The organism is Rhodococcus sp. ACPA4 (genome assembly GCF_002300185.1).
GTDB classification, from domain to species: domain Bacteria; phylum Actinomycetota; class Actinomycetes; order Mycobacteriales; family Mycobacteriaceae; genus Rhodococcus_F; species Rhodococcus_F globerula.
The window spans coordinates 302,698-360,368 of sequence record NZ_NSDY01000002.1; the positions used below are offsets into that span (position 1 = coordinate 302,698).

Below are 57,671 nucleotides of genomic sequence, written 5' to 3' on the forward strand. Positions count from 1 at the left end.
CTTCCTGTCGACGTACCGAGATCCGTTGGACATCATGCGTTCTCGACTCGATGCTTCACTGGCCGACCACATCGTCGCCGCAGCACGTGCGGAAGTTGCCGAAGCGCTCGCCGAGGCAGAAGCCGCTCCTTTGCCTGACCCCTCCGTTATCTTGAAGGACGTTTTTGCATGACTATCACTGACGACACGTCTGTCAACCGCACGGCTCCGGAAACTACGGTGCAAAGCTACGAGGCCGCACAGGGTGCGGCGATTGCCGAAGAGATGCGCCGTGACCCCTCGGTGTTTCTCATGGGCCAGGACATTGCGTCAGGCGGATTCTTCGGCGGAACCCGAGGCCTGGTAGAGGAATTCGGCCTGGACAGGATCCGAAACACCGGAATCACCGAAGCATTCATGGTGGGTGCAGCTGCCGGGGCCGCCATGACCGGAATGCGTCCGATCGTACAGCTGGGGTTTGCAGACTTCAGTTTGATCGCCGGGGACGAGATCTTTCAGAAGCTGGGTAAGTGGCGTCATATGCACGGTGGTCAATTCGAACTTCCCGCTGTGATCATCATGCCGATCGGGCCGAGCGGTGGTGCAGGACCGGAACATTCGGGTTCGATGGAGATGCTACCGATGCATTTTCCGGGACTCAAAGCAGTTGTCCCGTCAAATCCTGCCAACGCGAAAGCCCTACTCAAGGCCGCAATCCGGGACCCAAATCCTGTTCTGTACTACCCGAGCAAGCAGCTCAACTTCAAACGGGGTGAGGTATTCACCGATCCCGAGTACGTAATGCCCTTGGGTAAAGCATCGATTCCACGGCGTGGCGACACAGTGACTGTCATCAGCTATGGATGTATGGTGCCTCGCTCACTTGAAGCAGCTGTCGTGCTGGCTGCGGAGGGTATCGAGCTCGAAGTTGTCGACCTGCAAACGCTGGTTCCGCTGGACCACGACACGATCATCGCGTCGGTGATGCGGACCGGGCGGGCGATGATCGTTCACGAGGCGCCGAGAACCGCTGGTCCTGGCGCCGAGATCGCTGCGCTCATCCAGGAGCGTTGCTTCTACTGGCTCCACGCTCCGATCGCGCGTCTCGGTTCTGTGGATGCGCCTATTCCGGCGAGTCGGTTCCTCGAAGATCATTGCTTCCCAAGTGTTTCCGACATCATCGAGACAGCCCGTCACCTGGTTCGCGACTAATTACTCGACTACGAGGACATTCACCATGCTCACACTATTCGACGTCCACATGCCCCACATGGGGTCGGTGGAATTCGCGTTGCTCACCGAATGGCTGCTCAAGCCTGGGGACAGGGTCGCCGAGGGCGATCCGCTTTGTGAGGTGTCGACCGACAAGGTCGACACCGAAGTTGACTCGCCAACTTCGGGAATCCTCATCAGTTACGTTGCCGCAGTGGATCAGGAGGTTCCTGTCGGTGACGTCATTGCTCGATTTGCCTCACTCGACGCCGACCCGGTAGCCGTCGCGCAAGCCATTGCCGGTGAAGATGCAGTCGGTGAAGATGTCGCGCCGGCGGCGCCGACATCGGATCCGATCGCGGGTCCGTCCCCGATTTCGCCGGATCGGGCTCTCGCGAGCGAGGCCCCGGCAGTCGTCGCCGAGGGTTCTCGCCCACCCAACGATTCACTGGTGTTGGCTGCATCGTGGTTCTCTCCGGTCAACCGTCCGCCCGAAGGAAGTCGCCGCCTCCGCCTCGATTCGGGCTCGACTGATATGTCGCTGGAGAGCAAGAGCGAATTCTTGCCGGGAGCCAGGGATCGAGTACCGGAAGATGCTGACACCGTGGCGATTCCAGCCGGATACGAGGCGGTGACCTACACGGCTATCGAACACACTCGCCTGCGTAGGGCAATCGCCAAGAATCTGACGGAATCGTGGAATACGGCTCCTCAATTGACGGCGCAGGTTGATGTCGATTTCACTGCGGTCTCAGTAGCCCGAGCGAAGGTCAACCGTGAGAGATCAGCTCGAGGTGAAGGGAAACTCAGTTTCCTTCCCTTTGTCGGTCACGCACTGTGCCGGGCGCTCGCAGACCACCCGGATGCCAATGCCACGTTCACGGACAAGCACCTCGTGCGATGGAACACTGTCAACCTGGGAATTGCCGTGGACACTCCTGACGGACTCATCGTCCCCGTCATACGTGATGCGCAGAATCTCGAACTGGAGGCACTGTCGGACGCAATAGTCGCGACCAGTAGTGCGATACTCTCGGGTTCCGCGCAGCCGGAGGATCTTTCGGGCGGAACAATTACGATCAGCAACTCGGGAAGTGTCGGCGGCGTGGTCTCGACTCCGATCCTGACTCGTCCGCAAGTTGCCTCGATCGGTCTACCAGCCATCGTGCGTACCCCCGTCGCGCGAAAGAGCGTCGACGGTGAATCCGAGCTCCTCACCATCAGGCCCATTGCACGACTCGGATTGACCTTCGACCACAGGGCATTCGACGGCGCCGAAGCCTTGCGCACGCTGATGTCCGTACAGAAGTATCTCGAACAATGGCCGACAAAATCGTAGGCACTTCGCGACGTGAGGACATCAGATGAGGGCAGCAGTGCTTCGAGGCGGAGACGTCATACTTGCCGACATTCCGGAGCCGTCACCGGGACCGAATCAGCTTCTGGTGGAGCCGATAGCCACCGGGATCTGCGGCAGCGACCTGTCGGCCTGGCAGCACACCGATGATTTCCTCGCTGCGCATCGTGAGGCGGACGTACCGGGAGCGCTGTTCGATCCGGCACACGATCTGGTATTCGGACACGAGTTCACTGCAACGGTGACCGAGGTGGGAACCGGAGTGGTCGACTACGCAGTCGGTGACCGTCTGGTGGTTCTGCCGTGGGTCGTTGACGACGATGGATTGACTCATACAGTCGGATACTGCAATTCGAAGCCCGGAGGGCTGGCTGAAAGGGTTGTTATCCAGGCTGGTGGGCACCTGCACATCCCTCCGGACGTGGATCCGGTTACCGCTGCAGTGACCGAACCTCTCGCTACTGGTGTCAACGCCGTGCTGCGTTCACGGATCGTTGCCGGCGCCGCCGCGGTGGTGACCGGTTGCGGGCCTGTGGGACTCGGCGCAGTCATCGAATTGGCAGAACGCGGCATCCACCCCATCGTCGTATCCGACCCTTCGGAACTTCGACGAACTGTGGCTTTGGCGTACGGGGCCGATGTGGCAGTCGATCCGAGGCACTCGGATCCCCTGAGCACACTTGCAGGAATGATTCCGGCAGATACCGAAGTATTTGTCTTCGAAGCATCCGGAGCGCGGAATCTACTGGGTTCCTTGATGTCTGTCGTTCCACCGTTCACACGCATTGTGATTGTCGGATCGGCAATGCAGCACGAGTCGATTCGACCGGTGATCGGGATTCTCAAGAATGTGAGTCTGGAATTCGTGGGTGGTCCGGGGCGCGGAGAACCTACGTACCAAGCGTTTTCCCGAACTTTCGAACATATCGTGGAACGTCGTTTCGATCCGGGATTGATGGTCACGGGCTTTGCCGGGCTGGATGCGGTGAGTGAGGTGTTCTCTGCGCTGCGCCCGGCCGCGGGTGACGAGATAGAGCACGTGAAGGTTTTGGTTCGGCCCGACCTGCCCGCCGGTGCGGGTGTGGTGCGTTGTGTCGTCGAGTAACGGACTATGGGATGAGGACGTTGTCATGAATGAGGTTGAATCAATAGCGGAGAGTGAGCAGTTCAACGCCGACTTGGTTCGGTCCAGGCTGATAGCGATGGGCGAGTTGGGTACGGGCGAGGAACTGACTGTGCGATTACTGGCAGGCGGTCGATCCAACCTGACGTTCGAGTTGGCGAGTAAGTCGAGAAGATGGATTCTGCGTCGTCCGCCGATCGGTCACCGTCTGGAGACTGCTCACGACATGGGTCGGGAAGTGACCGTTCAGCGAGCCCTCGCGGAAAGTGCTGTCCCAGTTCCGCGGATCGTGTTCTCCGAGGAGTTCGACGCTACATCGGGTGGAAGTTTCTACGTCATGGACAAGATCGAAGGTCAGGTGTTGCGAACCGATGACGACTTCGCTTCCGTGGACGAGGGCAATCGCTCCGAGTTGGCGCATCGCTACGTCGATTGCCTGGCTGCACTGCACACGCAAGACTTTCGTAGCCTGGGTTTGTCTGGTTTCGGTAAGCCGGAGGGATACCTCGAGCGCCAGGTAAGGCGATGGAGCAAGCAGTTGGCGTCGTCGAAGTCCCGCGATCTTCCGATGTTGGAAAAACTAGGGGCGCGGGTCGCGTCGTCGATTCCGGGGCAGTCTGCAACCTCGATCGTTCACGGCGACTTTCGATTCGACAACATGATTGTTCGGTTAGGTGCCCCGTCGGACATCGTCGGAGTGCTGGATTGGGAGATGTCAACACTGGGTGATCCGTTGACAGACTTGGGTTTAGTCCATCTGTTCTGGTCGGGATGGGCGGGTATCGATAATCCGATTGCCGGGACGCCTTCTGCGCATGAGGGTTTCCCCTCGTTCGACGACCTTGTCGAAAGATATTCCCTAAGCACGGGGTTCGATATCGATGCGCTGCAGTGGTATTCGGGCTTTGCATTCTACAAGATGGCAGTGATTCTGGAAGGCATCCATCTTCGCTTCGTCAATGGGGAAACAGTCGGCGACGGTTTCGAGGACATCGGCTCGATGGTCGTTCCTTTGGCAGAGCGCGGGCTTTCGGCACTTGCGTAGCCGAAAATTTGTGAAACAGTAATTTCTGATCTCGGTCGTACTCGGCCGGCGAAGGGTAAAGGTGTGTGACATGGATTTCGAGTTCGACGCGAAGACTATTGATTTGAAGGAACGCGCGTCGGCATTCATGGACGAGTTCGTTTTTCCTGCAGAGCATTTCTTCCACGACAACCCGGAAGTAGGGGATCGGCAGTGGGAGCGTCCGGCGGTGATGGCAGATCTGAAGAAGCATGCGAAGGCGAGTGGGTTGTGGAATTTGTTTCTTCCGCACGATCCGCGCGGTGCGGGACTGTCCAATCTGCAGTACGCACCATTGGCCGAGGTGACGGGTTGGAGTCCTGAGGTTGCGCCGGAAGCGTTCAACTGCAACCCGCCCGATACCGGGAACATGGAGTTGCTGACGCTGTTCGGGACTGATGCGCAGAAACATCGGTGGCTCGATCCGTTGTTGAACGGTGACATCAGGTCGGCGTATTGCATGACGGAGCCGGACGTGTCGTCGTCTGATCCCGCGAACTTGACTTGCTCAATCACCGATGAGGGTGATTGTTGGAGGATCAATGGACGTAAGTGGTGGTCGACCGGCGCGATGAGCAGCGATTGTGCGTTGTTGATCGTGATGGGGGTGTCGGATCCTGATGCGGATCCGCGGTCGCGCCACAGTTTGGTTCTGATTCCGCGTGAGACTCCTGGCGTACGTATTGTCCGGGGGCTGAAGATGTTCGGTTTCACTCACGGTGCCCATGGCGGTCACGCGGAGGTGCATTTCGAGGATGTACTTGTTCCCAAGGACCATATGCTCGGCGAGCGTGGTCGGGGACAGGCGTTGGCGCAGGCCAGGCTCGGTCCAGGGCGGATTCATCACTGCATGCGCATGATCGGGATGGCGGAGCGTGCGATCGAGTTGATGTGTCGTCGGGCGAACGAGCGTGAGGCTTTCGGTAAGTCGTTAGCGGATCAGGGGATTATTCAGCATTGGATCGCGCAGTCCCGGGTAAAGATCGATCAGTTGCGGTTGTTCGTTCTGCGGACTGCCTGGTTGATCGACACAGTTGGGGCGCGCGAGGCGCGTACGGAAATTTCGGCTATCAAGGTGGCTGCCCCGGATGCTGTGGGCTGGGTGATCGACAAGGCAATTCAAGTGCATGGCGCCGGCGGAATGACGCAGGACTATCCGCTGGCGATGTTGTGGGCGCAGGCTCGGACTATGCGTTTCATCGACGGCGCCGACGAGGTCCATCGCATGGTTGTCGCGTCACGAGAATTGCGCCTTCATCGATAGCGGTGCGGGCTTTACGACGAAATGAATCGATGCCGAATGGGGATGACTGGTGGCAAGGCAACTACCATTCGATATCGGTGAGGTTCGACTGCGTCTGATCGACTGCGGGGAGTTGGATCAGTACGCACGATTCAGTGCAAACGAGGTTTCCAGCTCACCCCCTGGTCAGACGTATTCCTTGACCAGCGATGAAGGAGCTTGGATCCTTCGCTGTCCGTCGAGCGGTGACCGCAGCTTTGGAACACAGGGAATTCGAGCAGAGGCCACTGCGCTCCGCACGCTCGAACAGAGCAGCATTCCAGTACCTCTCCTTGTCTACTTGGACGAAGCTTCCGGATTGCTCGTCTCTCGACGGGTGCGGGGGGCCTCGCTGCGGACTGATATTCAATTAGCAGACGTCGAGATCGGCGCGAGAATCCTGGTAGCGAACGCATTTGCCGACACGCTTGCCAGGATTCATTCGCTCGAGTTCGGCATCGGCGGCGTTAGTTCTGTCCTTTGGGCGTGCCGGGACCTGCGCAACTATGTGTCCGAGATCGAATTGAGGCTCGCTCGGTACGAATTGAGTGTGAGACCCGCGTTGAATGCCCTCCTGGATTCTCTTGCGCGATCGGTGCCGGCACCACGGAAGCCGTGCTTGCTCCATGGAGAATATCGTCTAGATCGTACGATTTTCGACCTCGATGACTCCCCAGTATTGCGTGCGGTGACAGATTGGCGTCGAGTCGGTTTTGGTGACCCGCTATTGGATATCGGAATCGCCTACGTTTTCTGGGCGGGATTGAGAGGGATTCCCAGTGTTGTATCGGGTTGCCCCTCAGTTCATTTCGGATACCCTGCATTCGAAGGGTTGCTGTCTCGGTATCGACGGGCAGTCAACTTCGACGTCGATACACGCGTTTTGCCATGGTTCTACTCCGTGGGGTTTCTCGAGGTTGCGGCGCGTGTACTCGAACTGTGCGAACAGAGAAGCGAATGGCTCTCGAGCACAAATAGATTCGATGATGTATCAGCCTTGGTGCAACCATTGATCACCCGCGCAATTGCAGCCTTGGAAGGCAGTCATCTTGCCGCATCCTATGCACTCTCGCGATGACGCAGATCCAACGAATGTTTGGAGGAAAGTCGTGACGCACGACGGTCGAACCCTCGGGGAGGGACGTAAGCTGCTCCGCCTCGAGATCCGAAACGCGGAGACACCCATCGAACGCAAACCCAACTGGATCAAGACCCGAGCAAAAATGGGCCCCGAGTACTCGGAGCTCAAGGGCCTGGTCAAGCGCGAAGGTTTGCACACCGTCTGCGAAGAAGCAGGCTGCCCCAACATCTACGAATGCTGGGAAGACCGCGAAGCCACCTTCCTCATCGGCGGCGAGCAGTGCACCCGCCGCTGCGACTTCTGCCAGATCGACACCGGCAAGCCCGACGCCCTCGACCGCGACGAGCCCCGTCGCGTCGCCGAAAGTGTTCAGGCCATGGGACTTCGATACTCCACGATCACCGGCGTCGCCCGCGACGACCTCCCCGACGGCGGCGCCTGGCTCTACGCCGAAACCGTCCGCAAGATCCACGAACTCAACCCAGGCACCGGCGTCGAGAACCTGGTGCCGGACTTCAACGGCAAACCCGAACTGCTCGACGAGGTCTTCGCCTCCCGCCCCGAGGTACTCGCGCACAACCTCGAGACCGTCCCCCGCATCTTCAAGCGGATCCGCCCGGCCTTCCGGTACCAGCGCAGCCTCGACGTCATCACCGCCGCCCGCGAATACGGACTGGTCACCAAGTCCAACCTCATCCTCGGCATGGGCGAAACCCCCGAAGAGGTCACCGAAGCGATGGCCGATCTGCACGCCGCCGGTTGCGACATCCTCACCATCACCCAATACCTGCGTCCCTCACCGCGGCACCACCCCGTCGAGCGATGGGTCAAGCCCGAAGAGTTCGTCGAGCACTCCAAGGCTGCAGAAGAAATGGGCTTCGCCGGCGTCATGGCCGGACCGCTCGTCCGGTCGTCGTACCGCGCCGGACGCCTGTACGCGCAGGCCATGGCCCATCACGGCCGCGAACTCCCCGAAGTGTCTGCTGTGCGTGGTTATTGATCGCAGATTGTTTGCAGAGGTACACCTAGTGATTCGCATGGCCTGATCCCGGGCATTCGAGGTCAAGTAAAATCCCTGTGACCAGTAACGAGAAGAGAAGGGGATCGAAGTGACCGCGCATACCGAGCAGCTCGAGTTCCAAGCAGAAACACGTCAGCTGCTGGATTTGATGGTTCATTCAATCTATTCGAACAAGGACAGTTTCCTTCGTGAGTTGATCTCCAACGCTTCGGACGCGCTGGACAAACTCCGTCTCGAGGCATACCAGGACAAAGACCTCAACGTCGATGTCTCCGATCTCCACATCGAGATCGATATCGACAAGGACGCACGCACGCTCACGATCCGCGACAACGGCATTGGTATGTCGCGTGACGAGGTTGTCGACCTGATCGGCACGCTCGCGAAGTCCGGCACCGCCGAGGTCCGTCGCAAGCTCAAGGAAGCAAAGGATGCCGCAGCTTCCGAGGAACTGATCGGCCAGTTCGGTATCGGTTTCTACTCCACGTTCATGGTCGCGGACAAGGTGACGCTGCTGACCCGCCGCGCCGGTGAAGACCACGCGACGCGCTGGGAGTCGACCGGCGAAGGCACGTACACGCTCGAGCATGTGAACGAGGCGCCGCAGGGCAGTTCCGTGACACTGCACCTGATGCCGGAGGATTCCGAGAACGGCCTGCACGACTACACGTCGGAATGGAAGATCAAGGAACTGGTCAAGAAGTACTCCGACTTCATCGCGTGGCCCATTCGTATGGATGTCGCTCGCACGTCGACGCCGGCCGAGGGTGAAGAGTCCGAGGTCACCATCGAGACCGAGACCATCAACTCGATGAAGGCTCTGTGGACTCGCGCCAAGGACGACGTGTCCGAGGAGGAGTACAAGGAGTTCTACAAGCACGTCAGCCATGCGTGGGACGAGCCGCTCGAGGTCATCCCGATGAAGGCCGAAGGTACGTTCGAATACCAAGCGCTGCTCTTCATTCCGTCGACGGCGCCGTTCGATCTCTTCATGCGTGAGCGCAAGGCCGGCATCCATCTGTACGTCAAGCGCGTCTTCATCATGGACGACTGCGAAGAGTTGGTGCCCGACTACCTGCGTTTCGTCAAGGGTGTTGTTGACGCACAAGATCTCTCGCTCAACGTCTCTCGAGAAATTCTGCAGCAGGACCGTCAGATTTCGGCGATCCGTCGTCGACTGACCAAGAAGGTCCTCTCGACGATCAAGGACATGAAGGCAAACGAGCCCGAAAAGTACTCGACCTTCTGGACCGAATTCGGACGGGCACTCAAAGAAGGCCTGATGGCCGATGCCGACAACCGTAAGACGTTGCTCGACATCTCATCCTTCGCATCGACCAACAGTGAAGACGGCGTGACCACTCTCGCCGAGTACGTCGAGCGCATGAAGGACGGTCAGGAACAGATCTACTTCATGACCGGCGAATCTCGCCACCTCATCGAAAGCTCCCCGCACATGGAGGCTTTCAAGGCCAAGGGCCTCGAGGTTCTGGTTCTCACCGATCCGGTCGACGAGATGTGGGTCGACGCCGTTTCGGACTTCGACGGCAAGACCTTCCAGTCGATCGCCAAGGGGGAGGTCGACCTCGACACCGAGGACGAGAAGAAGGCAGCCGAGGCTGAACGTGAAGAGAAGGAAAAGGAATTCGGTGCGCTGCTGACGTGGCTGACCGAAACCTTGTCAGACGACATCAAGGAGACGCGACTCTCGACGCGACTCACCACGTCGGCTGCCTGCATCGTCGGCGACGCATTCAGTATGTCGCCGACGCTCGAGAAGATGTACCGGGCGTCGGGGCAGCCGGTTCCGCACAGTAAGCGGATCCTCGAACTCAACCCGTCGCATCCTCTCGTAACGGGTCTGCGCGATGCGCAGGCGGCGGATGGTTCTGCTGAAAACCTTACTGAGACAGCGCAATTGTTGTACGGGATGGCATTGCTCGCCGAGGGCGGCGAGTTGAGCGATCCGGCGCACTTCACGCGCCTGCTGGCTGACCGTTTGGCTCGCACCGTCTGATCTTCGTTCCCGTTCGGTTGAACTCCCGGCATTCGCCTTCATCGGCGGATGCCGGGAGTTTTTTTGTGGAGAAGTTCTAATGAGGACCGTTTCTGTCCGCAATGGGTTCTACCGTTGTTTCACAGGCAAGATCCCACAAACAAAGGACGAACCGATGAACGCATCGACCAGCACCCTCACCGGCGAGCGCGCGGATCTTATCCAGACCTTGCGCGAGCATCGCGGGTTTCTACTTGTCACTGTTCGGGGCTTGACCGACGAACAGGCAGCGTCGCGACCCACCGTGAGTGAACTGTGCCTCGGCGGATTGATCAAGCATGTGGCCCACACCGAGCGGGGATGTGTGGATTTCATCCTGGAAGGCCCATCCGGTATGGGTGGGGATGTTGATCCGGCGAAATTCACGCCGGAGATGCTTCAGGCGCGCGTGGACGAGTTTGCCATGGTGGGAGACGAGACCTTGGCCGGCATTGTGGCCGAATATGAGCAGATCGCAGCGAGGACGGATGAGTTGGTGGCATCCTTGGACAGTCTCGACATCTCGCATCCGCTGCCGTCTGCGCCGTGGTTCGAGCCTGGTGCGCGCTGGTCGGCCCGGCGTACGCTGCTCCACATCATTGCCGAGACTGCCCAGCATGCAGGCCATGCGGACATACTTCGCGAAGCGATCGACGGTTCCAAGACAATGGGATGATCGACCCACCTATGTTTACACATCACACTGATGTGTAACACTGGTAGGCATGAGTACCGAGAAATCTGCCTTGCAACCGCCGATGCAATGGGACGCGTGGGGCGATCCAGCAAAGAAGCGTGAGCTGTCGGACGCGGTCGTAGCTTTGCTGACCGGATTTCTTGGTGTATCGGCCCCGAAGCAATCCCGACTGGCCATTGGGGACGTGCGAGTGACGCCGTCCGCTCTGTCTCAGGCGCACGTCGACGCGCTGGCTGACGTGGTCGGCGCGGAGTACATAACTACCGAGGATTCGGATCGGATTCTTCGAGCCGGTGGCAAGAGCACCCCGGACTTGTTGCGCCGCCGAAGCACCGAGCCCCAGGACGCGCCGGATGCAGTAGTCACACCCGGCACGGACGCCGAGGTGGAGCAGGTTCTGCGGTACTGCGGGGCCAACAAGATTGCCGTAGTGCCGTTCGGCGGCGGTACCAGCGTCGTCGGCGGATTGGATCCCATCCGGGACGGGTTCGACGCGGTACTTTCTCTTGATCTTCGACGGTTCGATCAGCTTGTCTCACTGGACGAGGAATCCGGCATCGCCACGTTCGGCGGCGGAACAACGGGACCACGCGCCGAGGAATTACTGCACGAGCACGGCTTCTCCGTCGGACACTTCCCGCAAAGTTTCCTCTTTGCCACGCTCGGTGGTTTCGCGGCGACGCGTTCCTCGGGGCAGGCGTCGGCAGGGTACGGACGTTTCGAGGATATGGTCCAGGGTCTCACTGTGGTCACCCCGACCGGTGTGCTCGAGACCGGTAGAGCGCCGGCATCGGCCGCGGGTCCTGATCTCGGGGAACTGTTTGTCGGCTCCGAGGGTACTTTCGGCGTCATTACGCATGTGCGAGTGCGGGTTCACCGACTTCCGGAGACGACGGTTCGGGAGGGATGGAGTTTTCCCGACTTCGCTACCGGCGCAGCAGCATTGCGCGAGCTTGTCCAGGAAGGGTCAGCACCGACAGTGCTGCGGTTGTCGGACGAAGCCGAGAGCGGCGTGAACCTGGCGACCACCGACAAGATCGGCGAAAATGCCTTCACGGGTGGCTGCCTCGGCATCACCACCTATGAAGGCACGGCCTCGCATACCGCAGAGCGAATGGCAGAAGCCCGCGCAATTCTCACCGCGCACGGCGGAACGTCTCTCGGCGCTGAGCCTGGAAACAGTTGGGAACACGGACGGTTCGATGCACCGTATCTGCGTGACGCACTGCTCGACGTCGGCGCACTGTGCGAAACCCTCGAGACGGCAACGACGTGGGGCAATCTCGCGAACCTGCGCTCGTCGGTCACAGAGGCATTGACCAAGGCATTGGTCGAGCAGGGCACCCAGCCGCTTGTGATGTGCCATATTTCGCACACGTACAAGACCGGTGCATCCCTGTACTTCACCGTGGTGTGCGCTCAGACCGAAGATCCGATTGCTCAGTGGCATAAGGCCAAGACAGCAGCCGGCGACGCCATCATCGCTGCCGGTGGCACGATTACTCATCATCACGCTGTCGGTGCGGACCATCGGCCGTGGATGAAGGACGAAATCGGTGAATTGGGCGCGAATATTCTTCGCGCAGTAAAGAATGCAGTGGACCCCGCCGGCATCCTCAATCCTGGAAAGCTGATTCCTTGAGCCAAACCCGCAGTCAGATCGAGAAGGTAACCGTCCTGATCAATCCGATGGCGGGACATGGGCATGCGCCCACAGCCGGCCGCAAAGGTGTTGCGCGACTGCGTGAACGTGGAGTTGCCGTCACCGAGATCATCGGCACTGATGCTGACGACGCCAAGAAATTGGCGCGTCGGGCGATCGAAGACGGTACCGACGCTCTCGTGGTGGTCGGTGGAGACGGTGCCATCAGCATCGGGCTGCAAGCGGCGGCGCTGACCGACACGCCGATCGGACTCATTCCGGCGGGCACGGGAAATGATCACGCCCGCGAATTCGGTATTCCCACAGGTGATCCCGAAGCTGCCGCTGACGTGATTGCCAACGGGATCGTGCAGCAGTCAGACCTCGCGAAGATCACGCTGGCCGACGGGTCCGTTGTGTGGTCAGGCACGATCATCGCCAGTGGCTTCGACTCGTTGGTCAGCGAGCGCGCGAACAAGATGACCTGGCCCAAGGGGCGAATGCGCTACAACCTGGCGATGCTTGCCGAACTGGCGAAGATGCGGCCGCTGCCGTACCGGATCGAACTCGACGACGAGGTGATCACCATGGACGCGACGCTCGTGGCAGTCGGTAACGGGCGATCCTACGGCGGCGGCATGCTCATTACGCCTGGTGCGTCCAAGACCGACGGTTTGCTGGATCTGACTGTTGTCGGGCATGGTTCACGGCTGCGTCTGGTGCGCCTCTTTCCCCGGGTCTACAAGGGAACACACATCCATCTGGACGCGGTATCGACGTACCGATCCAAGAAGGTCCGGCTCATCTCCGAGGGCATCATCGCTTACGCCGACGGTGACCGAGTGGGGCCGCTACCGATCACGATCGAAGCAGTGCCGGAGGCTCTGAGGATTCTGAGCGCTGAACCTGTGTAACCGGAAGGGGTTTTGCCGTCCCGGCGCAGGCGGTGGTGTCAGACTTCCCCGATGAACGAATCGTCGAAGTCGGTGAACCGCCGCACTGCGTGGACGTCGGAACAGGTGGCGGATCTGGCCGAGGAGGTTCGATCATTGGCTACGCGGGCGCACGGCGTTGATCTCACGTCCGTCGACACTGATGCACTGCGCCGCGAATTGGCGTCGAGGAGTGCTCTGCCGCGGCGCTCTCCGTCGGAGAACTGATTCGCTGGGCAGATAACAATAGACTGGTGGTCTGATATTCTGGCCGGATGGTGGCGACTCACGGATTTCAGCGCGCGCGCAAACCGGAGCAGATCGAGGCTCGGCGATGCGCCATTCTCGACACCGCCCGCGCTCTACTCGGATCCAGGTCCGTTGCAGACATCAGTTTGCGTGAACTCAGTGAAACCGTCGGACTGGCAAAGTCGAATGTGCTGCGGTACTTCGACAGTCGTGAGGCCATCTTCCTGGAAGTCCTGGACGAGAACTGGGTGGCGTGGCTCGACGGTTTGGAAGCCTCGGTGATCCCGACCGACGACAGCTCGCCGTTTGCCGCCGAGATCCATCTGGCGTCGACCATCGCGGAATCGCTTGTCCCTCAGCGTTTGCTGTGCGAACTGCTGAGCGTGATGGGGAGTGTTCTCGAGAGGAACATTTCGGAGGACTTCGCCCGCGACTTCAAGAAACGTGCAGCGGTCAACACGACTCGGCTTGCATCACTTGTGCATTCGCAATTGCCTGATCTTGCAGATAAGGACGCGGCACATTTTGCCAAGGCAACTCTGGTGATCGTCGCAGGAATGTGGCCATACGCTGAACCGGCAAAGTCTATGGCTGTTGTTCTGGGTGAGATGCACGCACCACCCGCCGCGGAAATGTTTGCCACGGGGCTCCGGGAAGGTCTGGTCAATCAACTCGTCGGGTTGTCTGCACGGGCGGCAACCCGAACGAGCTGACTGACATCTCAGGAGCTGTGCAAGGTCAGTACGGTGATCTCGCTCGGCGCGAAGACTCGGAACGGTGGGCCCCAGAATCCTGTGCCACGGCTCGTGTACAGCTGGGTGCGTTCGCCGTGACGGCTGAGACCCGACACTGACGGTTGATCGAGTTTGACCAGGAAGTTGAAGGGCCAGATCTGACCGCCATGGGTGTGTCCGGCCAGCTGTAGATCAACTCCGGCAGAAGCGGATTGGGGAACCTGCTTCGGTTGATGGGCGAGCATCAGGATTGGCAGTTCAGGATCGGCTCCTGTCAATGCATCCTCGAAGTTCGCACCGTGTCCTTCCAGCCGTGACCCCAATGCGGTGGCGTCGTCGACGCCGGCGATCACCAGACTGTCGTCGCCCTTGGTGACAACGATGTGGCGGTTGTGGAGCGAGTCCCAGCCGATCGACGTCATATAGTCGAGCCACTCCTGTGCTTCATGGAAGTACTCGTGATTGCCGGTCACGTAGACGCGGGCAAGCCTGGCGTCCACCGAACTGAGCGGAGACGTTTGGTTGCGTCGCTGCTCGACTGTTCCGTCGGCGATGTCTCCGACATGGGCCACGATGTCCGCGTCGAGTTCGTTGACGGCGGCAACAACCCGAGACGACCACTTCGCCCGGTTGATCGGACCGAAATGGGTGTCGGTGATTGCGACGACACGAAGCTTGTCCATGCCGGCGCCGAGGCGCGGAATCGTGACGTCCACGTGCTTGATCCGTGGCAATCGCATCGCTTCGCGATAACCCCAGATCAGTAGAGCTGCCGAGATGATCAGTGCCGCAACGGCAACAACGCGTGCGCGAAGTGGGTTCTCCACCCCGCCGACGAGTAGGCCGAGCCGCAAGACCTCGCCGAGCAATGTCCAGACGAACACGACCCAGATGATTCCGAGGAGCGCATCGCCGACCAGTCGAAGTCGATCACGATCGGTGTGTCCGTTGCTCAGCACCATGCTGGCGGGCAGGGCGATCAGGAGGGCAGCAAACACGACGGTGCCGATAATCGTCACGGCGCCCGGCCAGTCCGGTCGAATGACCAAGCTCCACCAGGGATAGGCGAACAGCAATGCCAAGATCGAGGCGACGATCGCGCTGATGGCGACGATCCTCAGTGGCTTGCGGCGCTGGACGTGGGCAACTTCGGTCGCCGGTGGTGTAGTCACCCCGTCCAGAGTAAAGGTCCAGTGGTCTATTAACAAGGGGACGGCGGTCCGCTATTTGGACGTCGGTACCTTCGGATAGGTTGCGAGGCGTTGGAACTCGACCCGAGACCAGGTGGGTGGCACATGGAAAAGTTCGACGTCAAAAAGGCATACAAGGAACTGTATGCACCGAGTCGGCGCGATTTTTCGCTGGTGACCGTGCCGCGTTTCAGTTACTTTGCCGTCGATGGCCACGGTGATCCCAATACCGCCACCGAGTACTCCGAGGCGCTCGAAGCGCTCTATGCAGTGTCCTATGCCACCAAATTTGCGAGCAAGAAGGAACTGGACCGGGACTATGTGGTGGGACCGCTCGAAGGATTGTGGCGGGCCGACGACCCCGAGGCGTTCGTAACGCGCGACAAAGCGTCGTGGGACTGGACGATGATGATCTCGCAACCGGAGTGGATCACGTCAGCCGAACTCACTGCCTCGATTACCGCAGTCGGTGCAAAGAAGAGCCTTGCAGCTCTCGACAAGGTGCGGTTCCTCGAACTGGAGGAGGGCCTGTCTGTGCAGATCCTCCACATCGGGTCGTACGACGACGAAGCTCCGACCTTGGATCGCCTGCACCACACCTTCATTCCGGCGAACAATCTGAGTTTCAACGGTGATCATCACGAGATCTACCTCAGTGATGCACGCCGGACGCAGCCCGAGAAGCTCAAGACGGTTCTGCGTCAGCCTGTTTCGAGGCCGTGATTGCGGATCCCGGCATACGCGCGTGGTGCATATCGTGCGCGAAGTGGCAGAAGATGCCAGAAACGATCCGACAACGTCAGAAAGCGCGCGAACCAGACGTATATGCGCTCATCTCGCGCAGTCCATTCCCATTCGAGGGTCTGACGTGCCTTGTCGGGCATCAGTGCCTTGCAGATCCAGTTCGAGGCAGCAACCGTCGGGCGCGAGATGAGCGTCCACGCCCAACGTGGCACCTTGGGTGGTGGGGCGATTCGGTGTTCGGCGACGCGTGTCGACCACTTGGTGGTGTGGGTATTGATCAATTGATTGTCGAGCATGTCTTCCCAGTATGCGTGAAAGCTCGCGTAGTTGTCGAAAGCCGGCCGATCAGTGAGACCGTAACAGCGCCACCACGTTACGGCTTCGCGGACGAGTTGATCCTTCTGTTCTTCGGTGAATTTCTTGTACGCAAACCGCTCGTTGAAATCGAGGATTACCTCGAAGAACGTAACGTGGGTCCACCAGAAAGTGTCCGGAGCCAGTGCGTGATACCGCCGGCCGGTTTCGTCGGTTCCCTTGAGTTCGGTGTGAAAGTTACGGACGAGCGTTCCGGTGCCGTGATCGTTCCGGTCGTACACAACGCCGTAAATGGGGGGAAGCGAGCGGAACAGCCGATCGAGAGGATCGGTGAAGAAGTTCGAATGATCTTGCAGCGCACCGCTGACCGCTGGATGCATATTCTGAAGGGTTCCAGCGCGTGCGAGGTACAGCAAGCCGCGAATGTCGCCGAAGTGCAACCACGTCAGGGAGCCGGGTCCGATGGGAGCAGCTCGAAGTGTTCGCGGCTCGGGATTGCTGACCGACTTCTCGGAAACCGTATCTGCATCGTTGGTCATTGCGGTGACCTCTGTCTCTCGCGCGGACATGACAACGCATGTTGTCATGTTTCGACTTTCGCGTCACCGGGCAGAAATGTCAATGGTTATGCGGAGATTGACGCCATCGAAGTTCAGAGATCGATGCCCCGTAGTTTCTCGAGATCGCGTCGTTCACGTTTGGTGGGGCGGCCCGCTCCGCGATCGCGCATCGGTATCGACGCCAGCAATTCCGGGGGCGGGGGCGGCGGTGAAATGTCCTTCAAGCAATCGTCGACCAGCACTGCGCCAACCCGTTTGGTGATGGGCTTGACCACGACAACGATGCGTTCGACGCCCGAAACGCGTACTCGAACCTCGTCGCCGACCTTCACCTGCTGAGCAGCCTTTGCCGAAGTACCGTTCACCCGCACATGGCCGGATCGGCACGACGCCGCAGCCTGGGACCGGGTCTTGAAGAGGCGGACAGCCCACGTCCAACTGTCCACGCGGACACTGATCGCGTCGGGAGGTAGTTGGCCCATGGTCACGACGATACCGGCCGTGTGAGTGGTGATGCGACTACGGAACCTTGAGGGTAGTGGAGGCGTCCGCCGGCTCGTCTTGCTCGATGTCCGCTAGTTGCTCGATACCGGTCTTGGTGCCGAGAACGGCATTCGGGAGGAAGATGACGCAGATCAGGGCAATGACGGCGAACGGAATCGAAATGAGGAATACCTCCCCGACTCCCTGCCCGTATGCCGATTCGACGATGTCGCGTACCGGATCTGACAACGTGTCGATGTTCGGGAGTGCCCCCTCCGTCAGTCCGCTTGCCGATCTCGCGATACCGGATTCTTGTAGCCCGTTCTCGATTTCGGTATCGACTCGCGCAGAGAGGGCTGCTCCGAGCATCGTCACGCCAAGGACGCCGCCCAAGCTGCGGAAGAATGCGGCGGCCGAGCTGGCCGCGCCGATCTCGCGCACGTCCGTGGCATTTTGTACAACAAGGACAAGGTTCTGCAGCAGCATGCCGAGGGCGAGACCGACGAGCGGTAAAGCAAGAAAGAGCACGACGATATTGGTGTCGACTCGCAAGGTCGAGAGCAGGATGCTGGCCACGGTAAGTAGAGATGCTCCCGTGATCAGCCATGGTTTCCAGTGCCCGGTGCGCGAGATGAGCCCACCCACGACAGTGGATGCGATGAGGTTTCCGGCGACTTGGGGGAGCGTGATCAGGCCCGCTCCGGTGGCCGATGCGCCTCGGCTGAGTTGCATGTACTGGCTGATGAAGATGGCGACGCTGTAAAGGACTATCCCGACGCACACGCTGGCAACGATCGACAGCGTGAAGGTTTTTCCGCGGAACATATGCAGGGGGAGTACGGGGTACTTCACCTTGCTCTCGACAACCAGCGTCACGGCGATCAGCACCGCGGTGCCGATGCCCATGCACCAGGACACTGCGGAGTTCCACTCGAATACCTTGCCGCCGAGCGAGAGCCAGATGAGGAGTGTCGAGATCGCGGCAGTGAGAAGGACCGATCCGATGTAGTCGATCCGTCCGGTGCCCTTTCGTCTCGGCAGGATGAGCTTCAACTGGATGACGATCATCGCGACTACCGCAAAGGGAATGACGATGTAGAAGTTCCAACGCCAGCCGATGGTGTCGGTGACGAGGCCGCCCACGAGAGGTCCGCCGGCGGTGCCTGCCACGACGACAGCCCCGAGGACGCCCATGTACTTGCCGCGTTCGCGAGGGCTGATGATGTCCGAGATGGCGATCTGAGAGAGGGTGATGAGCCCGCCGGTTCCGATTCCCTGAACCAGCCGCGCTGCGATCATCAGTGTGGGTTCACTCGCGAAACCGGCCGCAAGTGAGCCGATCATGAAGATCAGGAGCGCGATGTGCAGTAGAAGTCGACGGCTGAAGAGGTCGGCCAGCTTGCCCCAGATCGGTGTGCAGACGGTGACTGCGAGCAGTGATCCGGTGACGACCCAGGTAAGGGTCGTCTGATCGCCATGGAGATCGGTGACGATGCGCGGGAGGGACGTGTTGATCACCGACGTCGACAACACGGCGACAAGCATTCCGATGAGGATTCCGCCGAATGCTTCGTTCACTTGGCGTCGAGACATTGTCGGCGCTGGTCCGCTTTCGCCGGTCGATTCCGTCATGGGGTTCCTCGCCTAGCCGTCAAAGTATGTGACCGAAGTCAATCACATTTAGTTGATTTCAGCAACTATATTGCGGAACGGGTGACGTTGAAGGTCCTATGCTGACCAGGTGAGGTCGACAAAACCTGAAGCTGATATTCACGCGATTCAATGGGCGATCCGGCGACTGGTGCAAGGTTCCCGGAAGACGCTGATCGCCGACGCGGGTGCGGCTGTACCGGAGATGACTCCCGCTGCTTTTGTCATCATGACGCGCGTCGTCGACATGTTTCCGGTGTCTCCCGCGGCCGTCATCGCGGTTACAGGTTTGGATCGAAGTGTCGTGAGTCGAAATCTGACTGCTCTTACCAAGCAGGGCTACGTGGTGTCCGAATCCGATCCGGACGACGGACGGGTCTCGCTGTTCTCTCCGACGCCGGACGCTGCGGCAAAGTTCGGTGAGGCGAGCAGGGTGAATCGTGATCGGATCGCCGCCGCGATCGACGACTGGTCCCCAGAGGATGTATCGACGTTTGTCACATTGTTGGAGAGATTCAACAAGTCTGCCTACGAGAGCTGAAGGATACAGAAAGACTTTCGGCCCCACACTTTCGAAAAAGTATGGGGCCGAATGCAAATGCCGAACAGGTTACGCGTAGTCGTAGAAGCCGCGACCGGTCTTCTTGCCGAGGCGGCCGGCGTCGACCATGCGGCGCAGCAGTGCCGGGGGAGCGTAGTGCGGCTCGGCGAACTCTGCGTACAGCGACTCTGCCGCTGCGAGAGCAACATCGAGGCCGACGGTGTCGAGGAGCGTCAGCGGGCCCATCGGGTAACCGCAGCCGCCCTTCATTGCCTCGTCGATGTCTTCGGCGGTGGCGTAGCCGGAATCGAGCATCCGGATTGCCTGGCACAGGTACGGGATGAGCAGTGCGTTGACGATGAAGCCCGAACGGTCGCCCGCGCGAACTGTCTTCTTGCGCAACGTGTTCTTCGCGTAGTCGGTGACCGCGAGGACAGTCTCTTCGGACGTGGTCAGGCTGACCACGATCTCGACGAGCGGCATGACCGGCACGGGGTTGAAGAAGTGAACGCCGACAACCTGGCCGGGGCGCGAGGTGGCCTTGGCGATCTTGATGACGGGGATCGACGACGTGTTGGTCGCCAGGATTCCCGCAGGCTTCACGATCTTGTCGAGCTTGCCGAAGATCTCGTACTTGAGGGCTTCGATCTCGGGAGCAGCCTCGATCACCAGATCGCGATCGGCGAACTCTTCCATGTCCAGGGTGACGCGGACGCGAGCGATGGCGGCGTCTGCTTCTTCCTGGGTGATCTTGCCCTTGGCTACGCCGCGGTTGATCGACTTGGCGATCCGCTCGCGTGCGGAAGCGGCAAATTCTTCCTTGGTTTCGAGCACCAGTACCGAGCTACCGGCTTTTGCACATACCTCGGCAATGCCGGCACCCATGGTGCCGCCGCCGATTACGCCTACAAGTTCCACAATTCTCCTCAAAATTAGGGGCAAGCCCCTGTGCGCCGTTCCGGTAGTCAGAACTACCAGAAAGGCGCACAGGGGCGCGAAGTGCCTTACTTCAACAGCGCACGCGACATCACGACGCGCTGGATCTGATTCGTGCCTTCGTAGATCTGCGTGATCTTGGCGTCGCGCATCATGCGCTCGACGGGGAAGTCGGTGGTGTAACCGGCGCCGCCGAACAGCTGAACGGCGTCGGTGGTGACCTCCATGGCAACGTCGGATGCAAAGCACTTGGCTGCAGCGGAGATGAAGCCGAGGTTCTTCTCGCCGCGCTCTGCGCGAGCAGCGGAGGTGTAAACCATCAGACGTGCGGCTTCGACCTTCATTGCCATGTCGGCGAGCATGAACTGCACAGCCTGGAAGTCGCTGATGGACTTGCCGAACTGCTTGCGATCCTTGGTGTAAGCCAATGCCGCGTCGAGGGCGCCCTGAGCAAGGCCGACGGCCTGTGCACCGATGGTGGGACGCGTGTGGTCGAGGGTTTCGAGTGCCGTCTTGAAGCCGGTGCCTGGTGCGCCGATGATGCGGTCGCCGGGGATGCGGCAGTTCTCGAAGTACAGCTCAGCGGTGGGGGAGCCCTTGATGCCGAGCTTCTTTTCCTTCGGCCCGACGACAAAGCCCTCGTCGTCCTTGTGGACCATGAAGGAGGAGATGCCGTTTGCGCCCTTATCGGGGTCGGTGACAGCCATGACGGTGTACCAGGTGGACTTGCCGCCGTTGGTGATCCAGCACTTGGAGCCGTTGAGGATCCAGTCGTCGCCGTCAGCCTTTGCGCGGGTGCGCATGGCGGCTGCGTCGGATCCGGCTTCGCGCTCGGACAGTGCGTACGACGCCATTCCGCCGTTCACGAGGTCCGGGAGAACCTTGGCCTTGAGCTCTTCGGAGCCCTTGAGGATCAGGCCCATGGTGCCGAGCTTGTTGACGGCGGGGATAAGTGAGGAGGAGCCGCAGACGCGGGCAACTTCTTCGATGACGATGCAGGTGGCAACGGAATCGGCGCCCTGGCCGTCGTAGGCCTCGGGGACGTGGATGGCGTTGAAGCCCGACGCGTTGAGTGCGGTGAGTGCTTCCTCGGGGAACCGGGCGTTCTCGTCGACGTCCTTGGCGTGCGGCGCGATTTCCTTCTCGGAGAGTCCGCGGATAGCGGCCCGCAGCTCGTCGTGCTCTTCGTTCAGTGCGAAGAGATTGAAGTCTGGGTTTCCGGCCATGGGAACACTCCTTGATAGAAGGTGGATCGAACGGCGCCAACAGAACCAGCATGGCCCGTCGGCGGACTGGTGCCAATGACGTCAGTCAAACACGGCACTCAGTGCCAGGTCAAGGAAACGGAGTGTGACGTTGTAGTGCACGATGCGTGTCAGCCGAGTTGTTCGTGAATCTTTCTGCTGATCTCGTCGGCCGAAGTGCCCGGCGGAAATGCTACTACCAGCACAGACCTTTCTTCGGGAGTGCTGGTCTTGGACCCAGGGGCCACGCCGTACGTACGACGCACATTCAGGAGCGCTTGGCGTAGTGCATCGGCCGTGGCGTCGGAATCGCCCTTGATCATGCTGCGCAAGAGATAGTTGTGGCACGCGGTGACAGCGGCTGCGAATCCGACAACCTCGAGCACCGGTTCGCGGGGGACAGCGCTCCGCAGATAGTCGACAAAGAGTCGCTCGTACCGGAACCCGGTGACCAGTTCGCGGTCGCGGAGAGCGGGAACATGCTGCACGACGCGGTATCGCCGCATCGACAGATCGCGGTTCTGCTGGAAGAAGTCGAAGACCAGTCCGGCAGCTTCGCAGACTGACGCCCACGGGTCCGCGGATTCGGTGGACAGGAACTGTGCGACATGCGTGAGAAGCGATTCGTGATCGGCGAAGATCACGTCTTCCTTGGAGCGGAACTGCCGAAAGAACGTGCGCCGCGATACCCCGGCAGCAATGGCAATCTGTTCGACGGTGGTGGCTTCGTAGCCGTTCTCGGAAAACAACCGAATGGCTTGAGACGCGACGTGTACCCGAAACTGCGTGGGATCAGTTCCGGGTACATCGGCTCGTTCACTCATAGAGACAAGTATCGCGCCTGTGGCTACTTATCCGGTGTGACGGGGCGGTAGCCGGATCGTCTGTCACTCAACGGTGTGCGGTGGACGTGAATTGGTATGTTGCCGCCTCGACGATCTCGTCAGGGGTAATAGTGATCTCCTCGTTCAACCACGCGGTGACCAGTTCGGCAAGGCCGCCCACGAACAGCAGTCCGTTGATCTGACCTTGATGTGGCGGCCAAGCTCGGTCGCCGTACATTCGCGTGGCTTCGTCCGCGACCATTTGCGCGAAGCCGTGCAGTACCGCGCGCCGGTGTGCACGGAGGGGTTCGTATGCAGCGGATTCGATCATTGCCACACGCCCCTTGCGGGGATCGTCGGTGAGGAGGGTGACGAACGACGCGATCGCATTTCGTACGCGTTGCTCGAGCGTCCCGGTGCTCGCTCGAAGCGCGGCCAGGCCCGCGTCGCGGACCTCGTCGGCGATTTTGTCCAATACCTTCTGCAGCAGTTCGTCTCTGCTGGTGAAGCTTTCGTAAAAGTATCGCTCCGTCAACTTGGCCTGGGCGCAGATTGCGGTCATCGTGGCGCCGCGATTACCTGCGGCAGCAAATACTTCCAGCCCTGCCTCTAGCAAGGTTTCCCGCCGCAGCGCCGCCCGCTGATCGCCGCTCAGGCCGGCATATCGACGCGGCATCGGAGGAGTCATAGGTCGATATTGACAGACACAGCAGGTGTGACGCAGACTACATACATCTGACAGGATGCAATGTCAGATAGAACGGGAGTAGAGGTCATAGTGTCCAAGATCCTGGCTCGCCCACCCGCACACTCGCAGTTACACCCGGTTTCGGGCCGCTCAGGGCTGCCCTTCGTCGGGCACGCACTCGAGTACATCCGTGATCCGCTCGCCTTGATGCAAGAGAACTGGGATCGTTACGGCGAGGTCTCCTGGTTTTCGATGGTCGGTCGGCGTTGGATCGCTGTTCTCGGACCTGACGCGTGCCAAGAAGTGCTGCAGAACAAAGATCGAGCATTCGTCAACAGTGACGGGTGGTCGGTCCTTATCGGCCCCTTCTTTCACGGTGGGCTTATGCTTCTCGATTCGGACGAACATCTACGACATCGTCGAATCATGCAGCAGGCGTTCACCCGATCACGACTCGAGAAGACTGTCGACGTTCTCAACCCGGCGATCGACTCGGCACTCGACGCATGGACGCCCACTGACGGATTTCGTGCCTATGCGGCACTGAAAACGCTCACCCTCGATCTCGCCACCGACATCTTCATGGGCGGGGCGGAAGGAAGTAGCGAAAGCGAAATATCGGCGGTGAAAAAGGCTTTCGTCGATTGCGTTCAGGCGGCAACCTCGTTGGTCCGCTATCCCGTACCCGGGACTCGATGGAAGCGTGGGCTGGACGGCCGCCGAGTCCTGGAAGCTTTCTTTCGTCGCTACCTACCGGCGCGTCGAAATCGCGAAACCGACGACTTGTTCTCCGTGCTGTGTCACATCGAATCCGAAGCGGGACAACGCTTCAGTGATGACGAGGTGATCGACCATATGATTTTCCTCCTGATGGCCGCGCACGACACCTCCACGATCACCATCTCCACGATGATGCAATACCTGGGCCAACACCCACAGTGGCAGGACAGGTGCCGGGCGGAGTCGCTCGCGTTGGGGACGTCGACGCCGAGTTATGCAGATCTCGACGGACTGGCCAGCCTTGATCTGGTCATGAAGGAATGTCTCCGAATCGTCTCTCCGGTACCGGTTATGGCGCGCCGAGCGATCCGCGATACCCAAGTGCAGGGGCACTTCGTGCCTGCGGGAACGTATACCGCGGTTGCTCCTCATTTCACCCACCACATGTCGCAGTACTGGCCTGATCCCGAGTGTTTCGATCCCGACCGCTTCGCGGAGCATCGACGCGAAGACAAGGTGCATCGATTCGCGTGGGAGCCCTTCGGCGGTGGTGTGCACAAATGCCTCGGAATGCATTTCGCCGGTGCCGAGATCAAAGCACTCGTGCATCACCTACTCCTACGCTTCGACTGGCACGTCGACGCCGACTATGTCGCCCCGCTCAACTTCACATCCCTGCCGTTCCCGTCCGACGGACAACCTGTCGATCTACGTCGGCGTTCCACTCCGGTGCCCTGAGCCCCTACGACCGAGTTAGTTCGATGCCCGAAGCTCGAACTTGAGAACCTTGCCGGTCGGGGTGCGGGGAAGGTCGAGGGGGAAGACGATGTCGCGGGGTACCTTGTACCCGGCCAGCAAGGTGCGGGTGTACTCGACGATGTCTTCCGCGGATGCCTGTAATCCCTTGCCCAGAACCACGAATGCCTTCGGACGCTCGCCCCACTTCTCGTCCGGAACGCCGACGACGGCCACGTCGATCACGGCGGGGTGGCTCATGATCGCCTGCTCCACCTCGACGGTGGAGATGTTCTCGCCGCCGGAGATGATGATGTCCTTCGCGCGGTCCTTGAGCTGAATGTATCCGTCGGGATGCATGACGCCGAGGTCTCCTGAATGGAACCACCCGCCGGCAAAGGCTTCCGCGGTTGCGGCCTCGTCACGGTAGTACCCGAGCATGACGTTGTTGCCGCGGAGCACGATCTCGCCCATGGTCTGACCGTCGGCGGGAACGTCGTTCATGTCAGGGTCGACGACCCGTGCATTTTCCGCCTGGACCATGCCAACGCCCTGCCGGGAAAGCAGCGCGGCGCGCTCGGACTGTGGCTTCTCGTCCCAGGTTTCCTGGTATTCGCAGATCGTGTACGGCCCGTACACCTCGGTGAGGCCGTACACGTGGACGACGGTCACACCGATGTCCTCGAGCTTGCCGATGATCGTCGGCGACGGGGGAGCCCCTGCGGTGGTGATGCGAAGGGCGTCGACCTTGTGGGCCTGATCCGCGTCGGCGATGGTGGAGCAGACAGTTGGTGCGCCGCACAGGTGGGTCACGCCCAAGTTGTCGATCGCATCCCAGATCGAATCGGCGCGGACGGCGCGCAGGCAGATGTGGGTGCCGGCGGCCTGGGTAACTGCCCACGGTGTGCACCAACCGTTGCAGTGGAACATCGGCAGTGTCCACAGGTACTTGGTGGAGCCGGTGAACCCGTTGTGGAAGGTTTCGCCGAGGGAGTTCAGGTACGCGCCGCGGTGGGAGTACATGACGCCCTTGGGTTTTCCGGTGGTGCCCGAGGTGTAGTTGATGGCGATGCACTGTTGCTCGTCGTCGACACCCCAATGCAGTGGCTGATCGGCGAGCGCTTCACCTTCTGCCAACAGATCGGCGTACTGCCCGGTGACGATTCCGGTGGGAACCTCCGGGTACGGGACGGTGGAGTCCGGGATCTCGATGATCTCGCGCAGGCTCTGCACGTTTGTTTTCGACGACGCGACGGAACCGACGAACTCGGAGTCTACGAACAGGATCGTGGTTCCCGAGTGATCGAGAATGTACTCGAGTTCAGGTCCGGCGAGGCGCGAGTTGAGGGCGATCAGGATTCCGCCGGCCAGAGGCACGGCAAAATGCGCAAACAGCATCTCGGGGATATTCGGCGCCAGGTAAGCGATGCGATCGCCGGGCTGGATACGGTCCCGCAAAACACGTGCCAGAGCGGCTACCTCGTCGCCGAACTCGCGGTAGGTGTACGTCCGATCGCCGTGAATGACGGCGGTGCGATCTGGGAACACCGACGCACTGCGTTCGAGAAAGCGCAGTGGGCTGAGCGGGGTGTTGTTGGCTGTGAGTGCGGTGGGTGCAGACACGGGTTCCTCCGAGGTTCGCGTGGTCGGACGTTGCAGCTCACCCGTCACGGTGAATGTGATCGGCGCTACAAACGCTCGTGTTGGACGATATTGGGCTAGCCCACCAGCCGCTACCCTACGAAGTGGGTATCCGCGTTTTCCCCGACCAGGAGTGCACGTGAACAGGGTTTTAAGGCCGAGCGACGACGACGCGTTGCGGGCGGCGCTGCGCCGGCTGCAGCCGCAGACGGAACTGCCGGTCCTGTTCGGTGGGGGAGTGAGCGGCAACTCCTTGACCATCACCAGCTACGTCGGTACGCACAGCACTCTGCTGCGCAACCTCGAGATCAACGCGGCATGCGGACTCGGTGGGCGGGCTATCGCCGAGCAGCGCACAGCTGTGGTGCAGGACTACGCCAATTCGTCTCAGATCACCCACGACTACGACTACGAGGTCGGCACCGAGCGAATCGAATCGTTGATGGCGGTTCCCGTGGTCGTGCGAGGGAAAACCCGCGGCGCGCTCTATGGCGGACTGCGCGCCAACCTGCCGATCGGAGATGTTGTTGCAGACAAGATGATGCGTGCGTCCTACTCGTTGGCACGCGAAATCGAGATCCGCGACGAGGTTGATCGTCGTGTCGCGATGATCGACACTGCTGCGGTGGAACAGGTTTCGAGCCGCGAGGCAAAAATATCGGAGACGTTGACGGAAAGTTTCCTCGCGTTGGGTGAGATCGCGGCAGGTCTGCAGGACGAGAATCTCAGTGCGCAGGTTCACGCCGTCGAGGCAAAACTTCGGGCCTTGACGGCGCCTGCAGAGATCGCGAGTGCGATAGTGCTGTCGCCGCGTGAAACGGACGTGATGAGGTACGTCGCGTTGGGGCTGCGCAACGCCGAAATCGCGGAGCGCCTGTCCTTGAGCGTCGAAACCGTCAAGACGTACATGCGCAATCTCATGGCCAAACTCGATGTGCGAAGTCGTCATGAGGCGGTTGTCGAAGCTCGTCGTCACGGTCTGATTCTGTGATCACGCACAAATAGAGGTGCAAAGATACCGGCATGGGCCGTCGCATCATTCTGAATACCGAACGACTGACGTTGACGACTTGGCTCCCGTCCGACTTCGAGGACCTCGCTGCGCTACACGCTGATGCCCTGACCATGCGGTTCATCGGGTACGGACGACCAGACACTCGGGACGAGGCGCAGTCGCGGCTGGACGGGTATCTCGATGAACAGAGAACTCGGGGTTGGACCAAGTGGCGCGTGGAGAACCGCGCCGGCGAAATGATCGGCCGGGCAGGATTCGGTGAGTTCGGCTCGAGTCGTGAACTGGCGTATGCCTTTCGGCGGGATCAGTGGGGACGCGGATTTGCCACTGAGGTTGCCTCGGCGTTGGTGGACTGGCACTTCGAATATCCGGCGTTCGACCTGTCGTCGCGTGGTCTGTGCGCGCATGTAGAGGCCGGACATCGAGCGAGTATGCGGGTGCTCGAGAAGGTTGGCTTCGATTTTGTGGACATGCGCGAGTACAAGGGTGTTACCTGTGCGTTCTTTCAGTTTCCCGTCGTAGCGCTGCCCGGGCCGGCCGGGAAATCCGACGCGTAGCCGATCTGGGACGTGAAAGTTATTTTCGGCCTTCACGAACCCTTACCGGCGATGGCCTGCTTGATTGCGATCCGCCATCGCGCTTGTCCCGGTAAGCGGAATCCTCGAGACCCGCCGCCGTTGTGGTTGATATGACGGACCTCACAATTGTACAAAGCGGCACACGAGTGATGAGGGCATCGATGCAGGATTTGTTCGACAACAGTGACATGACGGGCCTGGCCGGGGCGATTCGCAAGGGGGACGTATCCGCCAAGGAGGTCCTGGAGTTCAGCCTTGACCGGCTCGACGAGCGGAATCCGGCCGTCAATGCAGTGATCAGCGAGCGCCGCGACGAAGCTCGGAACGAGGTCGCTGCCGGTCTTCCCGAAGGCCCACTGCAGGGTGTGCCGTTCGTGATCAAGGACCTCGGACTTGATGTCGCGGGTCTGCCGAGTACCAACGGATCTCGTTTGTTCGCCGATGCTGTGGCGCAGGAGGATTCGGCGCTCGTCGAGCGATACCGTCGTGCCGGGCTGGTGATTGTCGGTAAGACGAACACTCCGGAGTTCGGCAAGAATGCGAGTACCGAACCTGCACTGTTCGGCCCTACCCGCAACCCTTACGCCCTCGATCGCTCACCCGGTGGGTCGTCGGGAGGCACGGCTGTAGCTGTTGCAGTGGGAATCGTGCCCGCGGGCCATGCCAGTGACGGCGGCGGCTCGATCCGCATCCCGGCGTCTGCGTGCGGCCTGGTTGGTCTCAAGCCGAGCCGTGGTCGTACCCCGACGGCGCCGGCACGAACTCTGTTTGCGTCGCCGATGGGTGTTCACCACGCGCTTACTCGCAGTGTGCGCGACACCGCTCTGCTCCTCGATCTTTCCGCTGGACCCACTGTGGGCGATCCGTACGTGATCCTGGCGCCGAAGCGGCCGTACGTCGAGGAAGTGGGCGCGGATCCCGGACGCTTGCGGATTGCTCTGAGCAACGCGCTACCGGACGGCACGCCGGTGGACCCGGAGTGTGCGGCCGTCACCTCGAGCGTCGCCGGTCTGCTCGAAGAACTCGGCCACCATGTTTCCGAAGGCGCCCCGGACTTTCCGCTCGATGCACTGACTTCCGGGCTTTCCGTGTTGATGGGCATACCGATGACCATCGAGGTCGATGCACGACTCGAGGCCGTGAACCGCGCAATCCGCGACGACGACCTCGAACCGATGGCTCGGATGATCTACGACCGCGCGAAGTCCGAAACCGCGACCAACGTAGTCAAGGCGCTGCAGGAACTCGAGCGAGCAGCGCAGGTGATCGGTGCGTTCTTCGTCGATCACGACCTGTTGCTGACCCCGACGATGGCTCGCCCGGCCGCTCCGCTTGGTCTCCTCGATACGGCAAATCCCATGTCGATCTGGGAGCACTCGGCCGGATACAGCGGATTGACCAGTCCGTTCAACAGCTCTGGTCAGCCGGCGATTTCCTTGCCGATGGGTTATGACTCGGCCGGTGTGCCCATCGGCGTCCAGTTGGTTGCCGCCTTCGGGCGCGAAGATGTGCTGATTCAGGTTGCGTCGCAACTCGAAACGGCACGCCCGTGGTCCATCGCTCCGGTGTGGCCGCCGATCCAGGGATAACAGTGCGACAGTAGCGGTCCGGCGGTGGTTTCATGCCCGCTGCCGGGCCGCTTTGTCGTGTGTGGAGGCGTTCGACAAGCCCGCGGAAATTCAAAAAGTATTTCTAATCGAAATATCGCATATCGAACGACTTTTCTGCGTAGTATCCACAATGAGCGGTGGTGAGTAGTTGCGTCGGTGTGGAGCGAACAGGCTCCGATCCACACGGACGGGGCCGCCCAGCGCGATCGAACTGCGTTGTCACAGAAATGGATCAAGGATGGTCGTTCAACCGGACATGGCATATCGGCGCTCTCTGGCCGTGGCAGAACTGACAGGCCCGGGGCAGTTGTTCGAGGTGGCTGAAGAACCCGTGCGCGGGCACGTCATGCCGGTGTTCAAGAATCGCACGCACACGCTCCGTGAGCTTCTGGCGGCGTCGGTCGAGCACGGCGACACCGAGTATCTGGTGTGCGACGAACTGCGGGTTACCTTCACCGATCACTTCGCTCGTGTGGCATCACTGGCAGAGGAGTTGCGAAGCGCGTATTCGATCGGCAAGGGCGACCGCGTTGCGATTCTGTCTGCGAACAACGCACAGTGGATCATCACCTTCTGGGCGGCGACGTCCCTCGGGGCGATAGCGGTCGGGATGAACTCGATGTGGTCCGCTCCCGAGATCGACTACGGCATGAAGCACTCCACTCCGAAACTTGTTGTCGCCGATGCAAAACGACGAGAACTGCTCGGTGAGGTCGGCGTGCCGGTGCTGTCCACCGAAGTCGACGTACCTCGGTTGTCCACGCTGCACGCCGACGCGGAACTGTCGACCTGCCCCATCAACGAGGACGACCCTGCCGTCATCCTGTACACCAGTGGCACAACCGGACGGCCGAAAGGTGCGACGCACTCGCACCGGAACATCATCACGGCAAACGACTTTCATCGATTCAACGATGCCTTGGCAACGCATTTCGGAAACCCACCCGCGAACCGTCGGTTTCTGCTGTCGAATCCACTGTTCCACATCGCGTCACTGCACAACCTTGCCGTGCCACGATTGTCGATCGGGGACACCGCAGTCATCTACAGCGGGCGATTCGAGATCGAACGCGTGCTGCGATTGATCGAGCGCGAGCAGGTCACCAACTGGGGTGCTGTGCCGACCATGGCGAATCGCCTTGTTTCACATGGTGATCTGTCTCGATACGATCTATCCTCGCTCAAGACGATGTCACTGGGATCGGCACCGTCGTCAACCGCTCTGAAGGAGAAGGTTCGCGAACTGCTGCCGGTGGCGGGGCGTTCGTTGGGGACGACGTACGGGCTCACCGAGTCGTCGACAGGAGCCACCTTGGCGACAGCCGCCGATCTGGAGGAGTACCCGGATTCCGTGGGCCGCCCCGTCGTCACGATGAGCGTCGAGATCCGGGACGACAACGGTCATCGGCTCCCGGACGGTTACGAGGGTGAGATCTGCCTACGTGGACCGCACGTGATGGTGGGCTACTGGAACAACGATGCCGCGACGGCCGCCGCGCTCGACGATGAAGGATGGTTGCGTACAGGCGATTTGGGATTCATGGCCGACGGTCACCTCCGCGTCAGCAGTCGTAGATCGGACTTGATTCTGCGTGGTGGGGAGAACGTCTACCCCGTCGAAGTCGAGAACGTCCTGAGTGAGCACCCGTCGGTGCAGGAATGCGCGGTGATCGGAATTCCCCACGCGGACTACGGCGAAGAAGTAGCCGCAATTGTTGTGGTCGAGGAGCCGGGATCCGTCTCGGAGGCAGAGTTGCTCGGGTACGTGCGGGAGCGTCTCGCTAAGTACAAGGTGCCTTCCCGATGGCGACTGACCACAGAACCGTTGCCGCGCAATGCAACCGGAAAGGTCGTGCGTAAACAACTCGACGTTGACGGCGAACCGGCGATAGTCTCGGAGAATCGTCATGCGTGGACTTCGCTGCTGACGGCACTCGACGAGCGTCGCCGGGCTGCACAGGAGATGGGTGGCCCCGACAAGCTACTGCGGTACCGGCGGTTCGGGCGCGTTGATGCGCGCGAACGAGTAGCGAAGTTCCTGGACGAGGATACATTTCAGGAAATCGGCGTACTGGCCGGCGACGCGTCGATCCCGTCCGACGCCTTCGTTGCGGGGTCCGGACTTGTCGACGGCCGTCCGGTGCTGGTCGGTGCGGAGGATTTCACGGTTGCCGGCGGATCCATCGGAACGGCAGCGGCCACAAAACGCGCCCGGATCGCAGAACTTGCCAAACGCGAGCGAACTCCACTGGTGATGATGCTCGAAGGCGCCGGGCACAGGGCAACCAACGCACTTCACCCGCACCGGCCGGCGCCCAACGATCTGCAGGCAATGGCAGAGCTTGCCGGATTGGTCCCGACGGTTTCGATTGTGTGTGGACCCTCGGCTGGGCACGGAGCCCTTGCCGCACCGATGTCGGATTTTGTCATCATGGTCAAAGACCACGGCGCGATGTTTACAGCCGGCCCGCCGCTCGTGGAGGCGTCGCTCGCCGAGAAGGTGACAAAGGAAGACCTTGGCGGTAGCGCCGTGCACGCTGAAGTGAGCGGAATCGCCGACAATGTTGCGGCGGACGTAGACTCGGCGCTCGAGTTGACGCGCAAATACCTGTCCTATTTGCCCTCGAACGCGTGGAGTCGCGCGCCACTGGCGGATCCTGACACTTCGGTTGCGGCGCCGCGCTCCCTCGATTCTCTTCTCGACGTAGTTCCGCCGAATCCTCGTATCCCGTACGACATGCACGACGTGTTGTCCGTGATGGTGGACGAGGGCACCCTGTTCGAGCTGCAACCGCAGCACGGTTCTTCTGTCATCACAGTGCTGGCAAGGATGGGTGGCCGGGTCGTCGCCGTTGTCGCCAATCAGCCACTGGTGCTTGCCGGTGCGTTGGATGTGGCCGCGGCGGAAAAGGCCTGCCGGTTCATCGAGATGACCGGCGCTTTCCATATCCCGTTGATCTTCCTGGCCGACAACCCGGGCGTTCTTGCTGGAAGTAAGTCCGAACGGGACGGCATACTGCGGGCGAGTGCTCGAATGTTTGCGGCGCAGCATCGGTCCACCGTGCCGAAAATGCATGTGACAGTGCGCAAGGCCTTTGGGTTCGGGGGCTCGGTCATGGGTCAGAATGCTTTCGACAATCAAACCGTGTCGTTGTCGTTTCCGGGAGGGATGCTGGGAGGTATTCCGGCTGCCGTGGGTGGGAGCACCTCGAAGGCGGACGAGCGGACACAGCGTGCATTGATCGAGAACGAGGCTGCAGGTCCGTGGCGTCTGGCAAGTTCGGTGACGTACGACGACGTCATCGATCCACGCGAACTACGCAACGCGCTGCTCGGTGCGCTGAGGCTGTCGAGTGGGCGAGATGCGGAGCCGGTTGCCCCGGTGGTGCACACCGGATACCTGCCCTAGTGAAATCCGACGTGCCACCGGGCTTTCGGACCAGATTCGGCGCTCGACTGCGGATTCCGCTGATCGCCGCACCCATGCTGAGAGTGAGCGGGCTGGACCTCGTGTCGGCAGCCTGCGCGGCGGGCGTCGTCGGCGCCTTTCCGACGGCAAACGCACGCACGGCAGAGGAACTCGATTCGTGGCTGACGACATTCGATCGTGCCAATGAGGAGAGCGGCGGAGAACTGGCACCGTACTGCCCCAATCTGATCATGAGAGCGCCGCGACTGGCAGACGACGTTGCGTGCTTGGTTCGCCGCCGAGTGGAAATGGTCATCGCGAGCGTAGGCTCACCGGCCCCGATCATCGGACCGCTCCACGATATCGGCGCTGCGGTCTTTGCCGACGTCGGCACGCTTCGTCATGCCGAAAAGGCAGTTGAAGCCGGTGCGGACGGACTCGTGCTGCTCTCGGCCGGAGCGGGTGGGCAGACGGGGTGGATGAACCCGTTTGCCTTCATCCGTGGTGTCCGTGAGTTCTTCGACGGCACAGTGATTCTCGCGGGCGGAATCTCCGACGGGCAGGCGTTGTGGGCTGCCGAGGTGGCAGGCTTCGACGCGGCGTACATGGGCACACGTTTCATCGCGAGCGACGAGAGTTCGGCGTCGGCGCAGTACAAGGACATGTTGGTCGAGAGCACGATGGATGACGTGGTGTTGACCAACGCTTTCACCGGACTGCGGACGAACATGCTTGCTCCGTCCATCAGAGCGCAGGGGCTTGATCCCGACACACTGAACGAGCAGATCTCCGTGAAAGAATCGGCCGAGCTGTTCGGACCGGGGTCATCAGAACCGGGGCCGAGAAGGTGGACCGACGTCTGGAGTGCGGGCCATTCGGTGTCGGGAGTGAAACGACGCAGCCTCCTTTCGGAAGTAGTTCGCGAAACAGTCGCAGAGTACGAGGACGCCCGAGCGAGAACACGTTCGGTGCTGGAGCAACGACGAGCAGCGAACGCAGACTCCTGAGCAGACGTTTTTCGATAGTCACCTTCCCGGTGATCGGGACAAGGATGGATAACTCCTGTGCAGGTTGCCATTGTCAAAACTAGTTCCGAAAAAACGTATACCTAATAGACATATCCGGGTTAGTCTGCCTGTGAGCCGAAGAGACCGTGTGCGTGGGGTTTCTCGCCGACTTTGATCTATCTCGAGAGGGAATTCGATGAGCGGAAAATGGAACGGCAAAGGCAAAATTGCCGCAGTGTCGCTGGTGGCTGCCTTGGCCGTCGCGGGATGCGGCGGGGGCGGCGGCACCAGCACTGCAGGCGGCTCCACTGCATCGGCCGCAGATATCGACCGAGCGGCCGTACTTCGCGTCACCGCGTCTGCGCCGACCAGAAACCTCGATCCGTACCTCCAGACCAGCTACGGCGGTTGGGGCTACCTGACTCCGATGTTCGATCGCTTGACCATGGTGGACAAGGAGGGAAATCTTGTTCCGGGACTTGCGGAGTCGTGGGAGTTTTCCTCTGACGGAGGGTATCTCGAGCTGAAGTTGCGAGACGACGTCTCGTTCCACGACGGCACCAAGTTCGACGCCGCCGCCCTCGCCGCGAACGTCCAGCGTGGAAAGACGATGGCAGGCAGCACTGTTGTCGCCGCGCTCGACGACATTACGTCCGTCGATGTTGTCGACCCGACTACTGCCCGGCTGAACCTGACCAAGGGTTCCGGTGTGGAGCTACCCGGGCTGTTCAGCACCAATGTCGGCATGATGGTCAGCCCCAAGACCATAGAAGCCGGCACGGACATCCGAAACGATCCGGGCCAGAGCGGATCCGGACCGTACACCGTCACCAACTACGTACCCGAGGAATCTCTCGAGGTTACTCGTGCACAGGGCGACTACTGGGATCCAGCGGCCGGACTGCTCGGTGGAATCAGCTTCAAGACCATGCCGGACGCGACAACGCGTTTGAACGGAATGCAGACCGCCGCCACCGATATCAGCTGGGTGAGCTCGGCCAACGAGATCGTTCAGGCGCAGTCGCTCGCGGACCGCAACGTGCTGGGTATCGACAAGGTGAAGTTCCGCAATGTGCTTGGTGTCTTCATGCGAGCACGTGACGACCTCGCGAAACCCGAAGTGCGCCAGGCTGTTGCACACGCCATCGATCCCGAGGCCATCAGCGCGCTCTTCTCGGGAACCTGCACCCCGTACCGACAGATGTATCCGGAATCGAGTTGGGCGGCCGACCCGTCGTACCAGTACCCGTACACCTTCGACGTGGACAAGGCCAAGAGCCTGGTCGAGAGTGCTGGTGGAGCCAAGATCACACTGACATTCGGTGCCGGAACAAATACCGAAAAGCCTGCCAACGTTATCCAGTCCTCGCTGGCAGCAGCAGGATTCGAGGCGGAACTCAACCCCGTTCCGAACACCCAGAACGAGCCCGGCTACATAGCCGGCACCTTCCAGTCGATGGTGTCGAACAGCTTCAGCCCCAAGGTAGACCCCGCCGAGACCGTCAATACGTTTGTCGTGGGTCCCTACGACTTCGGCAACGGCAATCCCGAGATCGCCGCACTGGCGACAAAGGCTGCCAACCCGACGTTGTCGCAGGACGAGCGGGCCGGGCTGTACCACGAGATCTGGTCGAAGACACTGGCCGAGGCCATGTTCGTCCCGATCTGCAATCAGACGAACGCGACGATCTTCAGTGACAAGGTAGTCAACGCCGACAACATCCCGTGGGTTGACACCGGAATCTTCGATCTGCGCTACGTCGGAATGACCAAGTAGCACTGCAGATTCAGAAATCTTGCTGATAGACCGATCTGCTTCGCAGGTGATGCGACAAAGAATTCACGCAGACGCATCACCTGCGAAGGGGAACCGCCGACAAGACCGGCTGTAAGCGCCGGTGAGGGGTGCTTATGTTGCGTTACGCGGGGCGACGGCTGCTGGCGGCGGTGCCGCTGTTGTTGATTGTGCCTTTGATGATTTTTCTGTTGATCGATTTGGCGCCGGGGGATCCGGCTGCGATTCTTGCCGGCGATGATCCGACTCCGGAGCGGTTGGCCGAAATCCGGTCGACACTTCACTTGGACGACAACATCTTTCTGCGGTACGTCCGGTGGGTGGGCGGTGTTCTGCAGGGTGATCTGGGTACGTCGTTTCTGTCGAATCAGTCGGTGACGGAGCTGATTTTCCGCCGGATGGCGACGACGTTGTCGCTGGTTGTTTTTGCGATGGTGCTTGCGGTGACGATCGGGTTGATCTTGGGTGTTGTCGCCTCGCTTCGTCCCGGCGGAATTGTCGATCGTCTGGTGAATGTGGTGGCGTCGATTGCGATCGCGATTCCCGCGTTCTGGTTCGGTCTGGTGCTGGTGTCGGTGTTCGCAGTGACCAATCAGATCTTCCCGGCATTCGGGTATGCGCCACTCTCAGACGGGTTTGTGCCGTGGATTCAGCACCTCATTTTGCCGGGTACTGCGTTGGCGTTGTTGCCTGCGGCGGAGGTGACGTTGCAGCTGCGGTCGTCGCTGGGGCAGGTACTCAAGAGCGACTACATCCTCAACGCGGAGGCGAAGGGTCTCGGGCGCGGACGTGTCGTGTTCAAGCATGGACTCAAGAACGCGTGCATCCCGGTGGTCACGGTGCTCGGTTTCCGTGTCGCGGAAGTGTTGGGCGGGGCGGTGACCATCGAAATCATCTACAGCATGCCGGGGTTGGGCTCCCTGGCCGTGAACAGTGTCCAGAACCACGATATTCCGGTGTTGCTCGGGTTTGTCCTGTTCACCACCGTGGTGGTGGTGCTGGTGAATCTGCTTGTCGACATTTCCTACGGCTACTTCAACCCTAAGGTTCGCGCATGACTGATCCGAAGGTAGTGACCACATCCGAGACGGCGGAGCGGCCTGCGAGGGGCCAAGGCTTGAAGGCTGTTCTGCGTAAGCCTGTGACGATGGTGGCGGGTATTTTCATCCTGCTTCTGGTGATCATGGCGGTGTTCGCTCCGATTCTGGCGCCGCACGATCCGTACGTGCAGGACCTGGTCAACCGATTGCAGCCGCCGAGTGCAAATCATCTGCTCGGCACAGATGATTACGGCCGAGATGTGTTGAGCCGGTTGATCTACGGCGCGCGGATTTCGTTGACGGCGTCGTTGCAGGCGGTGAGTGTGGCGCTGATCCTGGGGCTTCCACTCGGTGTCATCGCCGGTTATCGCGGCGGCTGGGTCGATTCGCTGATCACCCGGGTGATGGATGCGTTGATGTCGGCTCCGTCACTGGTGCTGGCGATCACGATCGTCGCGGTCCTCGGTTCGGGAATCACCAATGCGATGCTTGCCATCGGTTTGGTCATGGCGCCCAGGTTTTTCCGGGTTGCGCGGGCGTCGACGATGGATGTGCGGCACGAGACATACATCGAGGCCGCAATCGCGTTGGGCTGTCGTCCGGGCAGAACCATTATCAGGCATATCCTTCCGAACGTGATGCCGCCGGTGGTGCTGGTCATCTCCGTCTCTCTCGGTGCTGCGGTTGCGGCGGAAGCGAGCCTGAGTTTCCTCGGTCTCGGGGCGAAGGCTCCGGCGGCGAGTTGGGGTTCGATGCTCAGCACCGCGGCGTCGAATATGCAGTTGGCGCCGTACCTGGTGTGGCCTCCCGGCGTGATGATTTTCTTGACGGTCCTGTCCTTCACCTATCTGGGCGACGGTGTTCGCCGATCTTTGCTACGGAGTCGTAATGGTGACAATGACTGATCTGATGCGTAAAGAGCAGTTCGATGCGAGCACTGAACCACTGTTGCGGGTTCGGGATCTGACCATCGAATTCCCCAGCGGCGGAGGCGGTTGGCAGACGACGGTCGAAGGTGTCTCGTTCGACGTCGGTGCCGGCGAGTCGGTGGCGTTGGTCGGTGAGTCCGGATCAGGCAAGACGGTGTCCTCGCTTGCGGTGATGGGTTTGACGCAGGCTACCGGCGGCCGGATTTCGCGGGGTTCCATCGAATTCGACGGTCGTGATCTGACGAAGGTTCCGGAGCGGGAGTGGCGCAAGCTCCGCGGCACCGGGATGGGCATGATTTTTCAGCAACCCATTCGCAGTCTCAATCCGGCCTACACGGTCGGTGATCAGATCGCTGAATCCGTGCGCAAGCACTTGGGTTTGAGCCGCAAGGAAGCAATGGCTCGGGCGGTGGAGATGCTCGAATTGGTGCAGATTCCCCGGGCGAAGGAGCGGGTAGGCGATTATCCGCACGCGTTCAGTGGTGGCATGTGTCAGCGTGTGATGATCGCGATGGTGATGGCATGTAATCCGCGGTTGCTGATCGCGGACGAGCCGACCACTGCGCTCGATGTGACGGTGCAGGAGAAGATCCTCGATCTGTTGCGGGATTTGCAGGAGCAGACCGGTGTGGCGTTGCTGTTCGTCAGTCACGATCTTGCGGTGGTGGCGGAATTGTGTCAGCGGGTGGTGGTGATGTATGCCGGTGAGATCGCGGAAAACGCTGCGGCAGAAGAAGTGTTCTTCCGTCCCCAGCATCCGTACACGTCGGGTTTGCTGGCTTCGATTCCGCAGCCGGGACTGAATGCGGATCGTCGGCTGCATGCGATCCCGGGCGGGATTCCCGCGGCGGCCGATTGGCCGACAGGATGCCGGTTCTCGCCGCGGTGCCCGCATTTGGCGCCGGGACTGTGCGATGTGGAGCATCCTGCGATGGCGCAGGTTCCGACCGGAGAGGCGCGATGCCTGCGTGTGCAGGACCTCGATCTGCAGGGAGTGAGTGTGCGATGAGTCTTCTCGAAGTGAAGAACGTGTCGAAGTCGTTTGCATCGGGCCGCGATTTTCTGGGCCGTCGCACCAAGTGGTCGCATGCGGTCAAGGACGTCAGTTTCAGTCTCGAAGCCGGTGAATGTCTTGCCGTGGTCGGGGAGTCGGGTGCTGGTAAGTCGACGGTGGGCCGGATTGCCTTGCGGTTGATCGAGCCGGATACCGGTTCGATCACGTTCGATGGCGTTGACGTGCGAGCCGCAAAACCTGCCGAGTTGCGTTCGATGCGCCGCGGTATGCAGATGATTTTCCAGGATCCGCACAGTTCTCTCAATCCGCGGATGACCGTTGTTGATGCTGTGGTGGAACCGCTGATCGTGCATACCGACATGGGTCGGGGTGAGCGTGAGAAGTTGGCGACGGCGATGTTGGACAAGGTGGGGATCGGTTCGCGTTATTTCGGCCGGTATCCGGCGGAGCTTTCCGGTGGTCAGCTTCAGCGTGTTGCTATTGCTCGGGCGTTGACGTTGAATCCGAAGATGATCGTCTGTGATGAACCTGTTGCTGCGCTGGATGTTTCGGTGCGTGCTCAGGTGCTGAACTTGTTGCGGGATCTGCAGGAGGAGTTGGGTCTTGCGTATCTGTTCGTGTGTCATGATTTGGCGTTGATCGAAGTGATCGCCGATCGTGTGCTGGTGATGGCGCGCGGTGAGGTTGTGGAAAGTGGGTCGGTGGAGGACATCTTCCGTCGCCCGCAGCAGGAGTACACCCGAACATTGCTCGACGCTATTCCGGTACCCGTTCCACGATCTGTCCGTGGGCAGGAATTCGAGGGCGTCCGAGCCGAACCTGTCAGTTGAGGAGAATTCGATGACATCGGCACCGATGGCAGTGGCACCCGCACAGTCTCGAACCATATTGCGTACCACGGAGTCCGGCGACTTCCTGATGAGTGACTATCTAGGTGAGCACTCCGACGGTTCGGCAACCGGGGGCTTTCAAGCGTATCTTGTCGGCCAGAAGGCGGAAAAGCTTCGGCCCCACTATCACGAGGTGGATCAGTTTCAGGTAGTTCTCGACGGCAGTGGACGCCTCGGTAGGCACGCCATCGGCGCGGGCACTGTGCATTACAGCGATGCGTACACGGTGTACGGGCCGATCTTCGCCGACGCTCCCGACGGTCTGTCGTACTTTACCCTTCGGCTCGACCCCGCCGCTGGATTGAACTACATGCCGGAATCACGCGTCAAAGGTGAGACGCGAGCCGGCGAACATTTCACCTGTGCGATCGACGACGCCGCAGGAGAGACGGGAAAGCTGGATCTACTGGCCCGTACCAGACGTGGCGCCGCAGCATTCGGTGTTGCGCTCGACCTCGGTGGGGTATTGACCGCCGATGCACTCGCTGAATGTGTGGGTCGGGGGTATGCAGTTGTGTTGTCCGGCAGCGTTGCGTTCGGCGACCGCACATTGCCGTCGGGAAGTCTCATTCCGTTCGAGTCTGCTGTTGCACTGGAGGGGCTTTCGGGACAGTCCGATCGCACGAACCTGGCCCTGGTTGTCTTCGCGACGCTGAGTGAGCCCACTCAGTAGGAGCCGCCGAGTTGGTCCGCCGCCGATCGGAGCAGCTCGCCGTACCGCGCGAAGTACTCCTCGGTGAGTCGAGTCGCCGGCCCACTGATTACGATCGCAGCCAGTGGCGATCCCGACGCATCCAGCACCGCTGCGGCGAGGCTGGTTGATCCTTGCTGGACGGCTTCCTCGCTTGCGGCCCATCCACGCCTGCGAATCTCCTGGTACTCGGCATCTGCGAGGAGGAGATCGGGCTGACCCGAGCTGTTCATGCGTTCTTCCTGCGACTGGTACGCGTGGATGACCCGTCCCGCTGCACTTGTCTCGGGTACGTGTATCTGCCCGGGCTTCAGGCCTGTCCGAACCATGTGGGTACCTTCAACCACCCCGAGGACGATCATGTGTTCTTCCTCCGCGACAGCGAGATGTACTGTCTCGCCGGTTGTATCCCGGATCTTGGTCATGACGGGTTGTGCTCGGGCAGCTAGCGACGAGCCGTTGTAGACCTGTCCGGCTACGACAACACAACGGGTGGAGAGCTCCCAGCGGGGTGGAGCCTCGCCGACAGGGTGGATCCATTGCGCTTCATGGAGGGTTGCCAGGGTGCGTTGCATGGCGCTTTTGTCGACCTCGAGTAGCCGTGAAAGCGCGGTCAAGCCGATTGGCTGATGGGCAGCAATGGCTTCGATGACGCGGAGTCCGCGCGTGAGTCCACTGATTGTCTTGACTGCGATCTGAATCACCCCTACTGTGATTAAAGAATTGATACACAGTATCACATAGAGATACTTGCTGTGAAGACGATCTTCCTGAAAGTTCGCACTTTCCTTCCCGCTGGCGGTCCAGTGCACTACCGAAAGGTTGCTGTGAAGAAGTTCAAACCCACTGTCGATCAATTGATCCCGAACCTGACACCGGCGGAGGAGATAGTTCTGCTTGCGCGCGCTCTGTGGGCCGAGGGGTACCGGGATCATCTCGCCGGGCACATCACGTACAACCTCGGTGACGGCACCATGCTGTGCAACCCGTGGCTTCTCACCTGGGAGGAGATCCTCCCCGCCGACATCATTCGCATCGACATCGACGGCAATGTCGTGCAGGGCGATTGGCCTGTCCCGCTGGGAATTCCTCTGCACCTTGCGCTTCACCGAGCACGTCCCGATGTCGGCATTGCGCTACACAATCATTCGGAGTTCGGAACGGTCTGGGCCGATCTGGGCGAGGTTCCACCCGCTTACGATCAGAGTTCCAGCCTCGGCGGCGGTGAGGTAGTGCTGGTCGACGAGTACGACGGCGGCGTCGACAACATGGAGGCAGCCGAGGCCGCGATCCGGTCGATCGGGCCCGCTGATCGCGCACTCCTGGCAGGACATGGCGTTTTTGTCACCGGAAGTACCGCCGCAGCAGTCTATTTGCGGGCGGTCGCTCTCGAACAACGTTGTAAGAATGCCTGGATGATCCGGGTGGCCGGTGGACCGGAGAAGACAGCTCTGCCCGACTGGTGGCTCGATCGAATGGCCGGTAGTGACGGAAACAGTTACCACGGCTTCTGGGAGGCTGCGGTGCGCGCTGCGTTGCGCTCGGATCCTGAACTGGCCGAGAGCCTTCAGGTCTCCCAATGAACAACCAAGGCTCTGCGGCCATCAGCCACTCCGGAACGGATACTCATGGATTTTGAACTAGATGCAGATCAGCGAGCGTGGCGAGAGGAGATACGCACGTTTCTTCGCGACAATGTCACACCGGAATTGCGTGCGGAGATGGCCGAGCACGATCTCGAGTTCATCGGCGGCGAGCTCACGGCCTTTCGCCGGAAGATCGGGGCAAAAGGGTGGTTCGGGCTCAATTGGCCCAAGGAGTTCGGTGGGCTTGGACTCGGTGCGGTGTATCAGCATCTTCTGGTCAGCGAATTCGAGTACTGGGGCGTGCCGGGACCGGACTTGACGGTCACGTCGGTGGCTCCGATGATCATGCGCCACGGCACGCAACAGAACCGGGAAGAATTCCTGCCGCCCATTGCACGCGGTGAACTGACCTGCGCCGTCGGTTATTCCGAACCCAATGCCGGAACAGACCTTGCGAGTCTGAAAACCCGGGCGGTGCGTGAGGGCGACGAGTGGGTGATCAACGGTTCCAAGATCTGGAACAGTATGGCGCAGCGCGTCACTCACGAATGGCTGTGTGTTCGCACCAATACCGAGGTGCCCAAACACAAGGGTATCTCGGTGATCATCGTGCCGATCGACGCTCCCGGTGTTGTGATTCGTCCGATCACCGCGTGGTCCGGATATCGAACCAACGAGACGTTCTTCGACAACGTCCGTGTCCCAGCGACCAACCTGATCGGTGAAGTCGACAGGGGATGGAAGTACATCACCGGTGCACTGGATCTCGAACGTGGTGCCCTCACGAATGCAGGCGACCTGCGCAGAGCCGTCGACGATCTGTTGATTCTCGCGCGTGAGATCCGAGAAGACGGAACACGTCCGCTCGACAACGCAGATGTACGACGCAAGCTCGCTCAGTTGGATGCGGATGTCGAACTCGCGCAGCTCATGGGATTCGAGGCGTCGTCCCTGCTCGAAAGTGGAACCATTCCGTCGGTGCTCGTCAGCGTCGAGAAGATTTTCTCCAGTGAACTCAGACAACGGATTGCCGATGTCGGCACGGCGATGCTCGGTCCGGCAGGTTTGATCGCGGGATCGGACCCTCACGCAGTGATGGCAGGAAAATTCGAGCGACTGTACCGCGCCGCGCCACTGCTGCGATTCGGTGCCGGAGCCAACGAAGTTCTGCGAGATGTTATCGCCCAGCGCGGGCACGGCCTACCGAGTTACGGCCGCTGACATGATTCCGACCTTCCTTGACGGCGTAGGAGTTTGCCGATGAAACTTGTTGCTAACCAAGACCAACTCGATCTGCAGGCAATGTCGGCTGCCGTCCTGGCCAAACAATGCCCGATCAGTATGGTACGAGAACTGGCAGAACCGATGTCCGAAAGCAGCCCGGACAAACTGATGACGGCGCTTGCCGAGGTTGGTGTACTTGGCCTGGCGATCGATGAAGAATACGGCGGCGGTGGAGCCAGCCTGTACGAACTCGGTGTGTTCTTTCGGGAGGCCGGCCGGGTTCTCTGCCCGTCGATTGTCTACAGCACACTGCAATTCGGTATTGCCGTCGGGCGACTGGCTACGTCGGAACAACGCAGGCGTTATCTGCCTGCGCTGGCCGAAGGTCGACTTCGCGCCGGCGTTGCCGCCTGGAATCCCGGGGACGCCGGCGATATTCGACCCACTCTGACCGCAACACCAGCTCCGGGTGGGTGGCTGCTCAACGGAACCCTGCCATTTGCCGTGAACGCCTCGATGTCCGACGTGGTTCTCGTGACCGCTCGCACATCGGTGTTTGCCGAACCGGAACGGTTGATCTGCGCCTTCGTCGAGCCGACAGCCGAAGGTTGGAATGCCGCCCCATTGTCGAACATGTCCGGAGAGAGGCTATCTCGCGTCGAACTTGTCGACGTGTTCGCCTCGGACGCGGCCGTTTCTCTCGGGGGCAGCGGAAATGGGCTGAGCGCCGACGATCTTCGGTGGGTCGCCAATGCGGCAGTGGCGCTTCAATGCATGGAGATGGCAGGCGGCGGCGCCGCAGTTCTGGATCGCACCGTCGACTACATTGCCCAGCGTGAGCAGTTCGGGCGTCCGATCGGTAGTTTCCAAGCCGCACAACACATTGTCGCGGACATGCACATCGCGCTCGAAGGTGCCCGCTTGGCTGCCGCGCACGCGGTGTGGTGGGTGGCTCGCGGTGAATCCGCCATCCGTGCGGTCGCGATTGCAAAAATGCAGTGCAACGAGGCCTACAAGCGCGCGACCCTGGATGCACATCAATTGCACGGTGGTATGGGATACGTCCTCGAGACTGATTTGCACCTGTGGTCGGAGCGGGCGAAGGTCACAGAAATCCGATACGGCACAGCAGATATTGCGGCGGGTTGGCTGCAGAAGGAGCTGAACCTTGCCTAGCGAAGCGAAACCCGGACCGCGGCAGGCACTTCAGGATCTTCGGATCGTGGATTTGTCGAGGTGGGTGGCAGGAGAATACGCAACAAAGATGTTCGCAGATTTTGGTGCGGACGTTGTCAAAGTCGAAAAGCCGGAGACGGGCAGCTTGACGCGGGCGTGGGGACCGTTCCCCGGCGACGTTCCGAACGTCGAGCGAAGCGCACTCTTCCTGCATCTGAACACCAACAAGAAATCGCTTGTCCTTGACTTGACCTCGGATTCCGATCGGGAGGTTCTCCTGAACCTCGTGGACACGGCGGACGCGGTGGTGGAGTCCTTCCGTCCCGGCCAGCTGGAGAAATTGGGCCTGGGACCGGAAGTGCTGCACGCGCGCAACCCGTCGCTGGTGATCACGCGGATCAGTGCTTTCGGCCAGACCGGACCGTACCGGGATCGTGAAGCGAGCGGCCTGGTCCTTCAGGCTGCCGGTGGCCCGATGAACGCAACTGGTGCGGCTGATCGTGCGCCGTTGCGTAAACCGGGACTGCTCGAGCACTACACGATCGGCCGTACCGCCGGCGAAGCCACGATGGCGGGAATCTTCAGCGCCAAGCGCACAGGAGAAGGTTCCGTGATCGACGTGTCCGGGCAGGAGGTTCTGCTCGCCGGCGCCGACCGGCGAGCGTCGTACCTCGTTTCGGCGGCGTATTCCGGCATGAATGCTCCACGCGGAGTGCGAAGCCCGCACCGGCACGGCGCGACGTTCACCGGACCGTTCCGGGCCAAGGACGGATTTGTGATGCTGTACGTGACCAATCAGGCTTTCTGGAATCGGTTGGTCGACATAGTCGGCGAGCACGACGACGCGTTCCATACGCGGTACCACGGGCGCGAGACGATCATGGGAAGGGATCGTGACGAGTTCATGGAATATGTCACCGAGTGGTTCGCGCAGCGGCCCAAAGTCGCCATCATGGAACAGTGCGAGGCGGCACGTATTCCCGTCACGGCGTATCTCGACGTCTCGGAATTGTTGAGTCACGATCACTTTCGTAGCCGAGGCGCATTTGTCAGCGGTACACATCCGGTTGCGGGCACGTTGGAGTACACGGGTGCGCCGTGGCGGATGGCCAACGGGTACCAGTTGCGTCATACCGCACCAACTCTCGACCAGCACGGCCCGCAGATCCGTGAGTCACTGACACAAACAGGGGAGCGAGTATGAGTTATCCGCTCGAAGGGATTCGTGTTGTCGACCTGACGGTTGTGTGGTCCGGCCCCGGTGCGACAGCGATGCTGGGGGACTTGGGCGCAGAAGTGATACGCGTGGAGGGGAACAACCGTGTCAGCCGACAAGTTTCGGCAAAGACAACGAAGGAATCGATCGCGCAGACCGGGTATCACGGCGGCACCTATCCGGAGAAGGATCCCGGCGAGCGACCGTACGACCGCACAGCTCTCTTCAACTGGCATGCCCGGAACAAACTGTCGGCGTGCATGAATCTCGATACCGCTGAGGGACACGCAGCTGTGATCGAACTGATCAAAGTCAGTGATGTTCTGGTGGAGAACAATTCCAACGGAACTCTTGAGAAGTTGGGGCTTGGGCACGAGCGTTTGCTCGAACTCAACCCTCGATTGATCGTCGCTCGCATGCCACCCCTCGGAATGGCCGGACCGATGAGTGACTATCTCGGTTACGGCCCCAATTTCAACTCGCTGGTGGGGATTGCCGCGATGGACGGTTACGAGGGTGAGGAAGCCGACTCGGCCGGCGAGAACTACCACATGGACGAGGCAGCTCCGGCAGGTTTGGCCTTTGCGGTGATGGCCGCGCTGTTGGACCGCGAGCACACCGGCGTTGGGGGACTTGTCGAGTTTGCGCAGGCGGAGAACGTTATGGCGGAGATCGGGGAGTTCGTGCTCGACGCGCAGGTGAACGGGAGAGTTCCGGAGATCCTCGGCAACTCCGATCCTCATGTGCTGCAGGATGTTTACCTCAGTGCGGATGAGGATCGGTGGGTGGCGATATCCGTTCGCAGCGATCGCGAGTGGACGGCATTGGCCTCGGTAATCGGCGGGGACGAACTTGTCGAAATGGGCGCCGATACAGTCGCCAGACGGACAAACTCCGCGTCGATCAGGGATCGAATTGCGAAGTGGGCCCGTTCGATGTCGGCTTCCGAGGTTGTTTCGGTGTTGCAGGAGTGTGCCGTTCCCGCAGGTGAAGTGATGAGCGAAACCGGATTGCTCGAAGACCGTCATCTGCGCGAGCGTGACTGGTTCCAGGAGCGGTCACATCCGTCGGTGGGAACCTATCGGTATCCAGGACATCCCTGGCGGGTAGAGGGATTCGATCTGGCATTCGGACGGGTACTCCCAGGGTTCGGTGAAGACAACGAGTACGTCTACAAGAAGATCCTCGGCTATTCCGATGAGAAGTATGCAGAACTCGAGAATTCCGGACTGGTCACCGACCATCAAATAGCTTGAGAGAGAAAGAACATGACTGAAAACGTAGCCGTGATTCCGGATTCGGAATCTCTGATCCCCGACAATGTTGCCGAGCGTGTCGGGGAGGTGGTCTCCCAGGCGAGCGGAGCTGTGGTCGCGCGGGACTGGCAACGGTGGGCTGTGTCCGTCGGCGAAACCAACCCGCTGTACTTCGACAGCAACTATGCCCGTGAGCACGGCTATCGCGATATTGTCGCTCCGCCGCTGTATTTGCAGTACGCGATTCTCGGGGTGACGCCGATACCGGAACTTCGGGTAGACGGCTCATCCGGTGCTGCCTCCGGGAATCTTGTTTTCCCGTTGTGCCCCAAGCGAATGGCAGGTGGCGAGAACACCACCTTTCTTCGGTCGGCCTACGACGGAGATGTGATCACCAGTGTGCGCGTCGTGGATTCGGTGGTCGAGAAGCGCGGTCGGTCCGGCCGATTCGTCCTGGTGACGTGGAAGACCACGTATACCAATCAGAACGACGAGGTTGTTGCCGAAGCGACCACCTCGATGATCGCCCGACCGTAGCGCGAGGAGTTGAAAGTTATGTCAACACAAGTATATTTCGATGATATCAACACCGGCGACACGATTCCGGTGTTGGCTGTCAGTGTCACTGCACTGCAGATGTTCCTCTTCAGCGCAGCGACGTACAACGGGCACCGCATTCACTACGACCGGAGTTGGGCTGTCGACGTCGAGGGCTATCAGGACGTCGTTGTACAGGGTCCGCTTCAGGCGGCGCTTCTGGCGCGCGTTGTCACCGACTGGATCGGTGGCGGGGGATCGTTGGTGAACTTCTCGGCCTCGAACCGGGCTGTGGCCTTTCCCGGCGAGCCGTTGGAATTCACGGGGACAGTGACCGGAAAACGCGACGAGAACGGTAGAGCGCTGGTCGATTTGGAACTTGCCGGAGTGCGGGGTGGTGAGGTGCTGATGCCGGGAACGGCCACCGTGCTGCTGCCACGCCGTGACAGTGCTATCTCCGCCGGAGCGTCCTGATGGCGGGACTGCGCGGTGAGGCCGCCATCGTCGGGTTCTGTGAATTGCCCGCCCAGCGCAAGCAGACCCGTCCTGAGTTGTTCACCATCGAGCAGTGGGCAATGCTCTCGAAGCTGGCAATCGAGGATGCGGGTCTGAAGGCGTCGCAGATCAATGGTCTTGTCACGCATGGTATTGCGGAATCCGATATGTTTGCCCCGGCCACGTTGTCCGAGTATCTCGGGATTCCCTTGAACTTCGGTGAGCGAGTAGACCTCGGCGGCGCAACGGCGGCAGGGATGGTGTGGCGAGCTGCCGCAGCCGTCGAACTCGGTATCTGCGACGCGGTACTGGTCATTGTTCCTGGGTCGTTCATGACACCGAAGTCGCAGATTCAGCCCGCTGTGGATCCAGGGTATCTCGGTGCCTCGAGTGGCAAGTTCGGTTCTCCTCAAGCCGAATTCGAGATTCCGTACGGTAATCTCGGTCAGAATGCGCCGTACGCCCAGATCGCTCGGCGGTATGCGTCGGAATTCGGGTACGACGACCGTGCCACCGCCAAGATCGCGGTGGACCAGCGAACCAATGCCTGCAGTACTCCCGGTGCGGTGTTCCATGGAAAGCCGATCACGATCGACGACGTTCTGGCGAGTCCGATGATCGCCGATCCCATTCGGATGCTCGAGGTTGTGATGCGGGTGCAAGGTGGAGCAGGCATTGTCGTGGCGAACGCTGACATCGCGCGTCGCGGTCGCAACAGGCCGGTCTGGGTCAAGGGGTTTGGCGAACACCTGTCGTTCAAGACACCGACCTATGCAGAAGACATGGTGCGCACCCCGATTGCGAAGGCTGCGGACACGGCATTCGACATGGCGGGTATCTCACGCTCGGCAATCGATGTCGCGTCGATCTACGACTGCTACACGATCACGGTGGTGATGAGCCTCGAAGACGCGGGCTTCTGTGAGAAGGGGAAGGGTATGGAGTTCGTGTCGTCGAGAGACCTGACCTTCCGAGGGGACTTCCCGTTGAATACCGCCGGCGGCCAATTATCCTACGGGCAAGCCGGAATGGCGGGCGGGATGCACCACGTATGCGATGGCGTACGTCAGGTGATGGGCCGATCCGGGGCGGCGCAGGTTGCCGACTGCAATACCGCTTTCGTGACCGGGAACGGCGGCATCATGAGTGAGCAAGTCGCACTGATACTCCAGGGAGATTAGGGATGTCGAACGAAAAGCCGTATCCGGAACCGACGCCGGTGTCCGCACCGTTCTGGAATGCTTTGCGAGAAAGCAAGATAAAGATTCAGTACTCGCCGTCATCGGACGAATTTGTCTTCTATCCGAGATTGCTGGCTCCGCGCACGTTGGCCGACGACCTCGAGTGGCGTGAGATCAGTGGATTGGGCACGCTGTACACCTATACGGTGGCTGACCGTCCCACAGCACCGCCGTGGTCGGATGCGTTGCCGCAGATGTTGGCGGTGGTGCAGTGGGACGAGGGGCCGCGGTTCAGTACCGAACTGGTCGATGTCGGCGATCTGGAACTGACTGTCGGTATGCGCGTGGAACCCGTGTTCTGCGACTATCCGGATCGAGACATCACGCTGCTGAGATATCGGCCTCGAGCGCTCTGCTGAGATATCGGCCTCTAGCGCTCTGACACCTTCAGTATCAGAGCGATACGAGCATTAGTCTTCGTGTTTGCGGAGCTCGTCCGGGGTACGGGGTTCAGGCTTCTTCCGGCGTGCTTTGCCGGCGCTGGATTTGTCGGATCCGAGTCGAGAAATGTTCTCCAACATCCAGTTTGCGCGGTCACGCTCGGATTCGTAGTACATCTCGGACCATCGCAGCACCAGTTCGGGATATGCCCATCCAGCTTCTTCGGACGCGCCTTCGGCGTCGGCAATTGCGCGGATGCGCATCTTCTCGGACTGGTCGCGATGTTCGGTGAGTACCGATTGCAGTTTGTCAGGGTCGGCCAGATGGCCGAGCCACATCCTGAGCATTACGCCGTGTTTGAGCACTGCGGGTTCGACCGGCGATTCGTTTGCCCACGTCGCTACCGCGTCGGTTCCGGCCGGAGTGATCGCGTACAGGCGCTTACTCTTGACGTCGTTTGTGCTCACCACGCGGGACGTGGCAAAGCCGTGCGCCTCGAGATTGCGCAGTTCGCTGTAGATCTGACTGTACGACGGTGCCCAGTAGAAGAATCGCAGGCTCCAGTCGGCCCATTTCTTGAGGTCGTAACCGGAGAGTTCGGATCCGAAGGACAGCAGACCCAGGACGGCCCAACTTGTCGGTCGCAGAGTGGGCGCGTCTGCAGGTGTTTTGTCCTTTGCCATAGTCGAAAGATTACCTGGCGGTAGACCTAAAGAGAGTATTTCGGTTAGAAATATGCTGGCAATATGTCGTAGAAGGTGCCTGTGAACAGCTGTCTGCGTGCCGCTCCCGTAGGACCACTGAGCGGGAGAGGCGTCAAGCCTACGTCGGCCGAGTGTTTCAATGCAGATATGCCGCGTGATCTTTTGGTATCGACGCTCGACGCGCTCTGTGTGGATTTGGCACACCGGTGCGGAGACCGGGTGGCATTGCTCGACGGCTGCCAGGAGATCACCTACGGCGAACTGACCGATCAGGCACTGCGAGTGGCCGCTGTTCTGGCAGATTCCGGTGTGCGACCGGGTGCACGGGTGGTCCTCAGCGGCCGGAATACCACCGACTGGGTCTGTATCGCACTCGGGATACTGTGCGCTGGGGCAACCGTTGTTCCGGTGGGCCACGGTGTCAGTGGTCCCGAATATTCACGGATCCTTGATGTCACCGAACCGGCGCTCGTAGTCGACCAACCACGGATCGCCGACATCATGGCAGCCGCCAGAACTACCGCCCCTCACCCGGATAGACCGGCAGCGGGGCCCGACGACATCGCGGTGATTCTCTCGACCTCCGGCTCGACCGGGGTGTCCAAGCAAGTTCCCATGACCCACGGACAGCTGTCGCGGTTGTACTCGGCAGTGGCGGACCGGCTCGAGCTGACCAGTGCGGATCGAGTGATCGGTGCCGTCCCGTTTGCACATTCGTTCGGTTTCAACGGTGTGCTGCTGACCGCAATGTGCGCCGGAGCCTCGGTGCGCGTCGTCGAACACTACGACAGAGCCGACCTTGCCGATGTGATCGTCCGTGACCGCGTCAGCGTGGTGATGGGGCCGCCGACCATCCTCTTCGATCTGGTCGGCAGTGGCCGCGACGACATCGGGTTGGTATGCAGAATGGCGGTGAGCGGCGGTTCCGAAGTGCCACTCGACAGAATGCGCGGAGCGTGCCGCGAACTCGGAATCGTGAATATGGTTGTCGGCTACGGGCTTACCGAAGCCTGTGGAACCGTCGCCATGGGCAGTATCACCGAAGGCGAATCGGGTTCGCTCGCGATGTTGACCCCCGTCGACGGACTCGAAATTCGGATTGTCGACGACTACGGCTATCCGCTGCCTCCGGACGAGGACGGCCACGTTCTCTGCTCCGGGTACAACATCATGCACGGATATCTGCGAGGGGTAGACGATCCGGAATCAACGCCCGACGACGCAGTAGACGGTGACGGTTGGTTGCGAACCGGCGACATCGGTTGGTCGGACGACGAGGGGCACCTGTATATCGTCTCGCGGGCAAAAGACACGGTGATCGTCAGCGGCTTCAACGTCTACCCGCAAGAAGTGGAGACGGTATTGATGGATCACCCGTTGATCCTCGAAGTCGCGGTGATCGGCGTGGCCGACCAACGGCAAGGCCAACGGCTGGTTGCCTGCATCATTCCGGTCCACGGATACTCCGTTGATTCCGAGGATCTGATCGATTTCTGCAAGGAACGGTTAAGCGCCTACAAGGTGCCGCGCATCTTTGTCGAGCTGGAGATGTTCCCGACAACGCACACCGGCAAACGATCACGAGAAGAACTACGCAAGCAGGTTTCGCAGAGATTGTGACCTGTACGCACAGGTGTCAGGCTACGAAATGAATAGGCCACTGGCCGTTCACATCTGACACGTCTTTCCCTTGACTGCTCAGAAACTCGGCAAAATCCCGTTGACGTTCGGCGTGCCACTGTGCCTGATCGACCATGAGATCAAGATCGTTGATCTCCGGAAAACGCAGTGCTAGTTCTCGTGCCAGAGCTGCCGCGGCCATCGCGTCGGCCTCTGCCTCGTGCGCGGATTCGAGTGTGATTCCGTAGAACTCGCAGACCGCAGACAACGTTCGTTTTCCCTTGCGGAACTTGTCCATCGCGCGATCGATCACGTAGGGATCGACAACCAAGCCGGGAACCAGCGCCGGTTTGCCGATTCGTAGGCCTTCGCAGTGCATGACCGTGAGGTCGTAGGACGCGTTGAACGCAACAACCGAATGATCACGTGCCCACGAATTGTGGAGAGCCTCACGGATCTCCTCGTAGCCCTCGGCGTAGTCCTGACCGTGCTCAGCCGCATATTCGGTGGTGATGCCGTGAATAGCGATGGCACCGGCCGGAATATCGACGCCCGGGTCGAGTAACCACGTGCGGGTTTCGACACTCGAGCCATCCACGACGGCAACACACGCGCTGACGATCCGGGCTGTGGATGGATCGCGCCCCGTGGTCTCGAGGTCGAACGCGCAGATCGGGCGATCGGACCAGTTGTTCATCGGGGGCCTTTCGGTGTTCAAGTTCATGTCCGGTTCACTATGCACGCAGGCACCGACAAGAACTGGCCCGAACCCTCTCGACCTACATTGAGTCGGTCCCGACAGTAAATCGCTCCAGCACCTCCAGGTGCGGAGTCACACCGAAGCCCGGCCCTTGTGGCACAGCGATGTGCCCGTCCTCGATGACAAACGGTTCGGTGATGTCCTCGGCGTAGAACCGGTCCGATGCCGAAATATCGCCCGGTAACGTGAAGCCGTCCAACGCCGCAAGCGCCGTGTTGGCAGCGCGGCCGATTCCCGTCTCGAGCATTCCGCCGCACCACACCGCGACGCCGTGGGCTGATGCCAGGTCATGGATGCGTTTAGCCTCCAGATACCCGCCGACCCGACTCGGCTTGATGTTGATGACGGACGCAGCGCCCAGCGTGATCGCGTCCGCGGCATCCTTGGCGGATTCCACCGATTCGTCGAGGCAGATGGGCGTACTGAGCGCTGCGGCAAGTGCGGCGTGCTGCACCAGATCGTCCTCGGCCAGTGGCTGTTCGATGAGGAGCAGTGCAAATTCGTCCAGCCGGCGCAGTAATGGGGCGTCGACGAGGGTGTAGGCGGCATTGGCGTCGACCTGCAGGGGAACGTCGTAGCCGAATTCCTTGCGTACTGCGGCAACCGGTTCGACATCCCAGCCAGGTTTGATCTTCAGTTTGATGCGGACGTAGCCCTGCGACAGGTAGTTGCCGACGGTCCCGAGCAACTGGGGAATGCTGTCCTGGATGCCTACCGATACTCCGGAAGGCACCCGTGTGCGAGTGGCACCGAGGTAACGGGCGAACGACTGACCGCGTGCCCGCAACTCTGCGTCGAGGACAGCCATTTCGACAGTCGACTTCGCCATCCGGTGGCCGACGATGCCGGCGAGCGCGTGGCCGACTGTTTCGGCGGACAGCGGGCCCGTCGACTGCGCCTGGCGAAGTACGGGAATCAGATAGTCGCGCAGAATCATTCGCGCACCTGCGGTGTACTCGGCGGAGTAGTACGGGTCGCTCAGCGCGCCGCACTCGCCCCATCCGGTGGTCTCGACCGGGCCGTTCGGGCCGTCAGCAGTGCCGGTTACCTTCATCACCAGCGTGTTGCGCTCGTACTGCGTGCTGAAGGACGTGGTGAACGGAGAGACCAGCGGTATGCGCAGCTCGCGCAGTTCTACGGATTCGATATGCATCGGTATGTCATTCTCCGGGTGTCGCTCGAGTTGTGGTGAACGTGTAGAAACCGCTGGGGTCGAAGCCGGTCGAGTGCCATTGCGTCGATGCCACGAGCGGCGCAAGATACTCACGAAGGGCATGCCGCCACACGAAGGCAGAGGCACGGTCGATCCTTCTCAGCTGCTCTATGTCCCTGGGTATTCCGACAGCGATGTCGGCGGCGTCGGGTGGGATCTGAATCATCCGCGGTTCGCCAGTTGCAGTGGGGTGGAGCACCTTCACAATATCGGTCAGGTTCGCGCTCGACCGCGGTCCGGGGGCGGAGCCGTTGAGGTTCCAGCTCACCAACATTCGATCAGTGGCATCACCGGAATTGATGCCGTCCGTCATCGAGCCGTAGAAGTTCGGAGTGTATTCGGAGGGCTCCGCGCCGAGGCGTTGGATGTTGAAGTACGCATTCCGTGCGACGAGGGGATCGAACGTCCACCGGATGGTGTGGACCCCGCGTTTCAGACACCAGTCCCGTTGATGAAACTTGAGTGTGCGGCCGATTCCCTGGCCGGCGAACTCGGGCAGTACTCCGGCGATATGTGAATGTAGAACCTCGCCGAAGGGTTCGACGAAAAAGCCGACACAACCGCCGATCAAACTGTCCTCGGCAAACACTCCGACCACGTAGTGGCCGCCGTGGTGGAGTGCGATGAGCATCGCAGTGCCGAAATGCGCAGGGCCCGGACTGGTGGCCCAGATCTTGTCGAAAACTGCGGAGAGTTCGTCGATTTCGTGGACGTCGACCAGTTCTCGGAACGTGATTGTCGGGCTACTCGACACGGGAAATACCTTCTGTCGTGATCGACCGGATCATGCCTGCCAGCAGTGCTGTTCTCGGTGCGATCGCGGATATACGTGCATGCTCGGTCTCGGCATGGGCGCCACCACCGACGCCGCCCAGGCCGTCGAGGGTGGGAATTCCGAGCCCGGCGGTGAAGTTCCCGTCCGAGGCGCCGCCGACGGCGATTCCTATGGGCGGAGTCAGATCATTTTGGAGCGCAACATGTTCCGCGAGCGCCAGCAGCGTCGCAGACATGGCCGCTTCCAGGGGTGGCCGGTTCACTCCACCCGATACCGTGATCGCCGCATCGGGATGGCGTGTGCACAGGCTTCTGATGTTCGAGTCCACGCGGTGCTGCTCGGCCGCACTGGTCGCGCGCACGTCGATGTCGACACATGCTTCGGCGGGAACGGTATTGGTTGTGGTTCCGGCCGAAAGCACTGTAGGTGTGACCGTGGTGCCCAGATCAGGGGCCGACATTGCAGCGATGGTGATGACCAGGTGAGCGAGCTCCACTGCGGCGTTGATGCCCTTTTCCGGCTCCAAGCCGGCATGAGCCGCGCGACCGGAGACCTGAATTCGATACAGTGACACACCTTTACGGGCAGTCTTGAGCTCGCCGTTGTCGCCGCCGGCTTCCAGGACGAGCACCGCCCCCGCTGCACATTCTTCGATCAACGAGCGCGAAGTGGGTGAGCCGATTTCTTCGTCCCCGGTGATCAGCAGTGTCACGCCGTCGAGCGCGTCGACGCTGTGTAACTCCCGGACCAGGGCAAGCGCGTGAATTGCCTGAACAACACCAAGTTTCATGTCGAGCCCGCCGGGACCCCGCAATGCGCCGTCGGTGACGGTTGCAGGCAGGCGCGCCAGGGTGCCGATCGGCCAGACCGTGTCGTGGTGTCCGAGAAGCATCAATTGTGGCGGTGACGTTCCGAAGTTGACCAGCAGATGGGTCCTGCCCTCGACCACAATGGACTCTGCCCGCGCGCCGAGTCGCTCGTGGACGAGGTCCGCGGTGGCCTTCGCGCTGCGGGTAACCGCGTCGAGGTCGTTTGACGGCGACTCGACTTCGATGAGCGTGAGGGCGTCGTCGATGATCTGGGGGAGGCGCTGTTCGGCGAGCTCCAGTAGTGCGGTCATTTCTCGCTCACCCGTGGGTATGCGCGGCTTCCGAAATGCAGCAACTGCGTACTCGCCTTGCCGGAGAACGTGATCCGAGACCAAGCCGACATCTGCGGCAGTCTGGTTGCAAAGACTCCTGGCCGAACTTCCAGCAGATCGAGATCCACCGATGTGGTGATCTCCTCGGAGCCGGACGGATTGGTGTGCTCGGTCCGGGTGACTTTCAGGGAGTTACCTTTTCGTTCGACCGCAAAATCGGTAGCCGCATCACGGAAGATGCCGCACAGCGTATCCAGTTCAGCGGCAGAGGATGTCGTGCGATTTTCGGCATCGCCAGGTGAGAACTCCGGCGTAGCTCTCACGCCGGCGATCGACTCCGCGACTTCGGCACGGATGTCACCCGACAGTGCGTCCATCGCTCCGCCGTTGGTCATGAGAACAAGTGCAACACCGCACGACGGAATGACATCCAAATATGCCTGCTGCCCGAGTGTCGCACCCTTGTGGCCGTGTACGGGCACCCCGTCCCAATCGTCGAGTAGCCAGGTCGTTCCCATTCCGTCGGCGGCGCTCGCGACGTCTCCGATGGGCATGTGCTGCTCGATCATGGCGAGATGCGTCGAGCGACGCAGGAGGACGGGATCGTCACGCATCGAATCTTGTGCGAACAATAGTAGATCTTCGGCGCTGGAAGTGATGAGGCCGGCCGGACCCATGGAGCGAGTGATCAGGAAGTGTGGTGTCGGCTCGGTCTTTTCGGCAACGTCGACGTGGCCGACTGCCGCAGAGTGCAGCGCCGTCTCCTCCGGCAAGGTGGTGGTGTGGCGCAGCTCGAGCGGCTCGAGTATTCGGTCCCGCAGCACTGCATCCCAGGTTTGCCCGCGCAGGACTTCGACGATGCGCCCGGCAATTGCAAATCCGGTATTGCAGTACGACCAGCCGGCGCCGGGCGGAAAGATCTGCACTACCGATTTCAGCTCTGCCACATAATGTTCCAGGCAGTCGTCGCCACGCCCGTTGTCGAGGAATACGTCACCGTCGATTCCGCTGGTATGGGTCAGCAGGTGACGCGTCGTGATCGACGTGCTTGCGGCTTCGTCGGCAACTGCGAAGTCCGGCAGGACTTTCCGGATCGGTGCATCGAGGTCGAGCTTTCCTTCCTCGACGAGTTGCATGATCAGGGTAGCTGTCCAGACCTTGCTGATCGACCCCATCTGGAACACCGTGTTCGGCGTGACGGCAACGCCCGTGCGGGTACTGACAACTCCGGACGAGACGACAGTGCGCTGGAATCCGCTGCGCGTGGTCGTCAGAATCCCCAGCGATGCTCCGGGGACACCGTACTTCGTGGTGAGTGTGTCGAGTCGGTACTGCCAGTAGTCTCGATCGACACTGCGGCGTGTGGGGTACGGCGACAGGTGCCGCTCGATCCAGTCGACAAGGCGGGCAGCGTAATCGACCCGGTGTGACGGCCGGCCCGTGAGGACAAATGCATGTGACGCGTCGGGATAGACCACAAGTTCGGTGTCAACACCGGCCAGACGGAGTCCACCGAACCACTGTTCCGCCTGGTTGACCGGGCACAGGACGTCGCTACCGCCGTGGAGGACAAGTGTTGGGGTCGTCACCTTCGCGACACGGCGAATTGGCGCGAGTTCATCTGCCCGCGAAGTGAACTGATCGAATTCGAGCGTCTGCAGAAGAATGCCTGCGTCGGAAGCGCCCACG

At 60.6% G+C, this 57,671-nt stretch carries 53 protein-coding genes and 2 pseudogenes (2 of these 55 only partly in view); 39 read left to right on the plus strand and 16 right to left on the minus strand.

Annotated elements, in window-relative coordinates; all coding sequences use genetic code 11:
• The 14 genes from CJ178_RS24625 to CJ178_RS24690 form a co-directional block, all read left to right on the plus strand.
• Positions 1-172, plus strand: the final stretch of a protein-coding gene (locus CJ178_RS24625) for a thiamine pyrophosphate-dependent dehydrogenase E1 component subunit alpha (protein ID WP_257013422.1). Its footprint begins 812 nt before the window's first position; 172 of the gene's 984 nt are visible here — the last part of the coding sequence; its start codon lies off the left edge, out of view; its stop codon occupies positions 170-172.
• Positions 169-1,191, plus strand: coding sequence for an alpha-ketoacid dehydrogenase subunit beta (locus CJ178_RS24630; protein ID WP_095888226.1), 1,023 nt, complete (start codon positions 169-171; stop codon positions 1,189-1,191). Before CJ178_RS24625 ends, CJ178_RS24630 begins: the two co-directional genes overlap by 4 nt.
• A gap of 25 nt (positions 1,192-1,216) precedes the next feature.
• Entirely contained in the window at positions 1,217-2,530 is a 1,314-nt protein-coding gene (locus CJ178_RS24635) for a dihydrolipoamide acetyltransferase family protein (protein ID WP_095888227.1), read from the plus strand.
• Between the two features lie 25 nt (positions 2,531-2,555).
• Positions 2,556-3,653 (plus strand): alcohol dehydrogenase catalytic domain-containing protein, encoded by a 1,098-nt coding sequence (locus CJ178_RS24640; protein WP_095888228.1) that lies wholly within the window; start codon positions 2,556-2,558, stop codon positions 3,651-3,653.
• 25 nt (positions 3,654-3,678) lie between these two features.
• Complete coding sequence (locus CJ178_RS24645; protein WP_045068584.1) at positions 3,679-4,716, plus strand: phosphotransferase family protein; 1,038 nt, start codon at positions 3,679-3,681, stop codon at positions 4,714-4,716.
• A gap of 70 nt (positions 4,717-4,786) precedes the next feature.
• Complete coding sequence (locus tag CJ178_RS24650; RefSeq protein WP_095888229.1) at positions 4,787-5,998, plus strand: acyl-CoA dehydrogenase family protein; 1,212 nt, start codon at positions 4,787-4,789, stop codon at positions 5,996-5,998.
• A 49-nt stretch (positions 5,999-6,047) separates the two neighbouring features.
• A complete protein-coding gene (locus tag CJ178_RS33740) occupies positions 6,048-7,094 on the plus strand; it encodes a phosphotransferase family protein (RefSeq protein ID WP_179300838.1) in 1,047 nt (348 codons plus the stop codon).
• Between the two features lie 31 nt (positions 7,095-7,125).
• On the plus strand, positions 7,126-8,097 hold the full coding sequence (gene lipA, locus CJ178_RS24660; RefSeq protein WP_095888231.1) for a lipoyl synthase: 972 nt from the start codon (positions 7,126-7,128) through the stop codon (positions 8,095-8,097).
• Positions 8,098-8,206: 109 nt separating this feature from the next.
• Positions 8,207-10,135, plus strand: coding sequence for a molecular chaperone HtpG (gene htpG / locus CJ178_RS24665; protein ID WP_033232382.1), 1,929 nt, complete (start codon positions 8,207-8,209; stop codon positions 10,133-10,135).
• Between the two features lie 154 nt (positions 10,136-10,289).
• On the plus strand, positions 10,290-10,829 hold the full coding sequence (locus CJ178_RS24670) for a DinB family protein (RefSeq protein WP_045069662.1): 540 nt from the start codon (positions 10,290-10,292) through the stop codon (positions 10,827-10,829).
• Between the two features lie 49 nt (positions 10,830-10,878).
• A complete protein-coding gene (locus CJ178_RS24675; protein ID WP_373557490.1) occupies positions 10,879-12,492 on the plus strand; it encodes an FAD-binding oxidoreductase in 1,614 nt (537 codons plus the stop codon).
• Entirely contained in the window at positions 12,489-13,406 is a 918-nt protein-coding gene (locus CJ178_RS24680; RefSeq protein ID WP_080711648.1) for a diacylglycerol kinase, read from the plus strand. The genes CJ178_RS24675 and CJ178_RS24680 overlap by 4 nt, the downstream gene beginning before the upstream one ends.
• A gap of 51 nt (positions 13,407-13,457) precedes the next feature.
• Positions 13,458-13,652, plus strand: a complete 195-nt coding sequence (locus CJ178_RS24685) for a hypothetical protein (RefSeq protein WP_095888232.1) — start codon at positions 13,458-13,460, stop codon at positions 13,650-13,652.
• A gap of 47 nt (positions 13,653-13,699) precedes the next feature.
• Positions 13,700-14,386, plus strand: a complete 687-nt coding sequence (locus tag CJ178_RS24690; protein ID WP_095888233.1) for a TetR/AcrR family transcriptional regulator — start codon at positions 13,700-13,702, stop codon at positions 14,384-14,386.
• Between the two features lie 8 nt (positions 14,387-14,394).
• Here the strand turns inward: CJ178_RS24690 and CJ178_RS24695 are convergent, their stop codons facing one another.
• The gene (locus CJ178_RS24695) at positions 14,395-15,579 is read right to left on the minus strand and encodes a metallophosphoesterase (RefSeq protein WP_095888234.1); all 1,185 of its coding nucleotides are present in this window, start codon (positions 15,577-15,579) and stop codon (positions 14,395-14,397) included.
• Between the two features lie 123 nt (positions 15,580-15,702).
• Between CJ178_RS24695 and CJ178_RS24700 the strand changes: the two genes are divergently transcribed.
• Positions 15,703-16,320 carry a GyrI-like domain-containing protein gene (locus CJ178_RS24700; RefSeq protein WP_095888235.1) on the plus strand — a complete coding sequence of 206 codons (618 nt, stop codon included), beginning with the start codon at positions 15,703-15,705 and terminating at the stop codon, positions 16,318-16,320.
• Here CJ178_RS24700 and CJ178_RS24705 read toward each other — a convergent pair.
• From CJ178_RS24705 to CJ178_RS24715, 3 genes are all read right to left on the minus strand, one after another.
• Positions 16,299-17,195, minus strand: a complete 897-nt coding sequence (locus tag CJ178_RS24705; protein ID WP_033232645.1) for an oxygenase MpaB family protein — start codon at positions 17,193-17,195, stop codon at positions 16,299-16,301. The two genes, CJ178_RS24700 and CJ178_RS24705, sit on opposite strands and share 22 nt — an antisense overlap.
• 113 nt (positions 17,196-17,308) lie before the next feature.
• The gene (locus CJ178_RS24710; RefSeq protein ID WP_095888236.1) at positions 17,309-17,698 is read right to left on the minus strand and encodes an RNA-binding S4 domain-containing protein; all 390 of its coding nucleotides are present in this window, start codon (positions 17,696-17,698) and stop codon (positions 17,309-17,311) included.
• A 37-nt stretch (positions 17,699-17,735) separates the two neighbouring features.
• Positions 17,736-19,331 carry an MFS transporter gene (locus CJ178_RS24715; protein WP_095888237.1) on the minus strand — a complete coding sequence of 532 codons (1,596 nt, stop codon included), beginning with the start codon at positions 19,329-19,331 and terminating at the stop codon, positions 17,736-17,738.
• 109 nt (positions 19,332-19,440) lie between these two features.
• On the opposite strand from CJ178_RS24715, the gene CJ178_RS24720 reads away from it, so the two are divergent.
• Positions 19,441-19,890, plus strand: coding sequence for a MarR family winged helix-turn-helix transcriptional regulator (locus CJ178_RS24720; RefSeq protein WP_143547538.1), 450 nt, complete (start codon positions 19,441-19,443; stop codon positions 19,888-19,890).
• Between the two features lie 69 nt (positions 19,891-19,959).
• Here the strand turns inward: CJ178_RS24720 and CJ178_RS24725 are convergent, their stop codons facing one another.
• From CJ178_RS24725 to CJ178_RS24740, 4 genes are all read right to left on the minus strand, one after another.
• Positions 19,960-20,808, minus strand: a complete 849-nt coding sequence (locus tag CJ178_RS24725) for a 3-hydroxybutyryl-CoA dehydrogenase (protein WP_033232372.1) — start codon at positions 20,806-20,808, stop codon at positions 19,960-19,962.
• Positions 20,809-20,894: 86 nt separating this feature from the next.
• Positions 20,895-22,052, minus strand: a complete 1,158-nt coding sequence (locus tag CJ178_RS24730; RefSeq protein ID WP_033232371.1) for an acyl-CoA dehydrogenase — start codon at positions 22,050-22,052, stop codon at positions 20,895-20,897.
• A 149-nt stretch (positions 22,053-22,201) separates the two neighbouring features.
• Positions 22,202-22,894 (minus strand): TetR family transcriptional regulator, encoded by a 693-nt coding sequence (locus tag CJ178_RS24735; RefSeq protein WP_095888239.1) that lies wholly within the window; start codon positions 22,892-22,894, stop codon positions 22,202-22,204.
• A 67-nt stretch (positions 22,895-22,961) separates the two neighbouring features.
• Positions 22,962-23,582, minus strand: a complete 621-nt coding sequence (locus tag CJ178_RS24740) for a TetR/AcrR family transcriptional regulator (protein ID WP_095888240.1) — start codon at positions 23,580-23,582, stop codon at positions 22,962-22,964.
• Between the two features lie 90 nt (positions 23,583-23,672).
• On the opposite strand from CJ178_RS24740, the gene CJ178_RS24745 reads away from it, so the two are divergent.
• Positions 23,673-25,040 carry a cytochrome P450 gene (locus tag CJ178_RS24745; RefSeq protein WP_095888241.1) on the plus strand — a complete coding sequence of 456 codons (1,368 nt, stop codon included), beginning with the start codon at positions 23,673-23,675 and terminating at the stop codon, positions 25,038-25,040.
• Between the two features lie 15 nt (positions 25,041-25,055).
• On the opposite strand, the gene CJ178_RS24750 is transcribed toward CJ178_RS24745, so the two are convergent.
• Entirely contained in the window at positions 25,056-26,660 is a 1,605-nt protein-coding gene (locus tag CJ178_RS24750) for an acyl--CoA ligase family protein (RefSeq protein ID WP_095888669.1), read from the minus strand.
• Positions 26,661-26,817: 157 nt separating this feature from the next.
• Here CJ178_RS24750 and CJ178_RS24755 point away from each other — a divergent pair, with 157 nt between their 5' ends.
• The 12 genes and pseudogenes from CJ178_RS24755 to CJ178_RS24810 all read left to right on the plus strand — a co-directional run bounded on the left by CJ178_RS24755 (position 26,818) and on the right by CJ178_RS24810 (position 40,639).
• On the plus strand, positions 26,818-27,669 hold the full coding sequence (locus CJ178_RS24755) for a LuxR C-terminal-related transcriptional regulator (RefSeq protein WP_095888670.1): 852 nt from the start codon (positions 26,818-26,820) through the stop codon (positions 27,667-27,669).
• Between the two features lie 32 nt (positions 27,670-27,701).
• Positions 27,702-28,250 carry a GNAT family N-acetyltransferase gene (locus tag CJ178_RS24760; RefSeq protein ID WP_095888242.1) on the plus strand — a complete coding sequence of 183 codons (549 nt, stop codon included), beginning with the start codon at positions 27,702-27,704 and terminating at the stop codon, positions 28,248-28,250.
• 182 nt (positions 28,251-28,432) lie between these two features.
• Positions 28,433-29,860 (plus strand): amidase, encoded by a 1,428-nt coding sequence (locus tag CJ178_RS24765; RefSeq protein ID WP_095888671.1) that lies wholly within the window; start codon positions 28,433-28,435, stop codon positions 29,858-29,860.
• A 259-nt stretch (positions 29,861-30,119) separates the two neighbouring features.
• Positions 30,120-31,754: pseudogene (locus CJ178_RS24770) on the plus strand (class I adenylate-forming enzyme family protein); the annotation flags it as partial.
• Between the two features lie 141 nt (positions 31,755-31,895).
• Positions 31,896-33,290: pseudogene (locus CJ178_RS24775) on the plus strand (acyl-CoA carboxylase subunit beta); the annotation flags it as partial.
• 11 nt (positions 33,291-33,301) lie between these two features.
• Entirely contained in the window at positions 33,302-34,297 is a 996-nt protein-coding gene (locus CJ178_RS24780; RefSeq protein ID WP_257013423.1) for an NAD(P)H-dependent flavin oxidoreductase, read from the plus strand.
• Positions 34,298-34,493: 196 nt separating this feature from the next.
• A complete protein-coding gene (locus CJ178_RS24785; RefSeq protein ID WP_095888243.1) occupies positions 34,494-36,074 on the plus strand; it encodes an ABC transporter substrate-binding protein in 1,581 nt (526 codons plus the stop codon).
• A 134-nt stretch (positions 36,075-36,208) separates the two neighbouring features.
• A complete protein-coding gene (locus CJ178_RS24790; RefSeq protein WP_033232363.1) occupies positions 36,209-37,150 on the plus strand; it encodes an ABC transporter permease in 942 nt (313 codons plus the stop codon).
• Positions 37,147-38,037, plus strand: a complete 891-nt coding sequence (locus tag CJ178_RS24795) for an ABC transporter permease (RefSeq protein ID WP_080711646.1) — start codon at positions 37,147-37,149, stop codon at positions 38,035-38,037. Before CJ178_RS24790 ends, CJ178_RS24795 begins: the two co-directional genes overlap by 4 nt.
• A complete protein-coding gene (locus CJ178_RS24800) occupies positions 38,021-39,070 on the plus strand; it encodes an ABC transporter ATP-binding protein (protein WP_095888244.1) in 1,050 nt (349 codons plus the stop codon). The genes CJ178_RS24795 and CJ178_RS24800 overlap by 17 nt, the downstream gene beginning before the upstream one ends.
• Positions 39,067-39,906 carry an ATP-binding cassette domain-containing protein gene (locus tag CJ178_RS24805; protein WP_051730357.1) on the plus strand — a complete coding sequence of 280 codons (840 nt, stop codon included), beginning with the start codon at positions 39,067-39,069 and terminating at the stop codon, positions 39,904-39,906. Before CJ178_RS24800 ends, CJ178_RS24805 begins: the two co-directional genes overlap by 4 nt.
• 10 nt (positions 39,907-39,916) lie before the next feature.
• Positions 39,917-40,639: a hypothetical protein gene (locus CJ178_RS24810; protein ID WP_051730356.1), complete on the plus strand. Its 723-nt coding sequence runs from the start codon at positions 39,917-39,919 to the stop codon at positions 40,637-40,639.
• Here CJ178_RS24810 and CJ178_RS24815 read toward each other — a convergent pair.
• Positions 40,633-41,361, minus strand: a complete 729-nt coding sequence (locus CJ178_RS24815; RefSeq protein WP_033232627.1) for an IclR family transcriptional regulator — start codon at positions 41,359-41,361, stop codon at positions 40,633-40,635. The genes CJ178_RS24810 and CJ178_RS24815 overlap by 7 nt on opposite strands.
• Before the next feature lie 123 nt (positions 41,362-41,484).
• Between CJ178_RS24815 and CJ178_RS24820 the strand changes: the two genes are divergently transcribed.
• From CJ178_RS24820 to CJ178_RS24860, 9 genes are read left to right on the plus strand one after another with little or no spacing between them, the layout of a single operon-like run.
• Complete coding sequence (locus tag CJ178_RS24820) at positions 41,485-42,240, plus strand: class II aldolase/adducin family protein (protein ID WP_095888674.1); 756 nt, start codon at positions 41,485-41,487, stop codon at positions 42,238-42,240.
• 45 nt (positions 42,241-42,285) lie between these two features.
• On the plus strand, positions 42,286-43,464 hold the full coding sequence (locus tag CJ178_RS24825) for an acyl-CoA dehydrogenase family protein (protein WP_095888245.1): 1,179 nt from the start codon (positions 42,286-42,288) through the stop codon (positions 43,462-43,464).
• 39 nt (positions 43,465-43,503) lie between these two features.
• Positions 43,504-44,643: an acyl-CoA dehydrogenase family protein gene (locus CJ178_RS24830; RefSeq protein ID WP_095888246.1), complete on the plus strand. Its 1,140-nt coding sequence runs from the start codon at positions 43,504-43,506 to the stop codon at positions 44,641-44,643.
• Positions 44,636-45,847 carry a CaiB/BaiF CoA transferase family protein gene (locus CJ178_RS24835; protein WP_092806252.1) on the plus strand — a complete coding sequence of 404 codons (1,212 nt, stop codon included), beginning with the start codon at positions 44,636-44,638 and terminating at the stop codon, positions 45,845-45,847. The genes CJ178_RS24830 and CJ178_RS24835 overlap by 8 nt, the downstream gene beginning before the upstream one ends.
• Positions 45,844-47,115, plus strand: a complete 1,272-nt coding sequence (locus CJ178_RS24840) for a CaiB/BaiF CoA transferase family protein (protein ID WP_095888247.1) — start codon at positions 45,844-45,846, stop codon at positions 47,113-47,115. The genes CJ178_RS24835 and CJ178_RS24840 overlap by 4 nt, the downstream gene beginning before the upstream one ends.
• 12 nt (positions 47,116-47,127) lie before the next feature.
• Positions 47,128-47,652 carry an FAS1-like dehydratase domain-containing protein gene (locus CJ178_RS24845; protein ID WP_092806256.1) on the plus strand — a complete coding sequence of 175 codons (525 nt, stop codon included), beginning with the start codon at positions 47,128-47,130 and terminating at the stop codon, positions 47,650-47,652.
• An 18-nt stretch (positions 47,653-47,670) separates the two neighbouring features.
• The gene (locus CJ178_RS24850) at positions 47,671-48,126 is read left to right on the plus strand and encodes a MaoC/PaaZ C-terminal domain-containing protein (RefSeq protein WP_095888248.1); all 456 of its coding nucleotides are present in this window, start codon (positions 47,671-47,673) and stop codon (positions 48,124-48,126) included.
• Positions 48,126-49,328 (plus strand): thiolase family protein, encoded by a 1,203-nt coding sequence (locus CJ178_RS24855; protein ID WP_033232354.1) that lies wholly within the window; start codon positions 48,126-48,128, stop codon positions 49,326-49,328. The genes CJ178_RS24850 and CJ178_RS24855 overlap by 1 nt, the downstream gene beginning before the upstream one ends.
• Positions 49,329-49,330: 2 nt before the next feature.
• Positions 49,331-49,747: a Zn-ribbon domain-containing OB-fold protein gene (locus CJ178_RS24860; RefSeq protein WP_095888249.1), complete on the plus strand. Its 417-nt coding sequence runs from the start codon at positions 49,331-49,333 to the stop codon at positions 49,745-49,747.
• Between the two features lie 51 nt (positions 49,748-49,798).
• Here the strand turns inward: CJ178_RS24860 and CJ178_RS24865 are convergent, their stop codons facing one another.
• On the minus strand, positions 49,799-50,452 hold the full coding sequence (locus CJ178_RS24865) for a PadR family transcriptional regulator (protein WP_033232351.1): 654 nt from the start codon (positions 50,450-50,452) through the stop codon (positions 49,799-49,801).
• 168 nt (positions 50,453-50,620) lie between these two features.
• Here CJ178_RS24865 and CJ178_RS24870 point away from each other — a divergent pair, with 168 nt between their 5' ends.
• Positions 50,621-52,093 carry a class I adenylate-forming enzyme family protein gene (locus CJ178_RS24870; RefSeq protein ID WP_033232349.1) on the plus strand — a complete coding sequence of 491 codons (1,473 nt, stop codon included), beginning with the start codon at positions 50,621-50,623 and terminating at the stop codon, positions 52,091-52,093.
• A 16-nt stretch (positions 52,094-52,109) separates the two neighbouring features.
• Here CJ178_RS24870 and CJ178_RS24875 read toward each other — a convergent pair whose 3' ends face one another.
• The 5 genes from CJ178_RS24875 to CJ178_RS24895 all read right to left on the minus strand — a co-directional run.
• Positions 52,110-52,790 carry a 3'-5' exonuclease gene (locus CJ178_RS24875; protein ID WP_095888250.1) on the minus strand — a complete coding sequence of 227 codons (681 nt, stop codon included), beginning with the start codon at positions 52,788-52,790 and terminating at the stop codon, positions 52,110-52,112.
• Between the two features lie 82 nt (positions 52,791-52,872).
• Positions 52,873-54,006, minus strand: coding sequence for an o-succinylbenzoate synthase (gene menC / locus CJ178_RS24880; protein ID WP_095888251.1), 1,134 nt, complete (start codon positions 54,004-54,006; stop codon positions 52,873-52,875).
• Between the two features lie 7 nt (positions 54,007-54,013).
• Positions 54,014-54,820: a GNAT family N-acetyltransferase gene (locus tag CJ178_RS24885; RefSeq protein ID WP_095888252.1), complete on the minus strand. Its 807-nt coding sequence runs from the start codon at positions 54,818-54,820 to the stop codon at positions 54,014-54,016.
• Positions 54,810-55,961: a M20 family metallopeptidase gene (locus CJ178_RS24890; protein WP_095888253.1), complete on the minus strand. Its 1,152-nt coding sequence runs from the start codon at positions 55,959-55,961 to the stop codon at positions 54,810-54,812. The genes CJ178_RS24885 and CJ178_RS24890 overlap by 11 nt, the downstream gene beginning before the upstream one ends.
• Positions 55,958-57,671: the 3' portion of a serine hydrolase gene (locus CJ178_RS24895; RefSeq protein ID WP_095888254.1), read on the minus strand. It continues 1,646 nt past the right edge of the window; the window shows 1,714 of its 3,360 coding nt (coding positions 1,647-3,360); its start codon lies beyond the right edge, outside the window; the stop codon is at positions 55,958-55,960. The genes CJ178_RS24890 and CJ178_RS24895 overlap by 4 nt, the downstream gene beginning before the upstream one ends.

What these genes read in the sequence shown, in the direction of transcription:
- CJ178_RS24630 (WP_095888226.1), top strand. Translation starts at nt 169, where the DNA reads ATGACTATCACTGACGACACGTCTGTCAACCGCACGGCTCCGGAAACT.
- CJ178_RS24635 (WP_095888227.1), top strand. Translation starts at nt 1,217, where the DNA reads ATGCTCACACTATTCGACGTCCACATGCCCCACATGGGGTCGGTGGAA.
- CJ178_RS24640 (WP_095888228.1), top strand. Translation starts at nt 2,556, where the DNA reads ATGAGGGCAGCAGTGCTTCGAGGCGGAGACGTCATACTTGCCGACATT.
- CJ178_RS24645 (WP_045068584.1), top strand. Translation starts at nt 3,679, where the DNA reads ATGAATGAGGTTGAATCAATAGCGGAGAGTGAGCAGTTCAACGCCGAC.
- CJ178_RS24650 (WP_095888229.1), top strand. Translation starts at nt 4,787, where the DNA reads ATGGATTTCGAGTTCGACGCGAAGACTATTGATTTGAAGGAACGCGCG.
- CJ178_RS24670 (WP_045069662.1), top strand. Translation starts at nt 10,290, where the DNA reads ATGAACGCATCGACCAGCACCCTCACCGGCGAGCGCGCGGATCTTATC.
- CJ178_RS24675 (WP_373557490.1), top strand. Translation starts at nt 10,879, where the DNA reads ATGAGTACCGAGAAATCTGCCTTGCAACCGCCGATGCAATGGGACGCG.
- CJ178_RS24685 (WP_095888232.1), top strand. Translation starts at nt 13,458, where the DNA reads ATGAACGAATCGTCGAAGTCGGTGAACCGCCGCACTGCGTGGACGTCG.
- CJ178_RS24690 (WP_095888233.1), top strand. Translation starts at nt 13,700, where the DNA reads ATGGTGGCGACTCACGGATTTCAGCGCGCGCGCAAACCGGAGCAGATC.
- CJ178_RS24700 (WP_095888235.1), top strand. Translation starts at nt 15,703, where the DNA reads ATGGAAAAGTTCGACGTCAAAAAGGCATACAAGGAACTGTATGCACCG.
- CJ178_RS24705 (WP_033232645.1), bottom strand. Translation starts at nt 17,195, where the DNA reads ATGACCAACGATGCAGATACGGTTTCCGAGAAGTCGGTCAGCAATCCC.
- CJ178_RS24710 (WP_095888236.1), bottom strand. Translation starts at nt 17,698, where the DNA reads ATGGGCCAACTACCTCCCGACGCGATCAGTGTCCGCGTGGACAGTTGG.
- CJ178_RS24715 (WP_095888237.1), bottom strand. Translation starts at nt 19,331, where the DNA reads ATGACGGAATCGACCGGCGAAAGCGGACCAGCGCCGACAATGTCTCGA.
- CJ178_RS24730 (WP_033232371.1), bottom strand. Translation starts at nt 22,052, where the DNA reads ATGGCCGGAAACCCAGACTTCAATCTCTTCGCACTGAACGAAGAGCAC.
- CJ178_RS24735 (WP_095888239.1), bottom strand. Translation starts at nt 22,894, where the DNA reads ATGAGTGAACGAGCCGATGTACCCGGAACTGATCCCACGCAGTTTCGG.
- CJ178_RS24740 (WP_095888240.1), bottom strand. Translation starts at nt 23,582, where the DNA reads ATGACTCCTCCGATGCCGCGTCGATATGCCGGCCTGAGCGGCGATCAG.
- CJ178_RS24760 (WP_095888242.1), top strand. Translation starts at nt 27,702, where the DNA reads ATGGGCCGTCGCATCATTCTGAATACCGAACGACTGACGTTGACGACT.
- CJ178_RS24765 (WP_095888671.1), top strand. Translation starts at nt 28,433, where the DNA reads ATGCAGGATTTGTTCGACAACAGTGACATGACGGGCCTGGCCGGGGCG.
- CJ178_RS24785 (WP_095888243.1), top strand. Translation starts at nt 34,494, where the DNA reads ATGAGCGGAAAATGGAACGGCAAAGGCAAAATTGCCGCAGTGTCGCTG.
- CJ178_RS24790 (WP_033232363.1), top strand. Translation starts at nt 36,209, where the DNA reads ATGTTGCGTTACGCGGGGCGACGGCTGCTGGCGGCGGTGCCGCTGTTG.
- CJ178_RS24795 (WP_080711646.1), top strand. Translation starts at nt 37,147, where the DNA reads ATGACTGATCCGAAGGTAGTGACCACATCCGAGACGGCGGAGCGGCCT.
- CJ178_RS24800 (WP_095888244.1), top strand. Translation starts at nt 38,021, where the DNA reads ATGGTGACAATGACTGATCTGATGCGTAAAGAGCAGTTCGATGCGAGC.
- CJ178_RS24805 (WP_051730357.1), top strand. Translation starts at nt 39,067, where the DNA reads ATGAGTCTTCTCGAAGTGAAGAACGTGTCGAAGTCGTTTGCATCGGGC.
- CJ178_RS24810 (WP_051730356.1), top strand. Translation starts at nt 39,917, where the DNA reads ATGACATCGGCACCGATGGCAGTGGCACCCGCACAGTCTCGAACCATA.
- CJ178_RS24825 (WP_095888245.1), top strand. Translation starts at nt 42,286, where the DNA reads ATGGATTTTGAACTAGATGCAGATCAGCGAGCGTGGCGAGAGGAGATA.
- CJ178_RS24830 (WP_095888246.1), top strand. Translation starts at nt 43,504, where the DNA reads ATGAAACTTGTTGCTAACCAAGACCAACTCGATCTGCAGGCAATGTCG.
- CJ178_RS24840 (WP_095888247.1), top strand. Translation starts at nt 45,844, where the DNA reads ATGAGTTATCCGCTCGAAGGGATTCGTGTTGTCGACCTGACGGTTGTG.
- CJ178_RS24845 (WP_092806256.1), top strand. Translation starts at nt 47,128, where the DNA reads ATGACTGAAAACGTAGCCGTGATTCCGGATTCGGAATCTCTGATCCCC.
- CJ178_RS24850 (WP_095888248.1), top strand. Translation starts at nt 47,671, where the DNA reads ATGTCAACACAAGTATATTTCGATGATATCAACACCGGCGACACGATT.
- CJ178_RS24855 (WP_033232354.1), top strand. Translation starts at nt 48,126, where the DNA reads ATGGCGGGACTGCGCGGTGAGGCCGCCATCGTCGGGTTCTGTGAATTG.
- CJ178_RS24860 (WP_095888249.1), top strand. Translation starts at nt 49,331, where the DNA reads ATGTCGAACGAAAAGCCGTATCCGGAACCGACGCCGGTGTCCGCACCG.
- CJ178_RS24865 (WP_033232351.1), bottom strand. Translation starts at nt 50,452, where the DNA reads ATGGCAAAGGACAAAACACCTGCAGACGCGCCCACTCTGCGACCGACA.
- CJ178_RS24870 (WP_033232349.1), top strand. Translation starts at nt 50,621, where the DNA reads ATGCCGCGTGATCTTTTGGTATCGACGCTCGACGCGCTCTGTGTGGAT.
- CJ178_RS24875 (WP_095888250.1), bottom strand. Translation starts at nt 52,790, where the DNA reads ATGAACAACTGGTCCGATCGCCCGATCTGCGCGTTCGACCTCGAGACC.
- menC (WP_095888251.1), bottom strand. Translation starts at nt 54,006, where the DNA reads ATGCATATCGAATCCGTAGAACTGCGCGAGCTGCGCATACCGCTGGTC.
- CJ178_RS24890 (WP_095888253.1), bottom strand. Translation starts at nt 55,961, where the DNA reads ATGACCGCACTACTGGAGCTCGCCGAACAGCGCCTCCCCCAGATCATC.